43 protein-coding genes and 1 pseudogene (1 of these 44 running past the window's edge) are annotated in these 57,671 nt (G+C 66.4%); 28 read left to right on the top strand and 16 right to left on the bottom strand.

Annotated elements, in window-relative coordinates; genetic code table 11:
* The 3 genes from AC5WS8_RS32560 to AC5WS8_RS32550 all read right to left on the bottom strand — a co-directional run.
* Positions 1–10,618: the beginning of a helicase-like domain-containing protein gene (locus tag AC5WS8_RS32560; protein WP_496107105.1), read on the bottom strand. 20,672 nt of this gene lie to the left of the window's left edge; the window shows 10,618 of its 31,290 coding nt (coding positions 1–10,618); the start codon lies at positions 10,616–10,618; its stop codon lies beyond the left edge, outside the window.
* A gap of 23 nt (positions 10,619–10,641) precedes the next feature.
* Positions 10,642–11,139 carry a hypothetical protein gene (locus AC5WS8_RS32555; RefSeq protein WP_496107104.1) on the bottom strand — a complete coding sequence of 166 codons (498 nt, stop codon included), beginning with the start codon at positions 11,137–11,139 and terminating at the stop codon, positions 10,642–10,644.
* Positions 11,140–11,295: 156 nt separating this feature from the next.
* Positions 11,296–12,573 carry an MFS transporter gene (locus AC5WS8_RS32550; protein ID WP_496107103.1) on the bottom strand — a complete coding sequence of 426 codons (1,278 nt, stop codon included), beginning with the start codon at positions 12,571–12,573 and terminating at the stop codon, positions 11,296–11,298.
* Between the two features lie 915 nt (positions 12,574–13,488).
* On the opposite strand from AC5WS8_RS32550, the gene AC5WS8_RS32545 reads away from it, so the two are divergent.
* On the top strand, positions 13,489–14,250 hold the full coding sequence (locus AC5WS8_RS32545; RefSeq protein ID WP_366902735.1) for a helix-turn-helix domain-containing protein: 762 nt from the start codon (positions 13,489–13,491) through the stop codon (positions 14,248–14,250).
* 58 nt (positions 14,251–14,308) lie between these two features.
* Here AC5WS8_RS32545 and AC5WS8_RS32540 read toward each other — a convergent pair whose 3' ends face one another.
* Positions 14,309–15,226, bottom strand: a complete 918-nt coding sequence (locus AC5WS8_RS32540; protein ID WP_496107126.1) for an MmyB family transcriptional regulator — start codon at positions 15,224–15,226, stop codon at positions 14,309–14,311.
* Between the two features lie 721 nt (positions 15,227–15,947).
* On the opposite strand from AC5WS8_RS32540, the gene AC5WS8_RS32535 reads away from it, so the two are divergent.
* The 8 genes from AC5WS8_RS32535 to AC5WS8_RS32500 all read left to right on the top strand — a co-directional run bounded on the left by AC5WS8_RS32535 (position 15,948) and on the right by AC5WS8_RS32500 (position 24,401).
* On the top strand, positions 15,948–16,670 hold the full coding sequence (locus tag AC5WS8_RS32535) for a hypothetical protein (protein WP_496107102.1): 723 nt from the start codon (positions 15,948–15,950) through the stop codon (positions 16,668–16,670).
* Positions 16,671–16,849: 179 nt separating this feature from the next.
* The gene (locus AC5WS8_RS32530; protein ID WP_403822854.1) at positions 16,850–17,389 is read left to right on the top strand and encodes a hypothetical protein; all 540 of its coding nucleotides are present in this window, start codon (positions 16,850–16,852) and stop codon (positions 17,387–17,389) included.
* On the top strand, positions 17,390–18,718 hold the full coding sequence (locus tag AC5WS8_RS32525; protein ID WP_496107101.1) for an MAB_1171c family putative transporter: 1,329 nt from the start codon (positions 17,390–17,392) through the stop codon (positions 18,716–18,718). It abuts the gene before it with no gap.
* Positions 18,715–19,893, top strand: a complete 1,179-nt coding sequence (locus AC5WS8_RS32520; RefSeq protein WP_496107100.1) for a cytochrome P450 family protein — start codon at positions 18,715–18,717, stop codon at positions 19,891–19,893. Before AC5WS8_RS32525 ends, AC5WS8_RS32520 begins: the two co-directional genes overlap by 4 nt.
* A gap of 191 nt (positions 19,894–20,084) precedes the next feature.
* The gene (locus AC5WS8_RS32515) at positions 20,085–20,672 is read left to right on the top strand and encodes a M78 family metallopeptidase domain-containing protein (protein WP_496107099.1); all 588 of its coding nucleotides are present in this window, start codon (positions 20,085–20,087) and stop codon (positions 20,670–20,672) included.
* Positions 20,665–22,020 (top strand): DUF6545 domain-containing protein, encoded by a 1,356-nt coding sequence (locus AC5WS8_RS32510; RefSeq protein ID WP_496107098.1) that lies wholly within the window; start codon positions 20,665–20,667, stop codon positions 22,018–22,020. The genes AC5WS8_RS32515 and AC5WS8_RS32510 overlap by 8 nt, the downstream gene beginning before the upstream one ends.
* Before the next feature lie 76 nt (positions 22,021–22,096).
* Positions 22,097–23,413, top strand: coding sequence for an FAD-dependent monooxygenase family protein (locus AC5WS8_RS32505; protein ID WP_496107097.1), 1,317 nt, complete (start codon positions 22,097–22,099; stop codon positions 23,411–23,413).
* A gap of 40 nt (positions 23,414–23,453) precedes the next feature.
* Positions 23,454–24,401: a squalene/phytoene synthase family protein gene (locus AC5WS8_RS32500; protein WP_496107096.1), complete on the top strand. Its 948-nt coding sequence runs from the start codon at positions 23,454–23,456 to the stop codon at positions 24,399–24,401.
* 62 nt (positions 24,402–24,463) lie between these two features.
* On the opposite strand, the gene AC5WS8_RS32495 is transcribed toward AC5WS8_RS32500, so the two are convergent.
* On the bottom strand, positions 24,464–25,186 hold the full coding sequence (locus AC5WS8_RS32495) for a helix-turn-helix domain-containing protein (RefSeq protein ID WP_496107095.1): 723 nt from the start codon (positions 25,184–25,186) through the stop codon (positions 24,464–24,466).
* A 515-nt stretch (positions 25,187–25,701) separates the two neighbouring features.
* Between AC5WS8_RS32495 and AC5WS8_RS32490 the strand changes: the two genes are divergently transcribed.
* The 6 genes from AC5WS8_RS32490 to AC5WS8_RS32465 all read left to right on the top strand — a co-directional run bounded on the left by AC5WS8_RS32490 (position 25,702) and on the right by AC5WS8_RS32465 (position 29,816).
* Positions 25,702–26,475, top strand: a complete 774-nt coding sequence (locus AC5WS8_RS32490) for an MmyB family transcriptional regulator (RefSeq protein WP_496107094.1) — start codon at positions 25,702–25,704, stop codon at positions 26,473–26,475.
* Between the two features lie 197 nt (positions 26,476–26,672).
* Positions 26,673–27,902 carry an MmyB family transcriptional regulator gene (locus tag AC5WS8_RS32485; protein WP_496107093.1) on the top strand — a complete coding sequence of 410 codons (1,230 nt, stop codon included), beginning with the start codon at positions 26,673–26,675 and terminating at the stop codon, positions 27,900–27,902.
* A gap of 482 nt (positions 27,903–28,384) precedes the next feature.
* Positions 28,385–28,801: a hypothetical protein gene (locus tag AC5WS8_RS32480; protein WP_496107092.1), complete on the top strand. Its 417-nt coding sequence runs from the start codon at positions 28,385–28,387 to the stop codon at positions 28,799–28,801.
* The gene (locus AC5WS8_RS32475) at positions 28,713–29,276 is read left to right on the top strand and encodes a winged helix-turn-helix domain-containing protein (protein WP_496107091.1); all 564 of its coding nucleotides are present in this window, start codon (positions 28,713–28,715) and stop codon (positions 29,274–29,276) included. Before AC5WS8_RS32480 ends, AC5WS8_RS32475 begins: the two co-directional genes overlap by 89 nt.
* 40 nt (positions 29,277–29,316) lie before the next feature.
* Entirely contained in the window at positions 29,317–29,454 is a 138-nt protein-coding gene (locus AC5WS8_RS32470) for a hypothetical protein (protein WP_496107090.1), read from the top strand.
* A 167-nt stretch (positions 29,455–29,621) separates the two neighbouring features.
* Positions 29,622–29,816, top strand: a complete 195-nt coding sequence (locus tag AC5WS8_RS32465) for a hypothetical protein (protein WP_496107089.1) — start codon at positions 29,622–29,624, stop codon at positions 29,814–29,816.
* On the opposite strand, the gene AC5WS8_RS32460 is transcribed toward AC5WS8_RS32465, so the two are convergent.
* Positions 29,802–30,653 (bottom strand): hypothetical protein, encoded by an 852-nt coding sequence (locus AC5WS8_RS32460; protein ID WP_496107088.1) that lies wholly within the window; start codon positions 30,651–30,653, stop codon positions 29,802–29,804. The two genes, AC5WS8_RS32465 and AC5WS8_RS32460, sit on opposite strands and share 15 nt — an antisense overlap.
* Before the next feature lie 99 nt (positions 30,654–30,752).
* Positions 30,753–31,592 carry a hypothetical protein gene (locus tag AC5WS8_RS32455; protein ID WP_496107087.1) on the bottom strand — a complete coding sequence of 280 codons (840 nt, stop codon included), beginning with the start codon at positions 31,590–31,592 and terminating at the stop codon, positions 30,753–30,755.
* Between the two features lie 152 nt (positions 31,593–31,744).
* On the opposite strand from AC5WS8_RS32455, the gene AC5WS8_RS32450 reads away from it, so the two are divergent.
* The gene (locus AC5WS8_RS32450; protein WP_366902759.1) at positions 31,745–32,719 is read left to right on the top strand and encodes an ATP-dependent DNA ligase; all 975 of its coding nucleotides are present in this window, start codon (positions 31,745–31,747) and stop codon (positions 32,717–32,719) included.
* Positions 32,720–32,776: 57 nt separating this feature from the next.
* Here AC5WS8_RS32450 and AC5WS8_RS32445 read toward each other — a convergent pair whose 3' ends face one another.
* From AC5WS8_RS32445 to AC5WS8_RS32435, 3 genes are all read right to left on the bottom strand, one after another.
* Complete coding sequence (locus tag AC5WS8_RS32445; RefSeq protein WP_496107086.1) at positions 32,777–33,697, bottom strand: hypothetical protein; 921 nt, start codon at positions 33,695–33,697, stop codon at positions 32,777–32,779.
* Between the two features lie 115 nt (positions 33,698–33,812).
* Positions 33,813–35,276: a hypothetical protein gene (locus tag AC5WS8_RS32440; RefSeq protein ID WP_496107085.1), complete on the bottom strand. Its 1,464-nt coding sequence runs from the start codon at positions 35,274–35,276 to the stop codon at positions 33,813–33,815.
* Positions 35,277–35,394: 118 nt separating this feature from the next.
* Positions 35,395–36,414, bottom strand: a complete 1,020-nt coding sequence (locus AC5WS8_RS32435; RefSeq protein WP_496107084.1) for a DNA polymerase Y family protein — start codon at positions 36,412–36,414, stop codon at positions 35,395–35,397.
* A gap of 75 nt (positions 36,415–36,489) precedes the next feature.
* Between AC5WS8_RS32435 and AC5WS8_RS32430 the strand changes: the two genes are divergently transcribed.
* Entirely contained in the window at positions 36,490–36,945 is a 456-nt protein-coding gene (locus tag AC5WS8_RS32430) for a DUF6233 domain-containing protein (protein ID WP_496107083.1), read from the top strand.
* A 469-nt stretch (positions 36,946–37,414) separates the two neighbouring features.
* On the opposite strand, the gene AC5WS8_RS32425 is transcribed toward AC5WS8_RS32430, so the two are convergent.
* Entirely contained in the window at positions 37,415–37,618 is a 204-nt protein-coding gene (locus tag AC5WS8_RS32425) for a cold-shock protein (RefSeq protein ID WP_037751662.1), read from the bottom strand.
* A 662-nt stretch (positions 37,619–38,280) separates the two neighbouring features.
* Here AC5WS8_RS32425 and AC5WS8_RS32420 point away from each other — a divergent pair.
* Entirely contained in the window at positions 38,281–39,537 is a 1,257-nt protein-coding gene (locus AC5WS8_RS32420; protein ID WP_496107082.1) for a hypothetical protein, read from the top strand.
* Between the two features lie 66 nt (positions 39,538–39,603).
* The gene (locus tag AC5WS8_RS32415; protein WP_496107081.1) at positions 39,604–40,062 is read left to right on the top strand and encodes a hypothetical protein; all 459 of its coding nucleotides are present in this window, start codon (positions 39,604–39,606) and stop codon (positions 40,060–40,062) included.
* Between the two features lie 192 nt (positions 40,063–40,254).
* Here AC5WS8_RS32415 and AC5WS8_RS32410 read toward each other — a convergent pair whose 3' ends face one another.
* On the bottom strand, positions 40,255–41,151 hold the full coding sequence (locus AC5WS8_RS32410; protein WP_496107080.1) for a hypothetical protein: 897 nt from the start codon (positions 41,149–41,151) through the stop codon (positions 40,255–40,257).
* Positions 41,152–41,972: 821 nt separating this feature from the next.
* Here AC5WS8_RS32410 and AC5WS8_RS32405 point away from each other — a divergent pair.
* Together AC5WS8_RS32405 and AC5WS8_RS32400 are read left to right on the top strand one after the other, a co-directional pair.
* Entirely contained in the window at positions 41,973–42,752 is a 780-nt protein-coding gene (locus AC5WS8_RS32405) for a helix-turn-helix domain-containing protein (RefSeq protein ID WP_496107125.1), read from the top strand.
* Between the two features lie 1,133 nt (positions 42,753–43,885).
* Positions 43,886–44,428, top strand: a complete 543-nt coding sequence (locus tag AC5WS8_RS32400; RefSeq protein ID WP_496107079.1) for a hypothetical protein — start codon at positions 43,886–43,888, stop codon at positions 44,426–44,428.
* 197 nt (positions 44,429–44,625) lie between these two features.
* Here the strand turns inward: AC5WS8_RS32400 and AC5WS8_RS32395 are convergent, their stop codons facing one another.
* On the bottom strand, positions 44,626–44,859 hold the full coding sequence (locus AC5WS8_RS32395) for a hypothetical protein (protein ID WP_366902768.1): 234 nt from the start codon (positions 44,857–44,859) through the stop codon (positions 44,626–44,628).
* 415 nt (positions 44,860–45,274) lie between these two features.
* Positions 45,275–45,991: a hypothetical protein gene (locus AC5WS8_RS32390; RefSeq protein WP_366902769.1), complete on the bottom strand. Its 717-nt coding sequence runs from the start codon at positions 45,989–45,991 to the stop codon at positions 45,275–45,277.
* Between the two features lie 1,472 nt (positions 45,992–47,463).
* Here AC5WS8_RS32390 and AC5WS8_RS32385 point away from each other — a divergent pair.
* A complete protein-coding gene (locus AC5WS8_RS32385) occupies positions 47,464–48,951 on the top strand; it encodes a ParB/RepB/Spo0J family partition protein (protein ID WP_496107078.1) in 1,488 nt (495 codons plus the stop codon).
* A gap of 98 nt (positions 48,952–49,049) precedes the next feature.
* Complete coding sequence (locus AC5WS8_RS32380; RefSeq protein ID WP_366902771.1) at positions 49,050–49,982, top strand: ParA family protein; 933 nt, start codon at positions 49,050–49,052, stop codon at positions 49,980–49,982.
* A gap of 657 nt (positions 49,983–50,639) precedes the next feature.
* Here the strand turns inward: AC5WS8_RS32380 and AC5WS8_RS32375 are convergent.
* Complete coding sequence (locus tag AC5WS8_RS32375) at positions 50,640–51,977, bottom strand: DUF2637 domain-containing protein (RefSeq protein WP_496107077.1); 1,338 nt, start codon at positions 51,975–51,977, stop codon at positions 50,640–50,642.
* 469 nt (positions 51,978–52,446) lie between these two features.
* On the opposite strand from AC5WS8_RS32375, the gene AC5WS8_RS32370 reads away from it, so the two are divergent.
* The 5 genes and pseudogenes from AC5WS8_RS32370 to AC5WS8_RS32350 all read left to right on the top strand — a co-directional run bounded on the left by AC5WS8_RS32370 (position 52,447) and on the right by AC5WS8_RS32350 (position 56,558).
* Complete coding sequence (locus AC5WS8_RS32370) at positions 52,447–52,920, top strand: MerR family DNA-binding transcriptional regulator (RefSeq protein ID WP_496107076.1); 474 nt, start codon at positions 52,447–52,449, stop codon at positions 52,918–52,920.
* A gap of 246 nt (positions 52,921–53,166) precedes the next feature.
* Positions 53,167–53,838, top strand: a pseudogene (locus AC5WS8_RS32365) (bifunctional DNA primase/polymerase); the annotation flags it as partial.
* Between the two features lie 159 nt (positions 53,839–53,997).
* On the top strand, positions 53,998–54,246 hold the full coding sequence (locus AC5WS8_RS32360) for a hypothetical protein (RefSeq protein ID WP_496107127.1): 249 nt from the start codon (positions 53,998–54,000) through the stop codon (positions 54,244–54,246).
* A 149-nt stretch (positions 54,247–54,395) separates the two neighbouring features.
* Positions 54,396–55,778 (top strand): DNA primase family protein, encoded by a 1,383-nt coding sequence (locus AC5WS8_RS32355; RefSeq protein ID WP_496107075.1) that lies wholly within the window; start codon positions 54,396–54,398, stop codon positions 55,776–55,778.
* Between the two features lie 297 nt (positions 55,779–56,075).
* A complete protein-coding gene (locus AC5WS8_RS32350) occupies positions 56,076–56,558 on the top strand; it encodes a DUF6009 family protein (RefSeq protein ID WP_496107074.1) in 483 nt (160 codons plus the stop codon).
* Positions 56,559–56,793: 235 nt separating this feature from the next.
* Here AC5WS8_RS32350 and lexA read toward each other — a convergent pair whose 3' ends face one another.
* Positions 56,794–57,501 carry a transcriptional repressor LexA gene (gene lexA / locus AC5WS8_RS32345; protein ID WP_496107124.1) on the bottom strand — a complete coding sequence of 236 codons (708 nt, stop codon included), beginning with the start codon at positions 57,499–57,501 and terminating at the stop codon, positions 56,794–56,796.
* Positions 57,502–57,671: the final 170 nt, after the last annotated feature.

Raw genomic sequence — 57,671 nt, 5'->3', positions numbered from 1 at the left:
AGCCCTTGGCCTGCTGATTCCACTGGTTGGCCAGGGCATCGAGATGAGCGCGAGCGTCAGCGAGGGCCTGGTGGCTGCTGTACGCGAGGTGATCTGGGGGTGAGGGAGGCAGAGGCTGATCGAGCAGGGTGAGGAGTTCCTGCTCTCCGAGTGCGATGAACTCCCGGCGGTAGCGGGGATGAGCGAGCCACTCGGTGCGGAGGTCCGGATGCATGTAGGGGTGGCCGAGGCGGGCTTGGCGGCCGAGCCAGGTGGCGAACGGGGCTGTTCCGCCCTGCACGACGTGACTGCGCACTTCTGCTTCGGCAGCAGCGAGTCGGACCAGGGACTGCATGTTGGCGGCCCGTGCGACGCTTTCTGCATTGCCGTGCCGCAACCACTTCCCGGGGTCGATCTCGGTGTCCTGGCTCGGCTCGGCATAGTCGGGACGGAAGACGTTCGGTTCGCGGTCGCCGTGCATTGCTCGTGCGAAGTGCACTTCCAGTGTGCCGTTTTCGGCCCACCTGGATCGGTTATCGAGCCCGTTCAGTCGTCCCTCGAAGCCTGACAGCAGGGCCTCATGCGCGAAGCGGAAGACCGAGGATGGGGCGAGGGTGCGGCCGGCCCCGCGTACTCCTTCGGCATGAAAGGCGCGTATGGCCTTCCGCTGTGCTCCGGCGGACGACGCGACGGTCGGGGTCGGGGGCTCGGTGGGGGCGTCCTGGGCCATGCCTGGGAAAGCAAGGGCTGGGTCCAGTGGTGCGGGGAGCTGCTCGACGAGATGCCGCTCAGGGAGGAAGAGTTCAGCGGGCCCTTCTGGGGTGTCGAGGTGGATGAGGGTGCCGCGCTGTTCGGCGCTGCCCTGGGCGCGCACGTGGTAGGCCGCCCTGCGCAGGATTCCCGTCGCTGTAAGCAGGTCTTCGCCGTCCGGGTTGACGCCGGTGGCTGCCACGACACTGCCGGCCTCTGCCTGCCAGGGGTAGAGGCGGACTCCGCCGAGCGGCCCCGTGGCAAGGGGTGAGGGAGGAATGTCCTTATCCGGGTCAAGGCGATGCTCGGCGATGGCTGAGTGATGGTGCGACGAACGGAGGCTTTGCAGCAGCTTCTCGCGCAGGATCCGGGCTCTTGCCGAGGCTTCGGCGAACGTGGCGCTGTTCGGGTGGTCCTCGCCGCGATCGTAGGCGGTGGCGAGCAGTTGCAGATCGCTGGCGATTCGGAGGAAATCCTCACGCACACTGCCGCTTTGGCATTGCCCGTCCTGGAGCAACTTCATTGCAGTGCGGGCCCGTTTGTAGATGGCTGCAGCTCGTGGTTCCCCTGCGGGACGGCCTGTGTCGACGCCGCCGGGGGGCTTGGGCCATGCCTCGTTGTAGTAGAAGGTCCGGGCCAGGTCCCGAGCGTGCGGGGGCACGTCGGGACGGACGCGATAGTTGGCAGGCAGGGGATGGCTTAGGAACACCTCGGCGGGGATCTCACCGCTGCGCTCGTCATCGGCCTTCCAGTTGTACAAGCGCACACTGATCGGGTGCACCAGCGTTGGCGTTTGATCGTCGCCGAGCGGCCATTCGCGGATGTTGTAGGCGCCTTCGCTCAGGCTGTGTGCGGTACCGCGGACGGTGATCAATTGGCCGTGCAGGTCCCCGTTTCCCGGGCCCATCGCATCGACCATTTCACGAGTGGCCCTTAGCCGGAGGGATACTTCTAGGCTGCGTCCTTGGTCCGAGTTGTAGACGGCTCGCCGGGTGGGTTCCAGCGCGTAACCGTCGGCCAGATCTTGTTGGCGAACGGCCATGTCGTGGGCGGTGCGTTCGGCACGCTTCTCGCTGGCAAGGCGGTGGAGTCCTTCGGTGTCGCATCGGGGATCCGCCGCAAGGGCTGTCTCGACGGCATCGTCCAGGGCGCGGTCATCGTGCGAGCGCCAGAAGCGGGACATGGGTCCTGCCAGAGGAGCGTCCCATGGGAAGGGATTCCCGGACCGGTCAGTGATTTGTTGGACGGCTTCGGCGGCGACGCTGGTGGCCTGAAGGCTTGAGAACCCGTCCGGGTGTTGACCTGGGATGGGGGTGCATGTGCCTGGGAAGTACAAGTGCCACTGCGTGCTTCGGGGGGCACGTGCGAGCAGCAGGCGCCCTTGTATGACCAGGTCGTCGGCGGCAACGAGTTCCTCGATGCTGCGCCGGCGTCGCTCGGTCATCTCCCCGTGGTCTTCGGGAGCTGCGAGTTCCGTGGTGTTGGACGTCAGGTGGGTGATCACGGCTTCGGTGTCGGGGAAGCGTGGCACCTGAGCGCCGGAGTGCACGGCGGCCTTGTAATGCGGCAGTTCCGAGAAGTAGGCGAGGGCTTCTGCCCCGTGGAGACGGTTGAGGACTATGGGGTACGGGTCCGACTTCGTGTGAAGGATGAGGGAGCCGTCGCTGTCTTCGATGACCAGGTCCCCAGCCGCGACCAGGCCTCGCAGCCGACGCGTGATCTGGTCTCCAGTGAGGATGTCGCCATGACTGAGCTGGTAGGCGGCCCATGGATCGAACCACAGGGATCGGGCTCGATCACCGGCCCTGGCGAATCGTCCTGTTTGCTTCTCCAGGTCTTGCTGCTGTACCGGGGAAAGTTCCCTAGCCTGGCGGCGCATTGGATCCCAGGCGTCGGGCTGGCGGCTGAGTACTTGGAGGTATCGGCTCAGATACTGGAACCCGGCCACCGCTTGATCGACGGTAGCCGTGTACTCGTCTGCCCACTGGCTTGCGGCCGTGAACTCCTGCAGGATCTGCGCTGCGTGCCGTGCGCTCTCACACTGCAGCAGCAGATCCTGCGGCCTTGCTGCGGCGCGCTTGGCTCGCAGCAACGCTTTGTCGGCGCTGTGTAGGCAGGTCCATTCCAGCGGGTGAGCATTGCGGAAGGCAGACTTCCATGCCCCTTCTTCTTTGGGCGTTGAGCTCTTGCGCCAGTCATCGCAGACGTTTGTACGGTCGATGACGCTGATCAGCACGTCCAGGGCACGTCCGCGTGTGTGCCGCACTCCCCAGTGCTCACGCATCCCAGGGCGGCGAAGGGTCCCAGTGTCAGCTGCGAGCGCCGCGTCCCAAATCCGTTGGAGCAGGTCAGTGAGGACGGAGCCGACGGTGCCAGAGTCCAGTGTGTGCAGGACGTGCTCCCGGATCGCCTGTCCACCCTCGTTGGCCGGGAGGTCCGCCCCGGCGACCAGCCAGTCGAAGATTCCTGTGCTGATCAGTGCCTGATGTGGAGCGCTTAGGTCTGAAGCAGCCATACCTTCTTGGACTGCCGCATGGAGAAACCTGTCGCCCTCTGCTTTGGCTACGGCTTTCTCATAGAGCTCAGCAACTGCGGCCTCGCGGGGATCTTGAACTGGACTTGCGGTCGCCTGTTGCACCGACAGGTGCGAGGTAATCTCGCCCAGCCTTGGCTCTTTGCCGGCACGGATCATGGCCTCATAGGCATGGACTCTGAAGGCTTGGCGGAAGGTCGCCTCCGTGCGGGGGCTGGCTGCAACGGCCGTACGAAGACCTTCGGATGCCTGCTCAAGTTGGTTGGAGAGCCAGTTGTTGATCGTTTCCTTGTCCCCGAAGCCGACAGAGTTGCCTTCCTGAAGCGCGAGGTTGAGCAGGTCTCTGACTTCGTCGGTGTGCGGCTCGATCTCGGCTGGGAACCGTTCGGCGAGGGGGCTGGCCACGATGGTGCGGGCACCAGTTATGCGGATGCCGCCGTCCGGCTCGTTGCGCACAACGACCCGCTTGGGACTGTTCTGGGCGGCGTGCTTCGCCATGGCGAGCAGATTGTTGAGGTCTGAGCCGAGCATGTCGGCCACTCCGCCGTTCGCCTTCGTGTGCTCGTACCAACGGTCCGCATCAAAGGGATAGGGCGACAGATTCTCGGCCATCTCGTGTTGGCGAGCCCAGATGTTTTGCTCGATGCTGGCCGGGCGCGGACCGGTGGAGGCCGCGAGCATCCAGCCGTAGTTAATGAGGATCCGTTCGGCCCGGCCGCGGTCGCGGCCATCGGTGGCATCGGCCAGTTGTTTGATCCGGAAGAATGCGCGGCGCAGTAGGTCGCTGGTGCCGCTCTGCTCGATGTCGTTGGTGGCGAGATGGTCGAGGGCCTGGTGCAGGGATCGGTATTCGGCGGTGTGCCTCAGCGTGCTGGTGGGTTCGATGTCCCATTGGCTGACGAGCTGGTGCAGGATGCGGCCTGCTTCGCGGGGCCGCATGCTTGCGCGAGCACGGTGGAAGGCCTGCTGGGTGATCAGCTCGACGGCCGCGGACATCGTGGTGGTGGACTCGTCTGTCCGCAGGTCGGCGAGGACGTCGAAGGCATCAGGGTGGACGGCGAGCCAGGTCGCTGCCTCGCGCTGGAAGTCCGTGTGGCTGGCGAGGTGGGCGGCCCGCCGCAGGTTGGCGTCGTCGGCCATCCGTTGCGCAACCTGGTGGGTGGACTGGCGAGCGACTTGGAGTTGCTCAATCTGACTCGGTGTGAGCTCGGTATTGAGCCGGGTCCAGGTGTGCGATGTAGGCGTCAGAGCGCGGACGCGGGGGTTGTCGGCATCGTGGCGCCGGGTGCGGCCGCCGGCCTCTTTGAGGGCAAGGAGGGCGTAGTGCAGTTCGGCGCCGGTCAGCGCCTGGGTGTCGGTGACTCCGGTCAGGACATAGCCGTGGTGAATCTTGTCGGTGTCACCGTCCCACGGGTTGCCGCGCATCGGCTCGGGCAGGCCGGCCAGGCGGCTGGGTCGGCTTCTATTCCAGGGCTCATGCAGGGTCGCGTCGCTCATCAGGCGGCCGAGGCGTTCCAGGTGCGTCTGTGCCTCGTCGAGGATGTGCCCGGCGAGTTCTGCGGTTTCCGGGGCCGAGTTTTCGACAGCGGCGCGGGCAAGGCGGGCGAGTTCCTGAAAGTGGGTCGCGCGGGCCGTGACCTGCTCGAGAGTCGGGCCGCTGTCACGGAGGTCGTATCGCTCGGTGACGAGCGTGGTGAGCGTGGTGGTCCAGGCATGCAGGGCCTGGTCCTCCGCGCTGCCGGTGCGCGTGGCTGCGAGCTTCCACTGGGCGTAGCGGATCAGGACCGCGTCTTCACCGAGGTAGGTATCAGCGAGGCTGTCGTACGGCAGTACGCGTGCGGGCACGTCCGGCTGCGGCGTGAGGGTGGTGCGGGTACCGCTGGATCCGGTGATGGTCCATCCGCCGTCGGCACCGCGCTCTGCGATGAGCAGGGCATCGCGCATCGCCGCAGCCTGGTGCGCCCACTGAGAGGAGTACTGGGCGAAGTTTTGGACGTCCCTGCTGACGGCGGCGCTGGCCTCCTGGTAGCCCCGATCCAGCTGGTCCGCGATCTCCCGGCCGGTGCTCTGGCCAATGTGCTGGCCGGCGCGCGTGAGCTTGTAGACGAGATTGGCGCCGAGTTCGGCCAAAGCGGGCGGCCGGGGCAGTTCGGGGACGATGATGTCCTCATCGCTGGGGATCCCGAGGTCGTCCTCGTCGGCGCCTTGGGCTGGCTCGCCGGGCCTTGGCCGCCCTCCCCCACCTGGGCGGGAACTTTCTCGGCCGCTGGAAGTCTCCTGCTCGTCATCGTCGGCTAGCAGGGAGTCGACCAGGTCCTGCATCTCCTGGTCGGTCGCTTCCTTGGTGTCTCGGGGGTCGTCGTCGCGGTCGGGGGTGTTCGCAGCGGCCTCAGCGGCGATTAGGTCGGCCAGGTGCGCCTGCTCGGCGCGGGCGGAGGTGAGCGCCTCCGCCTGGTCAAACGGGAGATCTATTAGTCGGTGGGCTCGCTCGACGCTCGTCTGACGTCCGGCCAGCTCGTCACGTGCGGCCTCCAGTGCGCCATCTAGCTTGCCCAGCATCTTGGTTAGCCGTGCGACCCAGTTTCCGGTCGGTGCAGCGTTTTCCTTCGTGCCGATGGTCACAAGGACCTCTTCGCCGGGGACGCCCTCCATGGTGAACACCGCGGTGCCGGCCTCGGGAAACAGGCTGACGTTAAGCGGCACCCCGTCGAGGGTGGCGACGTTGCGACGCTCCAGGCCGCCCACGTCGAGCAGGAGATCACGCAGCTGTGCCTCAGTAGCAGGTGCCTCGCTGTCCCTGAGACGCAGACCGCGCCGGGTGCTGTCCTCCCGACGGTTGAGCAGGTCACTCAGGTGGTCAACGCTGCGCTTGCCAGCATCGATGACATCGTCCGCGTTGGCGATGATGCTGCGGTTGTGCTCGCGGGTGCGACGCCACCGGGACTCGGCCGCTTCTAGGCGGCGAACCTTTTTGTCGATCTTGTGCTTCTCGAGGAGCATCTCCTTGCCAGACCCGATGGCCTTCAGCTCGGCGATGTCGAAGGTGCTCTTGTTGAGATCGAGCTCCATCTCGTCGACCTGGGTCAGGTCGATGTGGCCCGTCTTGTACTGGGCGATCATGCGGGCCTTACGCTCGCAGTGCTGCAGGCGCAGAGCCATCGCCGACATGTGCTTGATGTATTGGTGGATCTGGATGACTCGGTGCTGGTTGCCGGGGCGCCAGATCCGCCACTGTTCTTGCTCGATCTCGTCTGGACGCCATCCGAAGGTGACCTGGTGCGCGGCGATGGCCCGGTCGGGTGCGTCAACCGCGACGCCGGCGGTTCCGCTGGAGCCGATCAGGACGCGGATCTCGCCGGTACGGAACTTCCTGAGGAGTTCTTCCTTCTTTGCCGCGCTGTCGCCAGCGTCCTGCATGTAGGCGATCTTCTCGGCCGGAATGCCTCCGGCGATGAGGCGATCGCGCATGTAATCGTAGGCGCTCCACTTGCCCTTGCGTCGGTTCTCGGCGTTGCTGACGCCGAGGCTGCAGAAGATGAACTGGCCGGCCCCGGGGTTGGGGTGGAGGGGTGAGTCCGGGTCACTGCTGTCGGTACGGTAGCGGCGGTCCTTGTAGGTGTGGTCGATGCGCAAGACGTTGTCGACGACGGCGTCCAGGACCGTGGGACCGTCGGCTTCCTCCCCGACCAGCTTGGGGTGGATGGCGTGCATCACCGCGTCGCTGATGATGCTCGGCATGATGTCGCCCTCGTCGGGCTCGCCTGCCTCGAAGCGCTCGATGCGACCAAGCCAGTTAGTGCTCATCCATTCGGATTCGCCCTCAGTGCGCGGGAGGACGTGGATCTGTGGCTTTCCACCTGCGATGGCGGGCCGGCCTTTGATCGTCACGTCGTGCTGGGTCCGCACGTCGGCCATGACGTGGTGCAGTCGGACGTATGTATTGAGGTTCGTCTCACGGAAGGCGCCCGGGCGTTCCTTGAACCGGATCTCGCCGTTGGGCGCGATCTCGGGCTCGAGGACCGTCTCAATGAACATGCCGTTGAAGCTGTCAAGGTCGTTGATGGCCACCTGCGGCAGCAGGTCGGGCCTGATGAGGTCGAACAGTCGGTAGAACTGCGACATCTTGTTCCGGGCGGGTGTTCCGGAGGCCCCGACGATCACGGCGTCCGGGAAGGCGCGCCGGATGATCCATGCCTTCATGTCGAGGTCGTAGGCGCGTGCGGCGGGCGCGAGAGCAAGATCCGGCAGGCGGGTGGGGTAGGCGATGCCGAGGAAGTTCTGCACTTCGTCAACAAAGAGCGCGTCTATGCCGATGCGTTCGAAGGGCAGGCCCACGTCCCGGTGGATGAGGGCGTTCTTGCGGAGCTGCTCCACGAGCTTGGTGAGCATGGTGCGCAGCCGCTTGACCGTGCGGGCGCTGGGGCGATCGTCGGTGATGTCGCCCATGCCAGCCAGGGCGAGGTCGTCCCCGAGGATCTCGGCGACGAGGGGGTCGCGCAGGTCGTTGAGGAGTTCCTGTTCGAGGATGTCGCGCTCGGGGCTGCGGCCACGACTTTGCAGTTCGACAAAGGCCCTCAGGCGCGCGGAGACCGCTTCCAGATAGAGCTGCTGGGACTCTGCGGAAAGCGGAATCCGCTCGAAGACGGTGTACGGGACGATGACCGCGTCGAAGCTGCCGTTGGCGATCTTTCCAATGAACGCCTGGCGGCGGGCCCGGGTCTCGGCGGCGCCACCTTGGCTGTTGAAGTCTTCCTGGGAGCAGACGAGGATCTTGGCGTCCTTGTACGCCCAGCGGGCTGCCCGTTCCCACTGTCCCAGGGCGTTGTTGGGTACGACGATCATGGGTTTGCGCGACAGACCGAGCTGCTTGCGCTTCATGACGGTCATGAGGATCGACAGCGTTTTTCCGAAGCCGCCGTCATGCTCCATCAGGAAGGATTCGACCAGGCCCCGGGCGACGGCGTCCTTCTGGTAGTCCCGGGGTGTGACGTCAGGGTTGAGACCGGGGAAGGTCAGGTGAGCACCGCTTGGCCGATAGGTGACGTGCGACCGGTAGTACCAGTTGTAAAGGCGAACCAGTTCCTCGGCGCGTGAGGGCTCTTCCCACATGTAGTCGGCGAAAAGCCTGTTGATCTCATCGGCGCGGGCCTGAACGTCCTCGGTCGCAGATGCGCTGGGGGTTTTGCCGTCGCCGGTCTTGGTGGGGGTTTCCTCTTCGTCCTTCGCGGGTGGTACGAGGAGACTCGCGCGACGCAGCATCCGTTCGACGATGGTGACGGCGTCCCACCTCGGCGTGCCGTAGGTCTCGCGGTTGGTGCTGAGCTTGCGGGCATCGGGGGATGCCTCGATGCGCCAGTCCCCGCCGATGGCCCGGCTGACGTAGATCTCCCGGTGGCCGATGAGGGTGCGCAGGAAGCCTTCGACCCATTCGGACCGCAGCATGGGGTCGCCGAGTTCGACGTCGATGTCGCCGGCTTCGGCATCGGAGGGGATGACTGCCTTGAGGGCCTCGATGTTCGCCCGGAAACGGTCGTCGCCTGCGTCCCGGTTGGCGCTCTCGGCGACATGGAGCTTGCCGCGGACGTGACCGGACAGGTAGCGGTCAGCCGGGATGACGTCGCCCGTCTTGGGGTCGTCGAAGACCAGTGTTCCGAGCTGGGTCCGGGCCTGGTCCGCGGGGATGTCAAGGAGTTCAGCGATGTAGGCGAGGTTGGCGGTGCCGCGCTGGTTCAGGCTGATGGCCAGTGCCTCGGCCGGTGTGCTCGCGCGGGTGGGTGTGTCGCTCGGCCGGTCCTCGTGCTCGAAGATGCTGCTCTTGCTGGCTGTGCCCGTCTTGCGGTCGTAGACCTCCAGTGCCATGACGGCCGGTCCGAGCGGGTCGAGCCGGAAGTGCCAGCGGGCGCTGCGAGGCCTCATAGCCCGGTTAAGCGGACCGTGGGAGGTGGCGTAGCGGTCGTAGACATCGTTGAGCTGCGCCCTGGCTGCTTCCACTACCTCCGGCGCAGCTTCGTCGGTGGCCTGGAGGTCGACGAGCGTGCGGTACTGGTCGCGCAGGGCGAGGAGGTCGTTGAGCTCTGCGCGCTCGGCCGGGTCGTGCTCGAAGGGCACCAGTTGTCCGCTGCGCAACGTCAGGACAGCGTCGTCCTCCTGGATGATGGAGCCTTCGTGGGCGCTGAGGTCGGTGCCAAACCGTTCGATGGCCTGCTGGATCCGCTCGGCTTCGGCATCGACGGTTGCCCGCTGGGCTGGGTCGGCGGGCTGGTAGGTCAGCTGGGATGCCTGAGCCTGTTCGATGATGCGCTGGGCAGCCTCAGTGACCTGGCGGGCCGTGTGGGCAAGGTCGATGGGGACGACGCTGAGTTCAGGGCCGTGCTGGCCCGAGACCATAGCGTGGGTGCCCAGGACTTGCTCGGGATGCCGGGCGAAGTAACCGCTGATCCTGGCACTTCCGCCCTCTAGGGGCACGATCTGTGTCGGGATGGGGTCCAAGCCGGCCGGTTCCTGGCCGGGTTCACGGACGCGGAGGAAGACGATGTCGCCAACGGCCCGGGTGCCTGCGCTGCCGGCGAAGGCCCCGGCGGGAAGCCGGATCGCGCCCAGGAAGTCGGCGTGCTGGGTCATCTCGCGGCGAGCTTCGTCCTTGAGGCTGTCGAGAGTCCACCGCGAGGTGATGACGGCGATGATGCCGCCGGGACGAACGTGGGCGAGCAGCCAGTTCAGGGCGTGGTTATGGATCGACAGGCCGAGGGGATTGTGGGCCGGGTCGGTCAGTGTGTAGTCGCCGAAGGGCAGGTTACCGAGCGCGCCGTCTGCGTAGTCGCGGGGCAGCCGGACGTCCACGAAGGATGAAGGGTGGACAGTGGCTTCCGGGTTCAGTCGCTGGGCGATGCGTGCGCTGGTGGGTTCGAGTTCGATGCCGACCATGCCGGGGGCCAGGAAGGTGCCGGTGCCACAGCCGAGTTCGAGGAGGCGGGCACCAGCTGGTACGCCGAGGGCCGTGGCCGCGTCGCGTATCGCGTCGGCGATCGCGGGATCGGTGAAGTGCGCGTTAGGGGTGGAGGCGGCCGCGGCGTCGTACTCGGCGGCGCTGAGGAGCTTGCGTAGTTCAGTACGCGTTGCTTGGTGCTCGGGCTTGGCGTCGTTGAAGACTTCCGAGACTCCGGTCGCGCCCCAGGAGGTGTATCCCTCCAGGATCTGCTGCTGTTCCTCAGTCAGGGGCTGATCGTCGGGGAGCTGAGAGAGGAGACGCAGTGCGTCCAGGTTGCGGGCGATGCGCAGATGCGCCGGGACCGGCTGCTGGAGGGTGCGGTGTGGGGTGCCATGGGGCTGGTTGTCGGGGGTGGAGTTGGTGGGCAACCCTGCGCTCCTTCCAGGGGTCGTCAGAGGGCGCGGCCGAGGGCGCGGAGTTCGTCCAGGGAGGACCCGAGCGCGGCAAGGAGTTCGGGCATGAGCTGGAGGGCCTGGAGCAGTTCGGCGTCGCTGGTCTCGCTGATGGTGCGGTCGCCGTCGAGCAGGGTGCGGATGGTTTCCTGCTGCTGCGCGAGGCGGGTGTCGAAGTCGCTCAGGCGTGCCTGGTGTGCGGCCGGTTCGGTGCGGGGCTGGGCGGTGTCCGTTTCGGGGGGCAGCTGGACCAGGGCCTGCATCACGGTGTGCTCGGCTTCCCGGCGCAGGAGTTGGAGCAGGCCGGCTCGCTTGGCATGGTCGGTGATGTCCGGGGTGAGGTGGATCTCGGTGAGCGCGTCCCAGGCGGCGATGACGCGCTCCTGCACGTCTTCGCCGATCTGCTGGTAGACGGTGTCGGGGTCGGTGAGGTTGGCGTGGGTGCGCGGGAGCCAGCGGCGCCAGTAAGCCTGGGCTTCGAGTGCGTAGTCGGTCACGGCTGTGGCTCCTCTGTGCTGCGTGGTGATGCGAGGGTGTCAGGGTTCACCTTCTGATTCCTGGGTGCTTCCCGTGGGGCGGGAGGGGCGCGGTTTTTTCTTCTGAGTGGGTCGCCAGACGGGAAGGGTGCCTGGCTGCGCGGATGTCGGGGCGGGTCATACGGGTTCGGCAGTGCGGGCCTGGTTCGTGTCCCGTGCGGGTGTGGGCGTGGCGGCCGCGAGCTTCGGCGTCGTCGCAGGGTGGCTGGCCTGGGCGGGGTGCTGGTGCCAGTAGCGGGCTAGGTGTCGGGCGCCGCACACGATGGCCAGGCCCATGGTGATGCCGCAGACGGCGAGTACGGCGGGTAGGACGTGGAGTGGGACGACGGCCACGATCAGGCCTGCCAGCGGGTAGGGAAGCAGGCCGATGACCCACAGCACGCTGACGGTGGCCCCGAGGGCGTGTCCTGGGATGACGAGCGTTCTCATGGTGCGCAAGACGACGTTGGCCGCGCACTCCCCCGCCACGATGGCGGTGGCAGCTACCGCGAAGGCGGCGAAGGTCCCAACGGTGCCGACTGTGACGGAGGCTGCGGCGAGGAGAATGCCACTGGGTATCAGGAGCGGTGTCATCCCCCAGCGGTCGATTCCTCGGCGGGTGATGGAGGTGGCCAGGAGGGTTACCACTGCTGCCGCGGTCCACATGGTTCCAAGGTCGGTGTCGGCCTTGTGGTACTGGTGAAGGGCGATTCCGGGTGCGGAGGCGAGCAGCAGGGCGACCAGGATCTGGACGGCGCCCATGACGACGGCGATCCAGGCGATGACGGGGGTGCGTAGCATGCGCCATCCCACGGCCATCGACTTCAGCGGGCTCTGCGGTGGGTGTTCATCGGTGGGCTGGGGACGTCCGACCGTGAGCAGGGGCGCTGCGCACATGGTGGCCAAGGAGAGGAGTGCGACTGCGACGAGAGCGGCCACCGGGTGCTGGGCGACGAGTGCGGCGGCGCAGAGGGGGCCTATGAGCAGGGCCGCCTGGTCGATCTGCATCTGGCGTGCCTGGATGCGGTGGACGTCGTGGCCGGACTGCACCTGGGTGCCGATGACCTCGCAGGAGAGGAAGGAGAACTCAGCAAGAACTCCCCCGACTGCTCCGAAGACGATCACGGTCCACCACTGCTGCGGGTGCAGCAGGAGGAGCCCTATGACCGCCACGGTGAGTAGGGCCCGAAGCAGTGAGGCGGTGAGGAGGATAGTGCGGCCTCCGATGCGGTCGACCAGAGCGCCGGCCACGGGGAGGATCGCGATGCGGGGTAGCCACTCGGCGATGAAGGCGATGCCGGAGTGGCTCACGCTGCCGGTAATGGCGAGGACAATCAGGGGCAGCGCGTATTGGGCGATGGCGGTGCCGAGCGCGTCCGTGGCGCGGAGCAGATTCGTGCGGTGGAGTTCACGCATGGTGTGACGCGTACGGCCCGGACGGGCGCACGCTCGTCCCTCCTGTGGACGGGGATGGCTACTGACGCCGGGATGGATGGTGTGGGAGGTGGCGTCAGCCGGTTCGACGCGTGCGGGCTTCTCGGGGCGCGTGATGTGCCGGGTCGGCTGCTGTGCTGGGCGAAGGCGGCCCGCCAGTGGCAGTCGGCTCCTTGGTTACGGCGACCCTCGTGGGCGTGGGTATGTCTCCGAATGCGGATGTGTAGAACCATCGGCCGGCGCTCATGTGGGTTTGCCTCCTGGGGTCATCGGCCCGCGGCGGGGCTGGGCGGACTCACCGTCTTCAGCGCGTGAGCCGCGGGCAACCGTGTGCGGGGCAATTCGTGCTGGCTTCCCGCCTGGCGAGCAGCGAGTTTCTCGGTGTCTCGCTGGGCGGGAGGGCGCGTCGGCGAGTATCGGCGGCGAGCCCGTCGCCTGAGGCGCGGTCCAGGATGTGACGTGATTGGGTGTGCTGGCGGACGGTGAGGGGCAATGATGCTCCCAGGGTGGGAAGAGCGTGGGGCTAATCCCGCCCACCGGGCCCAGCGCATGTGCGTTGGGGCGTGCGGCGCCTCTTCGCTTCCCTTCTGGCGGGAAGCTGGGGCGAGGTTGACCGCCAGGCGGTAACCTCCGCGGCGAATCTTCGAGCAGCGTCAAGTGCCGCTTGTTGCGCTGCGTATCCGCTCAGACTGTGCCTCCGTCATCTGACGTGCGGGAACGTTCAACGGACGGGATGGGCACGGTAGTTCTGCGGGCTGCTCGGCTACTGAACGTGTCCGGAAGTTGGACCTCCGGTGCCCATTTCTTCTAGATCCTCGGTCGAGATGCGACAACGATGGAGGGCATACAGCGAGCCGCTCGCATATGTCGGTGGCCGTTTTCTCGGGGAGGCTGACAGTGAAGGAAGCGGTCGATCGCGCGACAGGTGCCTCGGCGCACGCGAAGGTGTTCCGGGTCCTGACAGCTCTGGAGGAACTCGGGCCCGGGGCTCATGAGTTGCGCCGGATCACGTCCAAATCAGGCCTTCCCCGCTCTACTGTGCAGCGCATCCTCGCCTGCGGGGTTGAGGAGGGGCAGATCGAACTGCGCGGCCAGGGCCTGTACAGCATCACCCCGCACAGTGGCGCGCTTCGGGGCCTGCGGCTGCCGCAGGTTGCTTCGCAGGGTGCCGATCCTGACCTGACCCAGCTGCAGCGACAGACCGCTCAGGTCGTCCTGATGTTCGTGACTGTCCCACTGGCACGCCGCCTGTGGGTGGATACTGTGTACGGTCGGCGGTACGACTTCGTGGAGGCACTCACCTCCGAGGACAGCGCGGCGCTCGAGCTCTCCCCTCTGTCGGCCGACGCCGCCGGGCTCGTGATCAGCGCGCACAGCGAGGACGAGACCGTCAGCAGCCGCTTCCGGGAGATCCAGGAGCTGGGTACGTGCTTCACCCGGTCCCCGCTGCCGGGCTGGTCGATGATCGCCGCTCCGGTGTACGGGCGGGCTGGCCACGTCGAAGGGGCGCTGGCCCTGCTCGGCCAGCACCCCAGGATGTTTTCGGAGAAGACCCGCTTCTCCTATGAGGTCCTGCGTACAGCCGCTCGGGTCAGCCGGCGCTCGGAGAACGCGCTGCGGCCCGTTCGCTCGTCCTCACAGCTTGCTCCGGTCGCCTGAGCGGAGAACGGCCGGCGACTGTGATTCCGACCGGTCCGAGGCCCAAACGGACTGTCGGTCACCAGCCGTGGTGGGAGTGTTGGCGAGCCGCCGTGGATTCCTGGGACTCGGGATCGGGAGCACCTTCCCGTTCGATGACTGACATGGTCACAGCCCTGAAGCCATGGTCACGCGCATGGGAGGGGATGGCGGTGGTCAGCAGGGCGGACGCGTAGCCCTCCGCCCCCACGAGGATCTCCCGGACGACGCCGTCCTCGTCGTCTGGATACTCAGTCGGCTGCGCCAGCAGGTCAGGGACCTTGCGCAGATATGCCTCCTCGAGGTCTGGGTGGCGTGCGATCTCCTCGCGAATGCGTCGCAGCTGCGGATCGGTCTGAGTGTTCTGGAAGACCAAGGCGAACTGCGAGAGAGCCGGCAGCATCCATGAGTCTTGCCACTTACCCAGCATGTGCGGAGCATCCGGGTGGAACAGTGTCCATCGCAGGGTGTTCACCGTCGGGTGGTTGAGCGGGTGTGGTGAGACGGCCTCGAACAGCCGAAAGTACGCGTCGTTGGCGGCCACCACGTTCCACGCGCCATCGGTGAGGCAGGCCGGGTCGCTCTGCCGGTGGATATGAACGTTGGTCCAACGCTCAGTCAGTTCCAGAAGGCGGGCATTGCCCGAGAGGGCACCGGGCAGGGGTACCAGGTGACCGGTCAGTCGATAGAGCTGCCGACGGCCGACCTCGTCCAGGTGCAGAGCTCGAGCCAGGTCGTCCAAGCGTGTCCGCGGGATCGCCTGCCGCGCGCTCTCCCAGACCCTGTACTGGCGGTCGCTCATGCCCAGTTCCAGGGCAGTTTCCTCCTGCCCCATCCCTCGAGCGTCCCGCGCATTTACCAAGAACGCGGTGAGACCTGGAGCCAGCGGCAGATCACGGCGTTCCTCCCGTCGCTCGCCGGAGCTGCGAGGCGTGCACCGGTCGGCCGCGGGGCGCATCATCGGGACGCGCAACGCCGATGCGGTGCGCGGTGATTGGCTCTTAAAGAGGACCGAACTCCTAGCCATGCTTCCCCCTGTACTGGTGCCGCATTGCGGCGGCATCGCGGCCTGGGCGCACCATGTACGTCAAGCGCCGCTGTCGGCGTTCGCTCCATCCACGCGGGCAGTGCGAGGCCGAGATGCATCAGGACGCTCAGGGCGACCGTGCGGCTGTCGGAGATAGGTCCGTCTCCTGCGGCCGGCAATGGCTGGCTGGCCATGGAGGTTCGTTCTCCTGAGCGCGATGCCGTGGTGATCCTGGAACCGGCGCGCCTGGGCACTGGCCGGGCAGCCGCTCGGCAGCCGAAGCGCGGAAGGCCGCGCGGGCGGGCGTCCGCCCGGTTGACTGTCGCGGCACCCACACTCCAGCACTTCCCCGTGAAGGCGGAGACGGTCTGCCGAGGAGCCCGTTGGCTCAGTCGACTGCTCCAGCCGCTTCGGGAGCTCCCTGCCACCTGTATCGCGTCCTTCAGTCCTCTACTGCGTTGGAGATGGCGCCAGGCGAAGGCGCATCCCATCTAGTCCGTTGGATGAGCGACTTTGACCTTATGCGGACCCATCCCGATCTTGTCAAGTACATTGGATGATTGGGCGGCATTGATGATCCACTATCTAACCAAGTAGATTCGGGTGGGACACAACGGCTGCTGTCCCTGGCTAGGAGTAGTGATCCGACGAGATGGGTGAAGCGCCCACCAGCCGCGGGACGGTCGCCGACCGCCTGACGTGGCTAATCAAGAACCGGTACCCGAACGGCACCGGCCCCTCGACGTATGAGGAGATCGCGAACCGCAGCAGGGAGTTGCCCGCCCTCGGCAAGGAGGGAGGCGAGAAGGGCATCAGCCCCCAGACGGTGCTGAACATCGCTTCAGGCAAGGTAAAGAACCCGGGAGTCCAGACGCTGACGACTCTGGCCCGTGTCTTCCGCGTGAAGGTGAGCTACATCCTCGGCGAGACGGACGAGCCGACCGCGGAGGATGGGAGTGGTGGCGTGTCCCTCGAGCGCCTCGCCCAGCAGCTGGACTACCTCTTCAAGGTAGTGGTCCCCGACGGCCGAGACCCCTACACGGAGGCGGAAGTCGCGCGCGCCATCTCCGAACGGGGCTGCACCATCGCAGAGTCCGTCATCCGCGACCTGCGGACCGGCCAGGGCACGGCCGATCCCTCTCATGACCTGCTTGCCTGCCTCGCAGACTTTTTCATGGTCCCAGTCGCCTACTTCAAAGACCCGGCGACCAGCAAGAAGGTGTCCGAGGATCTGGAGCTGCTCAGTGCGCTCAAGAGCGTCGGAGCCCGCAAGGTCGCCATGCGCGCCATGGCTGACCTCGACGAAGAGGATTGTCAGGTTCTCGTGCCCATGATCAAGCACCTAGGTGAGGCCGGCCGACGGCAGCGGATGTGACAGATCCCGGAGGCTGGGCGGCCGCTGTGCCGCTCGGCGGTTTGCTGCCAACTCGGCTGATATAGGCTGCTAGTTCGCGCCTTCCGATGCACCAGGGCCACAGCCGGACGACGACGGGGACGCCAATGGAATACGTGCGCTGGCATTGGCCGGCGATGCACCCGGGGGAGGGAGCGGGGATGGACGACAGGACACTTCTGCGTCACTGCGCGGGGGTGGTCGAACAGGTCGAGATCCCCGCGCCGTACGACACGAATGCCCTTTGCGACGCCCTGGAACAGATCAGGCAACGGGAAATCTCGCTGGTGCCCATGGCCATGCCGACTCGGCCTGGCAGCCCCTGCGGGCTCTGGGTTGCCACAGACGATGTTGACTACATCCTGTACCAGAAGCACACCAGCAGAGCCCATCAAGCTCACATCGTCCGCCACGAGGGCGGCCACATGCTCCTCGGACACAATTCCGTCCCCGCTCAGGAGCACGAGGTCACCCAGCTCCTGATGCCCAACTTGGACCCGGCATTGGTCCAAACTGTACTCGGGCGCACGGTGTACACCTCGGTGGAAGAGCGCGGAGCGGAGATCGTGGCGTCGCTTCTGCCCATGCACGCGCGCAGGGCCGCGGCGCAGGCCACCCGCCGCCGCCCGCTTTCCGAGGGCGAGCAGAGGCTGGTGAACCATCTTGAACGATCACTTGAGCGCAACGCGGGGGGATTTTAGGTGCTCCACAATGTCGTCTATGGCATCTTGTCAGTCGTCACCTGGGGTGCCTTCTTCTACAAGGCCAAAGACCTCGTCAAGGACTGGCGGAATCCGGAGCTGCGGCTCCTGAGTTTGGCCATCGCATCCTTTGCCGCTCCCTTCGTTCTGGCCGCGCCCTGGCTCTATGTGCGGCTCGACGCTCTCTTCGGCTACCACAACCTGGTGACCCTGCCGGTCTACCTGTCCGTGGCGACCTGCCTCTCGTCCTTCCTGGCCCTGCTGGTGAGTTGGTCCTCCGCCCAGTCGAAGGTTCGGCTTCGGCACAGGCTCATCGTCGGGTATGCGGTCATTTCAGTCATCGCCATGGTCATCCTCTTCCTGATGGGCGATGTGAGCGATGCTGAGCACCCGGTCGACTTCGACGCCTACTACGCCCACACCCCATACATTTCAGAGTTCCTCCTCGTGTACGCGCTGCTGTTCGCGGTCAGCATGTCGGCGCTGATGCGCCTGTGCTGGCGGTACTCCAAGGCGGTGGACAAGCCCTGGCTCCGCCGGGGTCTTCGTGTGGTCGCGGTGGGAGCGGGCTTCGGCCTTGGCTATGCAGTACCGAAGATGGTCTCCCTGCGTTGGGAGACTCATCTCACGGACATCGTCAACAGCTACGTGGCGCCCATGTCGGCCAGCATCTCAGCAGGCTTGTTCGCCGTTGGGTTCACCATGCCGGCCTGGGGCGTAGGGCTTGACCGCGCACGCCAGTTCATCGCCGATGCCAGGGCTTACCGCACCCTCCACCCATTGTGGAACGCGGTTGCGCAAGCGTTTCCACAGATTGTACTGATCGAGCCGCCAGCCGCCCGCGAGGAACACTGGGGCGCCCGGAACTTGCACCGACTGTTCGGTCGTCTGGTCATCGAGGTCCGGGACGGACGCATGGCCCTGCGCTCACACCGCGATCCCGAAGTTCAGCACACCGGGCGAGACTTGAAGTTCCTGGTCAGCCGCCAGGTCACTGAGATCCGCGATGGGCAGCTCCTCCTCCTTCCCTATTACCAGCCGCAGATCGCTTCCGAGGCTCGAACCCGTGCGAAGGCGGCCGGGCTAAGCGTCACCGATGAAGAGGCCGTTGTTGAGGCCGCTCAGATCGCGGCCGCATTGCAGGCGCTTGTCTCCGGGCGCACGCTACCTGAGGCAGCAGTCGAAGCTCCTCACGATCCTGCTGACGGGGACATCGAGGAGGAGCAGGCGTGGCTCACTCGGGTCGCGCGGGCCTACCACTCCTCCCCCATCGTCAAGGACTATCAACCCGTCGCAGACGGACAGCCGACGGACTCTGTCACGGCATGAAGCTGTCCAACTTGTTCAGCGAAGCCCTTATGGCGGATCCCCATGAGGGCTTCAGACATCTGCGCGCCGCCGGAGCCGTCCATGAGAGTGTCACCCCGGACGGCGAGGCAGTATGGGTCATCACGCGCTACGCGGAAGCGCGGGAGGCGCTTGCCGACTCACGGCTGTCGCTGAATAAGGCCAACGCGCGTACACGAGGCGAGTACCAGTCATCCATGCCTCCTGAACTCGATGCTCATCTTCTCAACATGGACGCCCCTGATCACACGCGCCTTCGCCGCCTGGTCTCAAGGGCTTTCACGCCACGCCGAGTGGAAGCGCTTCGGCCCCACATCCAGAGGCACGTGGACGAGCTCCTCGATGCAGCCCAAGGGTCTGAGGTCGACCTGATAGCCGCACTGGCCGAACCGCTGCCGATGGGTGTGATTTGCGACCTACTTGGCATCCCCGCGGGTGACAGGAGCGACTTTCGCGCCTGGACCAGCTCGCTCATGTCCCCGCGTCCTGGTGCCGCGTCCGAGTCGCGGGCCGCCATGAAGAACATGTACCAGTTCCTCGCGAGCATCCTGGAGGACAAGAGGCGCCACCCGACAGATGACCTCCTGTCCGACCTGCTTGAGTCCCACGAGGAGCACGACCGGCTCACCGCAGCCGAACTGATCTCGCTCAGCTTCCTCCTGCTCTTCGCCGGCTATGACAACGCCGTACATCTGATCGGGAACGGCGTCCTCGGCCTGCTGCTGTATCCCGGCCTTTTGAAGAGTCTGGGTGACGGGCACCTTCCATCTCGCCTCGTCATCGAAGAGACGCTGCGCTGGAACCCGCCCTCCGCGCTTGGGGTGCGGCGTTTCGCTCTGCAGGACGTCACGATCGGCGGTACCGAAATCCCTACTGGAGGACGCGTCTGGATTGCGCTGATCTCCGCCAACCGTGACGAAGCACAATTCGAAGCTCCAGACGATTTCAACCCACATCGCAACCCTGGTCATCTCAGCTTCGGGCATGGTGCTCACTACTGCCTAGGGGCGTCCCTGGCGCGTCTTGAAGCGGAGATCGCCCTCACCACTCTCGTGCGCAGCCGACCCGACCTGACCCTGGCCGTGGAGCCGGACGAGCTCAGGTGGTGGCCGTCATTCCACAAGCGAGGACTGCAGGAACTACCTGCCCGCTGGTAGCTGCCCCTTCTACATTCGGCGCGTGCGCACCGCCCGACAGGTTCGCGGGCAGCTCCCTCGCAGAACGAGGCGGTCAGAGGTGCGGCACTGCGCGCACAGGCGACACACAGCGCCCCGTAACCCCTTGCAGCGCCCCGGCGTTCGCGAATTAGGCTGATAACCTCTCTCCGCCAGAACGAGGGGAAACGAGGATGCAGCCGACCGAACGGCCGGGCCATCGGCAGCGGTGGCCGCGCTGGATCCACACAGCCGGTGAACAGCTCGCCATACGTCACGAGTCCCAGGCTGCCGCAAGGCGGATCCGCACAGAGCTCGGCCGCTCGAGGGTCTGCACCATCGACGGCTTGGTGGAGCACGTGGCCGAGCGCCGCGGGAAGCCCATCGCCGTGGTGTGCATCGACATGCCGGACACCATCAGCGCCTTCTCCCTCGCCACCAGGGATCGGGACTACATCGCAGTCGATAAGCACGACGCTGAGCTCAGCCAGGTGAACTCGACAGTCCACGAACTAGGGCATTTCCTCTACGACGGCAGGAACGAGGGCGTGGTTCCGGCAGGTGGCGCCAGCCCCTTGTCGAGGGAGTTGGCAGTTCGCCTCACGCCGGCGCTCAACGTGGATGAGGTCACCGCCTTCTTCATGCGCTCTCACTACGAGTCCCCGGTGGAACGCGCGGTCGAGACGTTCGCCACTGTGGCGCTGGACCGCATGATCGCCCTCCGGACGCCCGACAAACATGGTTTCCGCCTGACCTTTACCCACCGGAGCACTGGTGTCTGAGAGCACCGCGACCGCGGTCTACCTGGCCATCGCGGCCCTTCTCCTGACGGCCGGGGCCTGGAAAGCATTCGTCCTTCAACGTCATCTTGCCCCCGAATTCGCCGCGCAGACCGTGGCCCACGTGTTGGGCGGCGTGGTCTACGTGGTGGCCTCTCCTTGGGGGTACAGGAGAGTGGGTTCGGCCCTCGGCCAGCCATGGTTCCCCACCCTCCTGGTCTACCTGGGCATTTTGTTGTGCTTTGGGACATGGCACATGCTGACGATTGCTTGGACCCCGCTGCATCCGGACCGGCCGGAGCAGACGCGGCGCTCGATCGCGGTTTGGTCGTTCGCCTATGCCCTGTCCATCGCGGTCATGATCGTCACGTTTCTTCAAGCTGATCTCACCGGGCCTGCCGACCCGCTGAAGTTCAACACCGATCAGGTGAAAGGCGATCCGTACGTCATCGTCTTCCTTGGTGTCTTCCTGTTCATGCTGGCTTGCGGAACGCTGACCGCCAGTCGCCGATCACGTCGTGCGCGGCCGGACGACGAGACGCTCATGCACGCGCTTCGGTGGTACTCGGCCAGCCATCTCGTGGTGTTCGGATACGTGGTTTGCTCGGCGCCTGCGGTTGCCGCCGCCGCGATGGGGCACCACCAGCTCGACGCCGTGGGCGTGCTGGGCTCGGCTTTCGGTAGCGTTGGGACCATCATGCTCTGCTGGGGCATGAGCGGTGCAGCGTTGAGCCAGTGGCTCGCTGAGCGCCGTGACCTCGCGGCACTGGAGCCCTTGTGGGATCTCGTCGTCACCGGCGTCGACGAGAAACTGTCTCTCGAGCTGAGACGGACAGAGCCGGAGGAAGGCGATCTCGAATCGGCAGACGAATCCAGGCGGTCCAGGCCGAGCCGCCTGATCGGGGTGCGCTGGACACTCACCCGAATGTTGATCGAGATTCTCGACGGGATCCGGCTGCTGGAGCGGCGGGGCTGGATCCGCGACCTGCCCGGGCAGGCGGTCGCAAGCCTCCACAAGGAGGCCCTGCAGACCGAAGCCCTGCGAAGCCAGCTGCGCCTGAGCAGGAAAGGCTTGTCCCAGCTTGAGCTCGAAGCAGCCGTCACGGCAGCAGTCCTGCGTGACGCGGTCCAGCGTCTCCAGGCCGCTGGACCTGATGGCACAGCACCAATTGTGGCTCCCGGACCTCAACGGTTCGCCCCGGGCAAGAAGACGCCTGCCCCCTTGGAGAGGCGGCGCCAGGTGCTCATTGCCCGAGCTCTCTACTCCCCTCTGGTGGATTCCTCGTTGCAGATAGTCGGCACTGTCCGCAGGGAAGAAGGAGCGCCCAAGACCTCCCCAACGGCGCGGTAGTCTCACGTCCGGCCGCTATTTTGCGGTGCAGATGTTCGAACGAGGTTGAGCCGTCACTGGCTCGGAGGGGGGCCCCGTGCAGCGGGCAGTGGTGCTGGGAGGGAGCTTCGCAGGCCTGATGGCGGCCCGCGTGCTGAGCGACGTCGCTGAAGACGTCGTTGTTGTGGAACCAGACCGGCTCGACGTCGAGCCCACCGGTCCGGGCGCACCGCACCGCCAGCAGTTGCACGCGCTTCTCGCAATGGGACATCTTCAGCTGGAGCGCTTTTTCCCGGGTGTCGTCAAGGAGATGACCGAAGGGGGTGCACTGGTCGGCAGTGGCAGTGCAGTGGAGTTCTACGTAGACGGCCGCTGCCGGCCTTCCCTCGACGTCGAGATGCTCGGCGCGAGCCGCCCGTTCATAGAGAGCGCGATACGGCGGCGTACTCAAGGCCTGGCCAACGTGCGCTTTATCGCGGGCCGCGGGCAAGGACTTGTCATGCAGGGTGATCGGGTGCGCGGCGTCCACTACATCCCGGCCGGGCAGGAGGCCGCGACGGCGCTTACCGCCGACCTTGTGGTCGACGCCATGGGCCGCTCCAGCCGTCTGAGCGCGTGGCTTGAGGAGGAGGGGTGGCCGGCGCCGCCGTTGGACCGGATGCGAGTCGATCTCGGCTACGCCACAGCCGTCTTCCGCCGCGGCGACGAACTTGACGGGACCGTGATCGCCCACTCAGCTCCCGGTCCGGACAGCGGCTACCAGCCCACACTCTGCGAGCCCGGTGCACTCGCGGCGGTCGAGGACAACCGGTGGACGGTCGTGCTGGCTGGCTACGCCGGCCACCGGCCCACTCGCGACCCGCATGAGTTCCTCCGCCGGATGCGACGGGGCGTCGATCCCCTGCGCAAGGTCGCCGACAGCTGCTCCCTGCTGTCCGACGTCGAAACCTTCCACTTCGTCGAGAGCCGACGCCGTCGGTTCAGCGCCACAAGTCGGTTCCCGGGCGGCCTGGTCGCGGTCGGCGATTCCGTGGCCTCTGTCAACCCGATCTACGGGCAAGGATTGACGCTCGCCACCCTGCAGGCTTCCGCCCTTGCCTCGTACCTCCACTCAGGAACCTCAGCGCACGCCCACGTTCCGGCCCGGGACTACTTCCGCCGCGCGGACGTGTTCGTGAACGCCGCCTGGAAGCTGTCCACGACCGCCGACCTGGCCCAGCCGCACGTGACCGGCCCCTACCCCCGCGGTTACCCCCTGCTCCGCTGGGCGGGCGACGCCATCACACGCGCATCCGTTCGGAGCCCCGAGATCAACGCTGCTTACATGGACGTCGTCCACATGTGCCAGCATCCCCGAGTCCTCACCAGCGCTCACATCCTGCTGAAGACGGCCCGTATCAACCTGAGCCGCTGACCGCCGCGCCGGCGCCACGACCGTCACTCGAAGGAGAGCCATGCCCCGCTGGTCCACCGCTCTGACGGAGGCTGGCATCACTGATGCGACGCTGCGGCGCGACTACGACGCCCAACGGAAGTTGGTGCGCCGGTTCGCGCCCCAGCAGTACTTCGCCGCCCGGCTTCTGCTCCCTGCGTGGCTTCACCCATCCGTTGTCGCGGTGGTCGCCTTCATGCATGAAACCGACGAGAGGATCGACGCGGGGGACCCGGGCGTTCGCAGGGAGGCGTTGAGTTCGTGGGAGCGCGAGGTGAGGGCGGCGCTCGACAGCAGCCCTGGTCCCGGGACCGCTGGCCAGTCCCTCCTCCGCGCCCTCGCCGACACGACACGCCGACACCCGCATGTGACCGCTCGCGTCCACGCATTCCTGCATGGGGCGCCCGTAGAGGCTGACTGGACCGGCTTTGACACGGAGGCCGACTACCAGGCCTACATCGACAACTACTCACTGCCTGCCCTGATGCTCACCGCATCGCTGATCGCCCCGGCGCCAGAGGCCGACGCGGAGGGTCCGTTCCACCAGGGATGCCGCGCGCTGATCGAGGCGTGGCAACGGGCAGACTTCCTAGCCGACCTATCCGAGGATGCCGAGCGGGGCCGCATCGGCATCGCCGACGAGGAACTCGTCCGGCACGGGCTGACCCTCGAGGGCCTACGCGCCAAGGCGGAGACCGCCATGCCCTCGCTGGGGCGCCTGGTCAGCGCACAGGCCGATCTCGCACAAGCCGCGCTCAGCACGAGCCAGGGACTGCCTAGCCTGGTTGCGGCGTCCTACCGACCGTTCCTCCGCGCCCTCATCTCCGTTCAGGACCTGCAACTCCAGGCCGTACGGCGGAAGGAGGGATCTCTCCTGCACGGCGGGGTACGACCGCCGATCGCGGCCACCCTTCGAGTCCTGGCGCGGCAGTACCTGGCAGCGAAGACCCAGCAGCGTCGATTGCGGTGACCAGCGCTCTCCGGTCCGGCACGGCACCGCGTATCCCGCGAACTCCTACAACGACGACGTCGTCACTCGTCCCGCTTGGTCAGGCCGACGACGCTCCTGAAGATGCCCATCACACTTCTGCGATGCGTGGGCGACAACGACCGTACCTTGTCGGTGAGTTCGCGTAGTTCAGGGTCATCATCCGCCGCAGCCGTCTCCGACGGCGTCTGCGAGGCACGGGCCATTTCGACCACCTGCTGGATCGCCGCCCGCAGCTCCTGGTCCAACTGGTCGCTGCCGTCCGCCAGGCTCCCGCGCAGCGCCACGTGCTCCACTCCCCCGCCCTTGAACTCCGCAAGGAAGCGAGCCTGTACCAAGACCGGCTCCAACGCGTCGAGGAGAGCCTTCTTCGGGCCGATGGTGAAGAAGCCCGGGGCCTTGAAGAACTCGGCCAGGTCTTTGCTGATTTCGAAGCCGGGGTTGCGTGTGCCGTTCAGAAGGTTCGTGATCGTCGACTTGGCCACACCCACAGCGTTGGCGACTTCCAGGAAGGTGTGCTTACGACCGTCCTCCTTGAGCCTGGTCTCCCTGAGGAATCGCAGCTGATCCTTGAAGGGCGGGTCTACCTCCTCAGGGCTGACGGGCTGTCCCGCAAAGAGCGCGCGGACGGTGGCCTCGGCGATGCCCGTCTTGTAGGTCAGCTGGCCGAAGTCGATCACTTCGATGGTGTGCCCCAGCTCTTCCAGCTCCGCCTTGACCTCCGACAGGGCCGCCGCCACGTCCTCCACCTGCGTGGTGTTGTCCATAAGCGGGCGGTCTCCTGCTTCGTCGTCAGTACCTTACGTGCACGGTGCACAGAAGGCTATCGCCCGATGATCGGCGCGGTACCCCACATCAAGTAGAGGTCACTTTTGTAGCCTACCCGACATCATGGCAGGCAACACGGGTGCCAATTGACACCCGTCCGCGTATGCAGCAGGATCGCCGTTCGACGACAGATCCGTTACTACAGGACGGTCTTCGACTGTCACCCACAGTTACCTTGTGTCTGCGGCGGGAGGACCGGCCAGCCCATGACCCGAAACGCCGACACCGGCGCCCGGCGAGCGAAGAGCCGCAACGCCGTCACCGGGCGGCATCAGCCCATGGGGGAAGAATGACCACTATTAGGGCTTTCACAAGCTGCCCGTCACCGAGTGCCGGATCAGTCCTTCGCGTTCCGGCCATGCGCTCCGGTGCGCAGGAGGCTTCCCTTGGTGGCAGGGACCCTCGGCCAGCAGACCAGGAACTGCCGGTGGCCCGGAGCCTTACCGCGTTCCTGGTGAACTCCCGCGAAGCGATCGATGCCAAGCAAGAAAGCCTCGCGGAAGACCTCGGCATGAGTGACCGGCAGTACCGGGACTGGGAACGCCAGCGCAAGCCCATCCCTCGCTCGCGACTGGATGATCTGGCCCAGGCACTGCGCTTGGACGACGCCGGCCGCCGCCAGCTCTACCGCCTCACGGGGCACCTTGCACCCTTGTCCGGTTCGTTCTCCGGCGACGAGAGACTCTTGGAACTTACGGAGCGCTGGGTGGATGTCCATATCCACCGCCAGAGCGCCCCAGCGTGCCTCACTGATGGCGCCTGGAACGTGGTCGCGGCGAACGACGCCTATCACCAGCTCTTCGATGCCGTCTCCCCGCATCCTCTCAACCACCCCGCCGTCAACACTCTTCGATGGACGCTGTTCCATCCGGACGCGCCCCACATGCTCGGCGCCTGGCGTGAGGCGTGGATGCTGCCGAACCTGTGCCAGTTCGCACTCGCCCTCCAGAACAACCAGTCGGATCCTCAACTCCGTGGGATCCGCGAGGAGATCGCAAGTCGGCCGCAACTGGAAAACGCCTACCTGCACACAGTGCCGGGCCTCCTGGCTCAGCCGAGTGAGTATCCCGACGACGAGGACGGCGTCGTCCGCGACATTCTTGCGGGCCCCGGGGGATTCACTCCCGTGCTGCTGACCACCGCCATCCCCTCGCACGCCCGGGACCACGGGTTCCGCGCAGTGACCCTGTCTCTGGAGGCTTCGGAGCAGACCGAACGCAGCCGTTAGGGCACCTCCATCCAGTCCAACGCGTCGGTCCACTGCGCCAACGAGAGCAGCCAGGCCGAGTGCCGCTCAGAGCATCATCTCCGGGAGAGGCGCTCCGCGATGCGTTATCCCTGCCCGAGTTGTGACAGCCGCCACAGGCCCCCGTCGGCATGAACCCTTCCGCACAGCCCGGATTATCGCGATGCGGGTGACTGAGCATGGCATGGACGCTTATGGTGGTGGCCCGTCAGGCCCTGGTGGGCGGCAGCACCCGAAAGGGACAACAGGGCATGCACAGTGGGACAATTGGTCAGACCCTGCGTAGCTACCGCACCCGGTCCGGCCAGTCCACCCGGGACGTGGCATACGCGGCGGGACTGACAACGCGCCAGTATGAAGCTCTTGAGACGGGTTCCGGCTGGCCCGGCGCGAGGGCTTTCACCGCGGCCATTGATGCCTTGCGCATCCCGGCCGAGGCTCGCAGCAGCTTGGACTTCTGCGGAAGGCCGCTCGACACGGCTCTGAAAGCCACACTGAGGGGTTTCACCATGCCAGCCATCATGGTGGACCACAGGTGGCGTGTCGTAGGAGCCAACACCAGCGCCGTCCAACTACTTCCCGAGCTGGGCCAGCCGGGCTGGAGCCTGCTGCGCTGGATACTGTGCTCCTCAGAGGCCCGCCGCCGGCTGGTCAACGCTGCCGATGTCACCAAGACCTTCGCGAAGGTGCTCTGCCAGGCCTACTCAGTGGCTCCGTTCGACGCCGATCTGCGGGCCCTGCTCAGGGATGTCCAAGGCAGCTCGCGCCCCCTGTACGAGGGGCTCGGAGGCAACTCGCGTACATCGCATCGGCCCGGCCTCCAGGACGTGGACGGCTTGGAGCTTGTCTGGCGCACCAAGGACGGTCCGTACCAGATGATCTCCCTGTTCACTTCCGTTCCGGCCCGGCGCCCGGACCTGCTTCAGATCGTTTTGCATATCGAGCCGCTGATCCTACCCGAGCAAGAGCAGGAGCCCGATCAGTGGTCGGACGCATTGCTCGCCGGCATCGCCTACTGCCGGTTATGCGGGCCAGCCATGACGTACGAGGAGGGCCGGGTATACCGGTGCTCGGCGGGCTGTTCCTTTCAGGCAGATGCGACGGTCTTGGAGGATCAGCTCGCGCAGGAGCTATTGCCCCGCATCTACACCGAGACGGCGCTGACCGGACTGGCCCAGCTGCAGGAGGTCCTGATCGCCGGTGGCGGTGAACCGGCCCTACCCGCACCGGTGTCCGTTCGGCACGCGCTGTACCAGTGGCGGTACGAGATGCCCCTTTCAGCGCGCCGGGGGCTCGTGGCCAGCTGGGTAGCCGGTGTCGCGGTCAGCCCGGCGGACGCCGGCCCGGCAGACCCAGGCCGGGCGGAGACCGGGTTCGATCTGGACATCTGCTGGCTTCCGGGGCTGTGAGCTGCAGCCTCATCGGCCCGGCATTGATGCGCGGCAGAGCGTTCTCCGCCCGACGCACTGCCGTCGTCTCGCGGGCCGACGCAGGCGGTGTGGCAAAGCCCGCCCGGCCAACCCCCGAAGAGATCACGCAAGCCGAGACTAGGACGGCCTCCGCCCCAGCCTGCCGGATCTGACCTGCCCATTGCGCGCCTTCCCCGCCGGGTGGGCAACAACATTTGGCGTACCACTGGGCGGTCGCAACGCTCTCGACCAGGCGGGCTGGGCGCCTGGCGGTAGGCCAGCACCGGCCAGTGGGGCAAGCGCAGCGGCCAGAGGTCGCCCCCTGAAAGAGTCCGCCCTATGCCCTCGGAGGGGCGCTGCCGCTGGCCGCGTGTGGCGGGACGAAGTCCCTGCACCGAAAAGGGCGATGCCGCCGCCTGCCCATGGACAGCGCTGCAGCCAAATTCATTGCGATCATCGCAAAGTTTTGCGATGATCGCAGAATGAACCGGATTGAAGAACTGGCTGCCCTCCGCCACCCCATGCCTGAACCAGGCACCGTCATTCCCGAGGACTGCTACGTCGACGCCTGCGAGCAGGTGGCAGAGCAGCGCAAGAACGACGCCCTCGGCCTGGAGGCCGCAGGTCAGGAGCTCGAGACGGACCCGCTGCTGCTGGCGCTCGACGACCTGAAGGCACAGAAGGAGGCCGTAGACGCCCGGATCCGGCAACTGCTGGCCTGGGGAAGGGAGTTCCACGGCAACCGCCCCTACGGCCTGGAGGAACTCGCCCGCCGCGCCGGGTACAGCGCGTCCGGCGTGCGCACCGCCTATGGACAGTCGGAGATCAGGCAGGTCGCCACGCAGATCGGACGGGAGCCGAACAGGCCCCGCCGCGAAACAGCCAGGGGCAGCCGGTGAACACGGCGGGCGACGCCGCGCCGCCCCCGCCGAAGTCTCTTGCCCTCTTGCCTCCTACCAGCGGACCGCCGCAGACCTCAGGCGGCAGATCCTGTCCAGGCATCTGCGGCCGGGCGAACGACTGCCCTCCGTGCGCAGCCTCCAGGAGCAGTACGCGATCGCCGGCGGCACCGCTCGGGCGGCGCTGCGCGTACTGCGCTCCGAAGGGCTGATCGACATCGTGCATGGCAGGGGCAGCTTCGTCGCGGATCCCCTTCCCCAAGAGGCCAAGCCGATTGGCGACGAAACGGCCGACGTCTGTCGTACCGAGGCTCTGGAGGACACATTGCGCGACGTCCTCAGCCACATCCGGCCGCAGGGGCATCCGAACTGGGAGCTCAACACCTGCCTGGTGACCAACGCCCAGCTGACCAAGTGGTGGGCAGCGCTGGGTGTCACCCCCCGATGGCAGACTCCCCACGAGCAAGCGCGCTGAACAGCACCGTGCCCCAGGAATGTTGAAGGAGGAATCGACCATGAGCAGTCCGGCCAAGCTGCGCGCACGCGCCGCCGATCTGGAAAGTCGGGTACCACCGCTTGTCGCCGGGCCACGTACCGACGACGAACGCATGTGGCTGGAGAAGGCCGCGGCCCTCGCGAGTTCTGCTGAGTAGACATCGGCAGCGACCACGCGCCTGCCCAACGCCATCGGCGCCTGGCGCAGGGACGTTCGCAGGGCTACGCCTTCACCGTGCTCAGCCGCCGTGCAGGGCACCTACGCCGGTCCGAGCTGCGGGCTCGGGCGCAGGCCTGGGCCCGAGTGGGGCTGTGGCCCCAGGAGATGGAGGCATGGATCGATGCCGTCGGCGTGGACGGTGCCGCCATCGCCCGGGACTGCCGCACGGCGGGCATCGCCGTGTCCGCGATGAACGTCACCCTGGACGGCATGCGCGTCAAGCAGCGCCTGCGGGGCGGCGAGCCGGCCTTTTCGGTCCTGGCCCGGGCGGCGGCCTGCGGGCGCTCACTGTCCGACTGACCCGCAGCGGGTCGCGTAGGGGACGCCGGGAAGGGCGCTGAGGGGGTGGGGCGTATCGCTGGGGCGCAGCGGCGCGTGGAGGGCGAACCAGCGGCGCAGTCTCAGGGGTGGGTGCCGGTGCCCAGCGCGGATGAAGTTCCAGACTCGGGCGGTCCGGGACGTGGTGCGCTCGTCGGCGATGTCGGCCGTCCACATGGCTGCCACACTGGTGCGGCCGCAGGCCCTCACCGCGGCGGCATCACAAGAGAGTTCAGCCCACCAGTGCAGAGCAGCGGTGCCCATCCACGCCGTCAGGGCGGTCGCGGTGGAAGCCCAGGTGGGCAGGAGACCTGCAGCGAGGGTGACTGCCACGAGCGCGCAGGTTTCGATGACCCGTCGTGTGCGCGTGTCGCGGCGGCGGAGGTGCGCGAGCTCATGCTCAAGTACCGGCGGAAGGTGCTGGCTGTGCTGAGGATGGAACCAGTGGGCGCCCAGCCACAGGTGCCCGCGCCGGCCGTGGCCGGTCGCGCGGGCATCCTTGAAGCTGTGTCGCGCGCTGGGAATGGCGAGAGAGATCCGCTCTAGTCCGTGCTGAGCGGCGAAGGCGTGCACGTAGTGCTCGGTCTGGCGCATGCGCGCGGCCATCGCGAGGTAGAGCGCCGTGGGTTGGTCGGGCGCCTTCGTGGGGCGGACGAAGGAGTCCCAGGTCAGTGCCTGTGCAAAGTAGCCGGACGAGGTGGCGCGGTCGCTGGTGTGGTGGCCGTGCCAAGTCCAGAGCGCTCCGATGATGAGCGCGGTGTAGGCGGCAATGGGGTGGGGACCGTTGACCGCTGTGGTCAGGGCCTGGCATGTGAGCATGGCCGCTACGACGAGTGATGCACTCCGCCGCGCCAGTGCCTCCCCCATCCGCATTGGGCCAGATTAGTGGAGCCAAGGTCCTGACACCTGGCAGCGGGCTCAGTCCAAGCGGGAGAAGTCGAGGTCCACCAGGATGTCCTTCAGATCGACGTCCTCGTCGCGGCAGAAGCCCCGGAATTGGGCCCACATCTCATGTACTCCGTCCAGTGCCCCGGAGGTCAAGGACAGCTGGCCGCGCTCTTCGTCGAACTCTTCGTCGTGCAGGTAGAGCATCTCCGCCTTCTCCAACTCGCGTACGACGCTGACCAACGTCGTGCGATCCGTCGAGAAGCGCCGCAGCACGAGCTCGAAGTCTGGGGTCTCTTCGTTGACCACGAGTACCAGCACCTGGCGGGCCATTCGCGTAAGCCCTCCCACACGCCCGGCGAATCGGTTGACCAGTTCCAGCACCTCCTGTTCCTCGGACGGCTCCAGGGCAACGCCTTCCCAGGTGAAGTACCGACGCATTGTGGCGGCGGGTCGGACCCGAGTGGCGCTCACGGTGTCTCGGAACTCGGCCTCGATGTTGTCGATCGTGTAGCGGTACTTGGCTTCGTGCCTTCTTTTGACGGCACGCAGGTAGTCAACGGTGTAGTCGTGCCGGGTGGCGCTGCTGTCGATCAGGTCGTGGTGCACCCCGCACAGCAGCATCAGGTTGTCGAAGTCGCGTAGATGTTCGACGTCCTTGCCGTCCCACTCCTCGTGACGGGCGCTCCCGGGCTCGGCTCCGATGATGTGGGCGATCTTGCCCACCCAGGCCCCTTCCTCTGTGACGAGTCGCGTCGTGCAGAGTGGATCGCCCCAGGCGCACTCGTTGCCAGAGAGCACCCACAGCTGCCGCGCGACGCCCGACAAGGGCTCCTTCCGGTTTTTGCCGGAGCCTTCCACCTGCTGGGCCACAGTCAGCCTCCCCTCTGGAACCTTGGTGACAGCGCGCAGCGTAGTGCAGCTTGCGTGGCGGCGGTGGTCGGTGAGCGGTCAGCCACTAGCCGGCTGGTCGCGTCGGGCGGGCCCAGTGCTCGGTGGGACGCCGACGTGGAAGGCATCGGCACATGACTTGGACGCTTCCGGAACCCATGCTCGCCGCCCCCGTGGCCGAACCGGTACTGCCGCCGGGCTCGGCCGCAGAGCCGAAGTGGGACGGGTGGCGGGCCCTGCTGTCGGTGGACGCCGGGCGGATCGTGCTCCGCTCACGCAAGGGCACCGACCTGATCCCGGCCTTCCCTGATATCCGGTCCGCCAGCACACAGCTGCCGGACGCGACCGCCCTGGACGGGGAGCTGGTCGTATGGGAGTCCGGGCGCCTGGCGTTCGAGCGGCTGCAGGGCCGGTTGCACCGGCGCGGTGCGGGTGCGGCCCGGCTGGCTGAGCAGTGGCCGGCTCACTTCGTCGTGTTCGATCTGTTGCGGCTCAGGGGCACGGACACAACCCGGTGGCCGTACCGGCGGCGTAGAGCCGCGCTGGTGGACCTGTTCGCTGAGCGGCCGCTGACCGCGCCATGGACGCTCTGCCCGTCGACCACCAACCCCGACATCGTCCGCGAGTGGCTGACCTGGACTTCTACCGGCCTCGAAGGCGTCGTCTTCAAGGGCTTGGACAGCCCCTACGAGTCATCGGTGCGCGGCTGGCGGAAATACAAGGCGCGCCAGACCGAGGACGCGATTGTCGGGGCGGTCACCGGCTCCCCCGTCGCGCCGCGCACCCTCTTGTTGGGGCGCTACGACGCCAGCGGGGGGCTTCAGTACACCGGGCGGAGCACCACGCTCCCGCAGGCCGCGGGCCGGAGTGTGGGCGCCATGCTGGCTCCGGCCGAGGACGAGCATCCGTGGACTGGCTGGACGTTCTCCGCTGGATGGGGTTCCCGCGAGGCCCTGCACGTCACCCTCGTACGGCCCGAGCTGGTCGTGGAGGTCGGCGTCGATGTCGCCCGGGACAGCGCCGGACGCTGGCGGCACCCCGCACGATGGCACCGGCCCCGCCCCGACCTCACCCCCGCCGACGTCCCGCGCTTCACCGACACACGGTAGGGCGTAAGGGAAGCGGGGATACGGGAGTCCCTGCGGTAAGCAGCGCGCCGATCATGTTCAAGTGGCTGGACCGGCGAGCCACAGCATCGGGGAATGGCCTGTGCAGTGGGTCTTTGCGGGCGGCCACTGGTCCGTGGGATCGCCGCCGCCGAGCACCGCAGCGTCGAACGGTGTTGTGCGGTCGGAAGCCAGCCAGTCTGCCGCCGCCACCCAGAACGCATTCTTCTCAGCGACAAGTCGGGCGGCCTCATCGACGGGACTGCCCGCGGAGATGTCCGGGATGGTCTGCGTGCCGAGGAACCTGTCGACGCCCGCCTGGAGCGACAGCGCTGTTCGGCGGGCGGCTTCCGTGACAGTGTCACCCTCCAGATGCAGCGGCTGTACGGGAATGCGGTCGAGCGCGGCGGTCGGGGAGACGTCCGGGGCAATGCGCAGTTCAGCTCGTCGCTCTCGTTCGTCCCACTCCAGATGGAGGAAGGCACCCAGGGCTCCGCTCGGTGCCTCCGAGACGATGTAGAGGCCGTACAGGGGCCAGCGTTGGGGCAGATCAGCGGGCATCCGCTCGCTCGCCTTTCCCAGCTCGACGACCATGCTGTCGTGAATGTTGACCATGTGGCGTCCGGCGGCCCGCCATGCGCCGATCGCGGCCAGTAGGGCTGCGTCGCCGGCTACCAGGACAGCGCGTCCGGGGCCGGTCGCGCCGGGGGTGGTGGTGACGCGATGAGGGTAGTGGTCGGCGAGAACCTGCTGGACGTGGGCGACTGGCAACCAGCACCAGGACGGGATCGTGTCGGCAGCGCTTTCGCGATCATGGTCCAGACGATCAAAGACGCCGGGGAACTGTCGCTCGGCCTGCCGCTGCAGCTTTTCCAGGCGTGCCGCAGCGGCCCGGTACATTCTGGGCACCCACCGGAACTGCTCGGGCAGTTCGGCCTCTCGGCGCTTGGCGAAGTTCTTGGCGTAGGTGTCGCGGTCCATCACTGCCCTCGGAATCGTAGCGGCGTGAAGCCAGAGAGTGGCTGCACCCTGCCACTGTGCCGTAGGCCACCGACGCTGACCGTGGCTTCGGGACAGATCGCTTCCTTTGGGAAGGTCAAGTTGCGTACTCAGCGCGCAGATCGGCGATCAGCTGGGCTCGCTCCGGGGTGAGCGGCATACGCCGAGCGATGAAGCCGGCGTTGTTGTTCGCGGACCAGTTGTCGCCGTCCGCCCCGTTGCGACGGAGGAACCAGGCAGTGCCGGCGATCTCGTCGACGTGGAGTTCATCATCGGGCCAGTGCTTGTGCAGGGAGCGCAGGGCGCCGAAATCGACCTGGACCGTACCGGTGAGGTCGACCGTCTCGGGGATCTCGCCATCGTCAGATTGTTCGAACAGTCGCCGTCGCCGCTCGGCCAGGGAGGCACGGCGGTGCGCGGTGGCCTCCTGGGCCAGGATGTCGGCGGCTTCGTCGGCGGTGGCTGGCCGCACGAGGATGCGGAAATACCAGCCGTCCTCGCCGATCAGGTCGCCTGGCTGGTTGCCGTCCTCGTCGCGGCAGTACTCCGGGCGGCGTTCGCGGACCGTGGTGACGATCGCGGAGACCTCGCCGTCTCGCAGTCGCTGGAAGCCGGGTGCGTCGTCGGGGAAGGGATGGCCGTGGTCGTGGAGGGTGCTGCGCAGCACGGTGCCCGCGGGGGCCCAGCTTTCGGGGCGTCGTCGGTAGGGGCCTGGTTCACCGCGGGTGATCTCCCACAGCTCCTCCGTCGGCAGGCACTTGCCTTCGAGGTGGCGTACCTCCCAGCCCCCGTCTTGCCGGACCAGGAGGCCGGTGCCTGCCGCGACGAGGTGGCCGCACAGCATGCAGTCCTGCTCGCGCATGTTGGCCCGCGGCGGGGGCGCCGTGCGCTGGGCGGGCGGCGGGCAGTCCTGGGGATGGCGAGCCTTGAGCAGGGCCCTGGCCCCGTACGGTCCGGGCAGCGCCGGGGCGGCCTCGTAGAGGATGCCTTCGCCTTTCTCCAGCCAGCCGCCGCAGCGGCCGCAGGCCTGCGCGTAGTCGTTCTTGAGGGGCGGCGGGGGTGGGCACTGGCCCGGTTGGTGGCGGGCTTCGGTGTAGCCACGGTGGTTGCGCGCGAGGACACCGTCGCGGGCAGCGACCGGCTGGCGGCACAGCCCGCATGTGTCCGCGCGTTCGTTGACGCGCGGCGGGGCGGCGGTGAGCTGCCGTACGGGTCCGGGCCGCGGCGGGTGCTTGTCCACCAGGCGGCGCATCGTGCCTCGCACTGAGGCACCGAAGGCGTTGGCTGAGCCGAGCGTGGAATCGCGCTCCACCTTGGTGGTGCCGTCGGTCTTTACCCGCCACAGGCGCACCCGCTTCTTGTCTCCGCCCGGTAGCGGGTCGCACAGTACGATTACGGCGCCCGCCGGAAGGCCGTAGGAGGCGCCGGCCTCGAGCCAGTCCCCCAAGCAGCCGCGTGCACCATGTTGGGACTCGTCCAGTCCGCGCAGCAGCTTCCGCCACGGCTTGACCGCTCCCTCGTCAGCTGCGGGGATCGCGACGGCGAACTCCCTGTCTGGCATCCTTGCCACTCCCTCTTCAGGATCCGTCGCCGACAGGATGCCGGGCCGCACTGACAATTCCGCTGCTCGCGGCGGGACTTGTCAGTCGTCGCGGCCGGACGGTGGTCAGGGAGCACTGTCATGAGGCGTGACGGAAGACGGTGGCAGGGCCGATGACGCCGGAGCCGTACTTGTCGCGGACTCGGTCGACAGCGGCCTCGGTTATCAGGCGGGCCTCCCGCGAGGGGTCGAGGGAGATCTGCTGAGGAACGGTATCGGCGTCGAGGAGGTCCTCGCCTCTGAGTGCAAGGCCGGTCAGGCGTCCGCGTTGCAGTCCGGCGGCGTCCATCAGCTGGTAGGCGGCGGTGCGTAGGTCGTCATCGTGCGCGGAGGGCTCGGCCAGGCGACGGCTCTTCTCCCAGCGGGCGGTTCCGGCGAAGGTCAGGCTCAGAGTCAGCGCCTGCGGGGCTTGGCCGCGGCGGCGCAGCAGCCGTCCCAGACTGACGACGAGTTCGAGCAGTGCCGCGCGGGTTTGAGCGCCGTCCAGGGTGTGCCGGTCAAAGGTGTAGCGGACGGTCGCCGAGGCGGGCAGGTTGCGGGGGACCACGGGGCGGGGGTCGATGCCGCGGGCCCGTTCGGAGGCCAGGCGGCCGGCTCGGCCTCCCAGGAGGCGCTGGATGGTGGCCGTAGGTACGGCGGCGAGCAAGCGCACGGTGTGGATGCCGTAGTCGTGGAGTGCGTCTGCCTGGCGAGGCCCGATGCCGTGCAGGGCGTCGACGGGCAACTCGGCCAGCCAGTCGGCAGCCTCGTCGGGATCGATGACCAGCACTCCGCCGGGCGTGGGGACCTGGGCGGAGGCGGTTGTGGCTGTGCTGATCACCGGTCCGATTCCGATGCGCAGGTCGACGCCGTGCCGGGTCAGAGCGCGCACGCGCAGCATCTGGCCGAGTCGGCGCACATCCGCGCCAGCTCCGTGGTAGCGCAGGGCACCCTTCAGTTCGGCGAGGGCCGCGGTAGGCGGGAGTGCCTGCACGACCGGCGACAGATCGGCCATCTGCTCAAGGACGCGGCGATACAGCTCATCCGGCAGACGGTCCGGGCAGCGTACGTGCATCACGGTGGAGACCCGCCCTCCGGATGCTTTGTTCACGGTCGTCATGTCTCCGCCTCCTCTTCCACCAGGTTATCGAACTGAGGATCGAATAACCTTCCGGGGAAACCTACACTCGAACACGTGAACGATTCACCATCCCGTCTCGATCTCTTGCGCTTCGCCCGCCGTGTCGTGGTCCAGCAGACGGCGGCATCCCTCGCCCAGCTCGATCAGTGGATCGCGGAGGAGGAACGCCGGGAGACCGAACACCGCCAGGGTGAGCGGCGGCGCCCTGCGGATCCCGAGTGGCTGATCCAGTACGGCCTGAACAGGGCGAATGTGGACGCCCTCCACGTTGGCGACTGCTGGGCCGCCAAGAAGAGCGGTCGGTGCAAGCCGGTCACCCTCCAGCAGGCCATCGACGCGCTCGGCCGCCAGGTGGCGCCCTGCGTGCACTGCCGGCCGGAGGCAAAGCTGGGCCCTCACAGAGAGCGGCTGGGGCCGCGGCCGACGCCGACAGGTCTGAAGGGTGGCGCCCGCAAACCCAGCCGCGCGAGCCCCACCGGACCGGGCATGACACCCGGCACATCGGCTTAACCAGCTATGGCCCTTCGCCGCAGCCGTTGATGGCGGTCCCGCGCGACGTGCGATCGGAGCGCGGGACCGCCGAACCCGGTTGTCCTGTCAGAGCCGGGAAGTGAACCGTACGAAATGGCATCATTCTTCGCACGTACATCTGCGTGTGAGCGCGGCTTGTCCTCATTTCGTGGGCCGCCGTGGGATCGGCGGATCGTCCGGCACAGGTGCAGCAGCGCGAGGCCGGCGAGGTACTCCCAAGAGCGCGTTGGCGGCGCGAGCGCAGCGTGCCGCGGATCGCCCAGCCCGCGAAAAGGGCAACGGTGGGACGTGCCAGGGCCACTGGGCGTCTCCCGGCAGGCCGGCCTGCCGGTTGTGGCGGCGGCCCGTCCGTGGGCGCGGCTGCGGGCGTTCAAACGCCAGCTGGCCCGTGTGCGCGCCGTCTCGTCCGGGCCCGGGAACGCTTTCCCCGGCCCGGACGACCCCAGACTCAGGCGGGGGTGATGTTCTCCGCCTGCGGACCCTTCTGGCCCTGGGTGATGTCGAAGGTGACCGCCTGGCCTTCCTGCAGCTCGCGGAAGCCTGAGGCGTTGATGTTGGAGTAGTGCGCGAAGACGTCCGGTCCGCCGCCGTCCTGGGCGATGAAGCCGAAGCCCTTTTCGGCGTTGAACCACTTGACGGTTCCGCTGGCCATACTGGTGCCTCTCAGTCGCTGTCAGGAACCGCACCGCGCGGTCCCAGAGGTGATCGCCCTGGTCCGGCACTGCACAGCAAAGCGCCCGCGCTCGCGCGCGGGCAGTACGAACCACGACATCTGGCAGCGACGCTACACGGCGAGGACGACTCCCGCAGCTGCCTTGTCCGGTGTCATGGGGCAGGCGGACGGCTGGTCGTATCTCGCTCCTCCTGTCCTTCGGGAGACGACTCTGCCCTCGCGAGTGACCACGGCTGACGCGATGTGGCCGGCGTCCTGCGCTGGGGCTGACGGATACCGGATGATGTTGACCGGCAGATCCGGTCTTCGGTAGTAGCGGAAAGGGGCGGTTCATGGCGCAGGCCTATGTCGCGAGCGAGCGGGTGACGGGGCGAGTGTGGACCGTACGCCTGGATGCTGCGGGGCGCGGCGTGCCTGCGGTGAAGGTCACCTGCAGCCGGAGCGCCTGCCCATCACGGCGCTTGGACTCCGCCGCTCAGGGGCGGTCCTTCGCCACTGCTCATCTCAAGGCTCACCTGCGGGCAGCTGGGGGGCCGCGGCGTGATGCTTCGTGTGCCTGCCGCGCGGAAGGGTGTCAGGCACATTCCGAGAAGGCCGGGCAGGGACCCGCAGGCGGGGCCTTGCGGTGCGGAGGAGCCGTGGTGCTGGCTGTGGTCAGCGATCCGACCGGGCGCTGGTGGCGGGCGTGGGAATGCTGTTCACGCTGCGCGGCCGCGATGCCCGCCGCCCGCGTCGTGGCCACCGCCCCCGCCGCAGCGGCGCCCTCTGTCTCCGGCGCGGGCAAGGCTCCCGGGCGTGCTGCTGGGGACCGGGTGGGAGAGCCGGTCTTCTCCGCCACTGCGCCCGCTGCCCCGGAGAGGGAGGTAGGCGGCGGCCAGCGGCTGCCCGCGCCTCGATCGGCGACGGCCGCGCCGAGGTCACGCCGGGCCAAGCGGTGGGGGAAGATCGCGCAACGCGTCGTGCCGCACGATCTACAGCCGGTGGTACTGCGCGACGAGCTCATCGAGCTCGGGGATGCTTTTCGTGCCTACCAGGAGTCCAGCGAGCCGGATCTGGAGCTCTTGGCCAGCCTGCACGCCCGCAAAGCACGCGCCTTCGCCACCTGGGCGGAGGTGACGGACGACGGGAGCCTGCGTGCGGAGGCCCGGCGGGCCGAGCAGGCGGCGGCCAACGTCCGTCTTCAGTGGGAGCAGCGCACGGGCCAGGGCACCGAGGGGGTGGTCGCACGTGTGCTGACCGGGCCGAATCAGTGGGAGCACGCGCGTGGCGTCCTCGCCTACGTCCGTGATCACGCGCCAGTTCCGGGCCCGGAGGGGCGTCTGCTGATGCTGCTGCTGACGCTGCGCACCGCGTGCAGGGGCAGCGGCAACGTCACCGCCCTGGACGTGAACGGCTTGCCCCTGGGCGATGCCGAACAGCTCCTCCAGGCGATGGTCGACGCGGGCTGGCTGCGGCTGCCCGGTACAGTGGCCGATCTGCTGGCCTCCACCTCAGAGAATCCCACCCACATCATCGTGCCCTCGCTCCTCCCCCGTGACAGCGACCGCGGGCCGTTCATCTTCGGGAAGTCGATGCGGGCCAAACTGTCGGGGTGGGCGCAGAAGGCCGTGGGCGAGCGCAAGCTGCGTAAGAAGAAGACGCCGGCCGCGGTGCGGCTGCTCGCTCTTGCCTGTGCCGCGCACAGCAGCGCCGATGGGCGGCTGGGGCCGTTCGGCCGGGGCCTTGAAGTCGAGATGCTGGCTTCGCTGTGTGCCGTCGATTCCAGCGAACTCAGTAACTTGGTGGAGCAGTTGACGGCTGCCGAGTGGCTCACGGAGGTATCGGTGACCGGCACGCACGTCACGGGCCGGCTGTGCGAGCGGGTCCTCGAGCTCAGTTGCCCGGTACCGGCCGGATGAGTCGCCCGCTCCTCGTCGGCTGTGTCCTCCGGGAAGGTGTCTTCGTCGCCGCCATGCCGCCCGGACATGAACCCGGCCGCCTCCGGCGCCACGTGCTCGACGGCGCCGCCGTCGGAGGTCTTGTCCGCAACGATGACCAGCCCGGTCTCGGCGATGGTGGTCACCAGCCGTGACTGGTCCTCGCCGAGACGAGCGCAGGCCAGAGCGGTGCCGTATCCGCTGCCGCAGGTCACCAGCAGGCGAGAGGTGCCGGGCCTCCACGCGGTCCGGTACATCATCAGTCAGGGCGGGCAGCGTGGAGGACGAGGCGCGACGGCCCACTGGCACCCGGCGGAAGAGAACAGCTACCAGTACGGCCTCATCGATGCTCATCTCACCACCGCGGTGGATGACCTGCTGTCGATCACCCGGGCCGAGGCCGAATCTCATATGGGGATGGGCAAGCGCTACAGGCCGATCGCCGTGAAGCGTTCAGGGATGCCGACATCACGGTCGTCTCGCTGTGGGCTGACGTCGCCGGCCTGATCCAGGCCTTGCCCCGAACCGGGCGAGGGGGAACGGGATGGTCGATGCAACGGCTCCGGTGAACTCGAACTCGGCGCCGGTCGGGCGCCAGCTGTCGTCGTCATATACCGAAAGCAGGGCGCAGGCGTCGCGTTCGAGTGCGCCACTCGGACGGACCGGGCACAGCGCGCTGCGTGCCTGACATGGCGAGCGTCAGTCTGTTGCCCAGGCCCGATGCGGCTCGAACCAACCTCGATCCGGGTACCAGGCCAGGCATCGGTCGGATGCCTGTGCGCCTATCAGCCAGAGGTGCGTGAACTCCTCGGGGAGCTTCGGCGGGAGCGGCGGCAACGTGTCGGCATCGAAATGGAGGGCGTGGAAGGCTGCCCAGGGGCTGGTCATCGTCACTCCCACGACGGCGTGGCTCTCGTCGCCGCCGGCACCGGCAAGTTTCTCTTTGTTGCCCCGCATGTGGGCGGAGTCGGCGTTGAGGTGGTCGTCGAGCCAGTCGTGGAACGGCTCCCACGTCACGTCGGCCGGACCTCCGATCTCCCACAGGATGAACTGGACGCTTCCCACCTCGCCATCGTCGGCCGGGCGGGACGCAAGGCCGCGTATGCCCATGTCTCGCGCCTCGTCTGCCAACGGACCAGGGTGCACCGAGAGGTTGTCGGGGCGTGGGACGTACTCGTAGAGCTGGCCGGCCGCCTCGAAATGCGCCAGAAGGTCAGGCAGCCACTCGGTGTACCTCCTGCCCTCGTGTTTCAGGCGGAAGCTTCCGGTGACGTTGGCGGTCCAGTTCCGGGCGAGGATCGGCGCGGCCAGGTTCGGCCGTCGGCTGAGGATCCCGGCGACTTCGGCATGATGACGGTCCAGGGCCATCCAAACCTCGGCGTGCCCAGTCCGGCCGTCGTCGTAGTCGATCCTGATATCGGGCGTCTTCTGCTTCCTGTTGTCGTCTTGGAGGTACACGCGAGCGCCGGTGAAGCGCGCCAAGACTCGGCCTACCACCTGCTCGAAGTCCGGCGAGACGTGGTCTGTGAACGCCCTCTGCCGTTGCTGCGGGGTCCGCAGGTCGATCGGATAACCCCTCTGCCAGTCGTCGGTCATCCGGACAGTGTGTCTGCCACCGCGATGATCGCGCTGCGAATTGTCTGGCAGGATCTCGGCGTCACTAGGTACATCAGCCTGCAGACCTGGCTGAGTGTCATGGGCCTGCTGCCGGTCACTCGGCCACACCTCCACCGTCCGCTCGCGTGCTTACGGCGCGGACTGGTGGCCCATGGTGAGCCGGACCGGCAGTGGACTGGAGGTGAGGCGCGCAGTCCGGGCACTGACCTTGCGCCTCACCACCTGACGGCTGCTGACCAACTCCTGGTCGGGCCTGGAGTCGTCTGGCTCTCTAGAGCCTTTCTCAGTCGTGCTGATCTTTCTACCGTCCGCTTCCGGAACTTCCGGATGCTGGTGTAGGGGGAATTTCACTCATTCCGGCACATATCATGCTTGGTGCCCCAGCACGAGAGATGCAATGGACACCGAGTACCACATCATCAGTGGGCTAGACCTCTGGGCCCAGGTGGCTCTTGCGCGTCAGGACGACGCATCGCGGGTGCTTGATCTGCTTCTGACCTGCGAGGTCCCTCCCGCGAAGGGTTCGTGAGGGCCCGTCGGCTCGTGACGATGTGTCGACATTCATGCGGGAAAATTTCAAGTTGGTACACATCAACGCTCGACGACTATTTCCGCAGGTCAGACCCAGACTCGCCGCAACTTTGTCTCTGAGACAACAGGCCGACGACCTTCACCGGAAGTTGAACTTCCTGGTCAGGTCCCAATGACGTCAGGTACTGATCAGTTCTCAGGCTGTTACGAGGTATGACGGGCACAACCTCCGCACCGCCACAGGATCTAGTGTCAGGGGGTTGTATTCGATGTCCGTCGGCCAGCTGGCTTCCTCTCAACACAGCGCCGTCGAGCGGACTTACGGGGTCCTGCGTGCCCTGATCCGGCTCGGGCACGGCCCACATCAGCCACGGGACATCGTGGAGGTGTGTGGTCTGCCGCGCCGGCTGGTGTACCGACGCCTGCAGCAGCTCATTGAGGCTGGCCTCGTCCGCCGCTCCCCCGGTCTGTACGGCCATTACGAACTGGTGCCGCTCGCTCTACACATCCACCGTGGGCAGAGCCTGATCGCGCCAGTCTCAGGCACTGCCGAGGTGCAGAGCGTTCTGGAGTCTCTCCACACGGAGACCGGGGAAGTGGTCATGTTTCACGCGTTCTTGTCGCTGGGCGCGACCCGGGTCTGCACAGACCTGGTGGGCGAGTCACTGGCGCTTCGCCGCGCTGTCTTGCGCGATCCTGCCGGAGCTGCCGCGCTGCGAGAGGCGCCACTCCAGTCGGATGCGCCCGGCCGCGTCATCCTGGCTCATATGGCTGGGCCGGATGCCGACCAGCCCGAGTTCGAGATGATCCGGCAGGGCGGTGTTGCGCGGTCTGCCGCGCCGCTACCGGGCTGGAACTGGGTCTCTGCTGCGGTCCCTCCCCAGTCCGGGACGACCCCTGAGGCCGTGAGCCCCATCATCGGTGCGGTAAGCCTCTTGGTGCCCGCGAAGAGCCCTCGGAACGTGTCCTACGGGCGGCTTCTGCGAGAAGCCATCCACTCTCTCGGTCCCGTCTCGCCTCAGCGCCACCTGGAGCTGGTGTGCGCATGAGTCCGCCACTGATATCTGGTTTCCGCGATCTGGGCGGTCTCGCCGCACCGCATCACGATGCGGCCGATGAGGCTGAGCTCTTCGGGACCTGCCCGGTGACGCCCCTGGGGGCAAGCAACAAGCTGCCCCCGTCTGGTGCGGGGTTCACGGGATTCTTCCACGTGGCTGTTGGGAGGTGGCTGCACATGTAACCGCTGTGTGGCGGCGGGCGTTTGCGAGACGCTCCATCGCCAGCCTGCACCCTCACCTCGGTGTTGCGAGCACCTCGTGTGAGATCGCAGGCCCCGTGCCATCGCCCGGTTTGCCGACCGGGCGAGTCCTGACGTCCGGGTGCGAACCGGACCAACAGGCGAACCTCACCTCAAATGCAGTACGCGCCCGGCGGGGCTTTGTGCTGCCCTGATCCCGACTCGAATCAGGTGAACATCACTATGCAGCAGAGCGCTGCCCCTTGTCACCCTTTCCCTGCCCAACTTCATGAAATCCAGCAGGCAACTGGGACGCCAGGTGTCACAGTTCCCAACACCAGCTTTGATCACGGCATCGCTGAGCCTTCCCAATGGCTCGCGCAGAGTCCGTGTCGGGATGCCCGCTCCCCCTACTCATGGATGCAGGCCGTTCTGTGGGCCCGCAACGCGCGTCTCCACCCCCGCTTCAACGACATCACCGTGCAACTTGCCGCGGTGCTCGCTGAGCTGACTCCTTGCCGACCCGGTGTCGAGTACCTGATGCGTCGGCTAAACCGCTCACGTCGCTGCGTCCAGTACCACCTCAGCTGCCTTCGAGAGACAGGTCTGTTGGTCTATGTGGTCAAGGGGACCCGTCGACGAGGAATGTCTCCATTGGCGTCCGAGTTCCGCTGGTCCATCCCTCCTGTGTTCGATCGCGCAGTAGGTGTCATGACGATGGGCCTCGGGTTCGGGCGGCGTGTGACCGGCTGTTCGGAGCCTGGTCGAAAGCTCCTGGGCAAGCTGGGCACGAAGGCTAGGCGCTGGCTCCGGCGCCGCCGCAAGCCGTGCACCCCAATGGGAGGTACTACTGGTAGATCTTCTTCTGCGGGACTTACTAGTACCCCTCTGAAGGGAACCAGCCCCGCAGCACCACAAAACTCCTCGGTCTCCTCGGGCTCTCCCGTGCGCCGGCGCTTCCGGCTGGCAAGTCAACTCATCGAGCGCGTCCCTTGGCTGCACCGTGCCTCCCTTCCCCGCATCGCCTGGGTTGTCGGCGCGGTTGCAGATGCCGGCTGGACGGTCGACGAGGTCATGGCATGGCTCAATCTTCAGGCCCCGCCAGAGCGCGTGACGCGCCCCTCCGGCTTCCTCGCCCGTCGGCTGCAGAGCGCCACCATCATTTGGCCGACGGAGGCTGGTCGCCGAAGTGCCGTCGAGGCCGATCGCGACTCTGCAAGGTCCAGGCGCAGCCGTCGCGCCGACTACGGCTTCCTGAGCGACAGACAGCACCTGCCGAGCACCCTCGTGTCACTCGTTGCCGATGGCATTCGCCGCGGCCGCGCCAAGCTCGTCCTGCAGCAGACCGATCGCGGGCTGGACGTACTCGATCCTGAGGCCCCGCCGTCCCCGGACCTGAACCTTCCGGTACCCGAAGGTGACTGGGATGCCACCGCTCTTGCGTTCGAGGCGGCCCTGGCAACCACGGGTGGAGCCGGGGTTGTATGACTGGCACAGCAGCCTCGCCACTTAGCCTCGGGAAAGACGGAGCCTCGCAGTCCAGCACAGGCTTGGCAGAAGCAGCTGCCCCTGAACCGAGCAGCGCGTCCCCCAGCGGTCCTGACCTGGCCCGAATAGCGTTGCGCCAATGGGTTGTCGCCTCCCGGTCTGCTCCACCAGCCGCCACGCGCAGGCGACCTCCGCGTTCATCGCAAGCCGATAGCGGACGTGACCCAGTAGGCCTGGGCGCGGCCGTTGGTGCTCTGGCAACCAGCCACGGCTGGCTGGACGGCCTCGCTGGCGAGCGGGTCCGCGATCTCTGGGCAGAGCTCTTCCCCGCGCTCCAGGAGCATGCCGTTGCTGTCGGCTTCGACGCAGAAGAGCGCCATCTCGTACTGCGGCCCCTGACCCGGGCCGCCGCGGCACATATTCGGCTTCACGAGCGACAGTTGCTTGCGGTTCTGGCCGATGCCTCGGTTGATCAGGTGCGAGGACTGAAGGTGCTTTTGCCGGACATGCGGGCGGTACCCGGTGTGGAGACGCCCCTATCAGCGGAGGTTCCTGAGGCACTGCACTCCCCTGCGGCCGCGCCCGTGCAGCGGCCTGGTTCCGAGGAGTACCGCCGTACCCGGGAGGCACTGCGTGCCCTACGTCTGCCTCAGGTGCCCCAGGACAATGCGGAGGCTGATCCATTCGCTGCGACACGCAATACGCTCCGTGCGCCCGAGCCGGCGGAGCCCCCTCAGCCGAGCGCAGAGGTGCTGCGGCGGCGGCAGGCGGAACGGACACATCGACTCGCTTTGGCCCGTGCCCGGGCAGAGCGCCAAGAGAAGAACGGATCCACGTGATTCAGCTTTACGGGGCGCTACGTCGTCGGTATCCACCGACTACGCTTCGCACCGCCTTCAGCGCCACCGTCGCTTCGGGCGAATGCGCAGGCGCTCGGCCGTTCTCCTCGGCGACCCGGTCGATCTCCTCCACGGCGAACCGGAGATGAGTGATGATGCTGGCCTCGCAGGTTGGGCTCACAGGTTCTTCGAGTAGGTGCGCCAGGTCATCGAGCCACTCAACGGCCTCGTCGTCAGTGGTCAGTGCGGCCCGATGCAAGAGAAGCTCAGCGGAGGCTCGGCGGACCCGTTCGTAGTTCCGCTGGACCCAGTTGCTGCGGCTGTCCTCTTCGTCCGCCTCGCCTCTCGCGTGTGCCCTCAGGACATGTGGTGCTCGCAGGGCTGAGGGCCCAAGCTCCACGGCGACCTGCAGCCGTTGCTTGCGTTGGACCGTGCCGTTCTTCGTCGTGATGCCGAGTGGATCGCCCAACTGCCTCCACGTGGCACCGGCTTCGTTTCCGTCCTGAAGCGCAGCCAGTTCCTCACGATCGAGTAGGAGGCGAAGCTGTTGGATGAGGACCAGGCGGTCAATGGCCTCCGCACGCCTGGCAAGGCGCGGGAGGGCCCTCTTATGGTTGCGGGCGAAGATCACGACGGCTAGTTCGGCTCCTGGGGCCTCGGGGTCTGGGAACTCGTCCCGTCGGGGATTGTCAGCTGTCGCGTGCCGCTTCTCGAATCGTGCCATGATGCGCCTGGTGTCCGCGGGCGTGGGCCGAAGCGGCTTGGGGGGCCTCTTTTGCTCCATAAGGGTCCTTGAGAATGGGCAACACTCTGTTGCCGGGGCCTCTGGTTGGCCCGTCAATCTTCTCCCACTCCTCACTTCCCCACACGCTAAAGCGGCAGGTCAGTGGCGTCTTTCTTGGCCAGGCTCGTGTGGAGCTGGGGCATTCCTACGTCCCCCGCCTCCTGTTCTTCCACGAAGGCAGGCGCCCTCCTCGCCAGTGAAAGCAACCATGCTCGCGCCAGGCAAGAGAGGGCGAGCGTCGCAACTTGTCCACATGAAAGCAATCTCCATGAAAGGGTTCCTTGGCTGCCCTCACACGGTTGGCATGTGCTGTGACCGGAGTTTCGCTGACGAAACTCACCTTCGCCTGTACGGCGGGAGCCTTGTGCGCTGTCCAGTGTCAACCCCAGGCGGTAGGCGGTCTCTCGATGGTCTTCCTACCCGGCGCCGCGGATGCAGGCCAGCGAGCCGGGGCGGCAAGGGCGCGATCCAGTCCATGTCCACGGCCTGGTCCAGCCAGCGGCGAGCGATGTGGGCCAGGGGAGCGAGAACGAATGACAGCGATGGCCCTGGGCAGCTGAAGATCGACAATAGCCCCTGCAGCCAGACGTCCCGCGCAGCCTAGGTATCGAGTAGGCACATCACACATCCGGGGCCGCTGCCCCTGGTAGCCGACCAGCCGGCGGAGCATTGATTCAGGTCGGCGACCGGTAAGGGCAGTTTCGTCAACGAAACCTTGATGCGCCTCGGACGGTGTTGGCTGCCCCTCCCCCGGGTTCCCTGTGACCGCACACGTTGAGGCCCCGTGGTCGTACGTGCCCAGCCCGTTTCTGGTTTCGTCGGCGAAACCAACCGGTCGAGTCAGGAACCCCGCGCCCCAATCGTTCTGTCCCGTTGTCCCGTCTCAGCCAACCGAGCCGACTACGGATTCGTCTCATCGAACCCAGACGCCGCAGGCCGGAGGGCACGAGGCCCTGGCCCGCTCAAGGAGGGAGCGTCTCAACGAAGTTAGTCGCCCCTGGTCAGCAGCTCGGGATCGACTGGGTTCGTTGAGAACGGACACCCGTCTCAGAATCCTCGCATCAGAGTGGCTGACCGAAGGTAACAACCTTGTTGAGGCAGACGCTGTCTGAGCGAAGCAGAGATGCCAGGGTCTGCGCCGCAACCCGCCCTGGTTTCGTCAACGAAACCCGCAGTGCCAGGACACCGTCTGGCCTGGGCTATAAGCCCGTTATGTGAAGCTCTTGATGTTAAGCCGGGGCAGTTTGCCGCGGACGTCGTGATCAACACGCTATGGTGCTGCCGATCCGCATCACGTCGAGTTTGGAGTCTGGATGCCGCGCGACAGGAACAAGAGCAGGACCCCCGCAGCGCCCCCGCCCCCACCGCCGACAGCAGCTTCCGCGGGAGCACCGGGCGCGGGCAATCCCTCCATGGCTCCTCGCGGCCAGTTCAACCGACGGCAGGAAGGCCAGCGCTTCCTCACCCCTCTCCAGTCGATTGCCCCCAGCCCTCGCAACCTACGTGAGGAGTGGGAGTACCAGACTGAGGAATTTGAAGAGTTCTCGAACAACGTCGAGAACACCGAGCTGATTCAGGACCCTGCGGTCTGCTCAGTCGACGCCTTCGTCGCCAGGTACCCGGAGCACGCGAACGATTTCGGTCCGGCAGTGGAGTGGGTTCTGTTGGCTGGTGAGCGGCGCTACAGGGCGCTGCTTGGCAAGAAGGCCCTCACGGAGAGCGTGCCTGTCGTGCTGCGGGACAGACTCCTAGAGAAGGGTGATTTTGTCCTTCTCAGCGAGAACAACTTCCGGAAGGGTTGGGACCCGATTCAGGAGGCCATGCTTCTGGATCGGATCCGGCGGGAGGAAGGCCTTACCTACGACGAGATCTTGGAGAAGCTCGGCGGAGAGCAGAGTGCCATCAAGCGGCGTTCTGACATCTCCAAGCGCATGAAACTCCTTGAGCTGCAGGACGGCCCCCTGCGGCGCGCGATCCGGCAAGGCAAGATCGGCTTGGAGCCTGCATACACGTTGGTCAGCCGCTTGAAGCAGCCTGAGCTGATCGAGCAAGGCTGGGCGCTGATGCAAGAGGACGAGGTCACGGCGAAGGTCGCCTGCGACTCCCTGCTGGGTAAGGCCCGGACTCCCGCCCAGGGCGCGAGTGATACCGACTCCAGCACGGGGACCCCCGATCTGGCCCATGAGTTGCATGCAGGGGGCCCCGCTGCATCTGCCTCTGGTGACGGTGGTGTGATTCCGGAGAAGCCGGCCGACCATCAGGATGAGCCCGCATCGGGCGGTGCTGCACAACAGGAGGCAGGGAACCCCGAGATCCCGCCGACACCGCACGACTCCCTCGAACCCGCTGTTTCCGCACAGAGTTCCGCTGAGGAGACTGTCGGCGCCAGCGACGTCAAGGTGCCCGCTCAGCAGAGCTCTGACTCCGATTCCTCGCCCGCCCAGACGCCCTCCGCACCGGCGCAATCCGAGAGGTCCACGGAGGAAGCCGATTCGAGCGATGGGCCCGACGTCAACGCTCGGCTGGTGGCGTGCAAGAAGGTGTTGTCTTCTGCCACATGGACGATGCCGGATGCCGCCATGCGAAGGGTTGCTGTGCACGCGCTCGTAGAGGCGCCGCGGCAGGCATTTGACCTTGCTGTGCAAATCGCGGAGCGGGTCGGGCTGACGGACGGCAACCGATTCAGGTATGTTGCAGCTCTCGAAGCGGCAGACGACGGCGGCGTCTTTACCATGGCGTACGCGGTCGCGCTCGCAACCGACGAGCTGCACTTGCGCAGCGTCGGGGATCGTCTTGACGCCCGTGCCGCCGACTACCTGAAGCACCTTCACGACGGTGCTGGTTACGACATCACGGGATACCAGTCAGCCCTTGAGGCAATTTCGTCAACGAAACTTTGAGCTCTGGAGCCTCCGTGACTCAACCGTCCCGCCCATCGATCACCCTGCCCCTGCAGCTCCCACTCACTCGGCGTCTGTACCCGGAAGGTCCGCTCGTTGTGACCTATGCCAACGAGGGAGGTGGAACGAGGAAGACCACCGGCATCGTGAACACTGCGGTCAGCCTGGGCAACATGGGTCTCAAGGTGGGTATCGCTGACTGCGACCAGACGATGGCAGCCTCTACATACCTCGGATACGGCGTCACCAACAGGAAGTACTACCCCCAGCGCACTGAGCTGATCTATTCGCGCCTGGCCCAGATGCCCAATATCTATGGCGTCCTCACGGGTGAATGCGACCTCAAGGAAGCCATGGTTCCTGCGCACACCCGAGTCGTTCCCGTCACACGGGGCGAGGAGGGCGAGTTCTTGGATGACGAGCGCTGGGATACCGATAAGTGCTTCGAGGCCATCCCCAATGTCAGCTTGATCCTGGGATCTCGTGACATGGCGATCGCCTCTGAAGACATCCGCAATGCTGGCCGTCCTGGCTCGCGCTCGAAGGCGGGGCTCCACTGGCTGCGGAAGTCCATCGAAGCATTGCCCACGGGCACTCTCGATGTTCTCCTGATCGACAGTCGGGGAACCTTCGACACCCTCGAACTCACTGAGCTCGGCGCATCCGACTACGTCGTCGGCTGTGTCAAGCCGGACACCAAGGACGACGACACCCTGCACGGGCTGAAGGCGCTGATCAGTACGGCGCAGGAGCAGTTCGAGTTCTCAGGCGGGGCTGCCGACCTGCGCTACATCCTCTTCAACGGATACGTGAAGAACCGCGGCAAGTTCTACATGGAGATGTATGAGGAGCTCAAGGCCTTCTATGGCGACATGCTCCTGCCGTACGTCTCTGAGAACGTGCAAGTAGCGGAGAGCGTCAAGGAGCAGGAGCCCGTCCACTACTACATGCAGGGACAGGATCCGCTGATCATGGAGCAGTTCGACGCGATCGGCAGGGTCATCGCACGCGACCTGCGTCTTGCTGCATAGGGGTTTCGTCGACGAAACCCCTCGGGGCGCACTGGGCCTGCACCGATCCCACGTCGGGCAGGCCCTGTCCCGTCTCATCGAACCGTGTCGGCCGCGCTCTGTCTCAACGAATCCAGTCGCCACAGGTCCAGGCGCAAGGGCCCCTGGCCGGCGCAGGGAGCGGCTGTCTCAACGAAGTTAGTCGCCCCTGGTCAACAGGTCGGGGTCGACTGGGTTCGTTGAGACAGGACAGGCCCAGCGGGCTTTCCGGACATCCCTGGGACACCTGATGTCTGAACGTTCATTCACGGCGGACCTTAACTGTCCTGTGAGCTGGCCGACGTAGACAGTGCCCCATTACGCGCCCTGCCTGAAGCTCATTCACAAACGCACTATGTGCCCGCGCTTGCTCTGGCCGCGGCGGGAGATGGCGAGGCAGCTCTTAGCAGCCAAAGCAAGCCTCCTCAGAGTTCTAGGAAGCGAGGCTTGCAGTCCCTCGCAGCGAGGCAAGCCTCGGGCCCTGTCTCAGACCCCGGCTTGCTTCTGGCTCGGCCCGAGCCTCGGGCTCGGGCCCAGATCGCCCCAGTGCGGCGGGAACAAGCCCGTCCCCTCCCATTACGGCAGGCGCTTGCGCCGCTGCAGTACTCGATTCACAAAAGCACGAAGTGCCCGCACTGGCTAGCAGGGGAGGTCAGCACCGGTGCCCAGCGTCTCACGCTCGTAGCGCGCGACCCACTCCTTGCGGTAGCGCCTCAGGCTCTCGGCGCTCATGGGGCGCCCTTTCTGCCCCGTGATGCCGTGCTCTTCGAAAAGGACCTTCGACAACTGGGGCATGCTGGGGTACTTGCCGGACTGGTCTGCGAGTCCGGCGAAGACGGCGTAGATCGCCTCGGCCCGACTAGCGCCCGTTCCGCCGATGATGCCGCTGCTTCGAGGCGCCTCCGGCTCAGGCATTGCCCTCGGCTCCTGTTCCGGCTCAGGCCTCGGTTCCGGCTCAGGCATTGCCCTCGGCTCCGACTCCGGCTCGAGCTCCGGCTTGGGCTCTGGCGTCGGCGTGAAGGAAAAGGCACCAGCCACGGGCGTGGTGGGCGGGGGATCCCCTGCCACCCTGGTAGCAGCGGACGACGTCTCGCCTAGCTTGGAAACCTGGACCTGGGGACCAAGGGCCGTGACGTGATCAGAGGGCGGTGATGGCTTCAGCGACGGAGTGTCTATCCGACGTCGAGGGCGGCCGGTGTTGTGCCGCATACGGACGGATTGCTCAGGCCCTGCCATCGCAGGCAATCGATCGATCACCGGGGGTCGGGCAGGGCGTTCCAGCGAGGTCGGGGGAGCAGTCTTGGGTTTCACTGATTCGCCTCGTTGTGAAAGTGGCACACCGAGGGCTGCTAGACGAAGGGGAAGTAGTTCCTCGATAGGCGCCTTGAAGCGCCACCAGAAGCCGTGCCGCCGCTTGACTTTGGCGATGTAGACGAGTCGGTCCTGCTCCTCCTTCAGAGCCGCCTGGTAAGAGCGGCGGTTCCACAGCTGCATGCCGCGCCAGAGCTTGAACGTGGGCACAGGGGAGAGAAGCCAGCGGGCCAGGCGGACGCCTTCGATGTGTCTTGCGTCGGTGATGTCGGCCAGTCTGCCGACGGCGTGGCGGGCTGCTTCCACCGACACCGTGAAAATCAGTGGGAGGACTGCATGCATGGCGGCCCCCAGGGGGTCCGGCCATAGGACTGCGGCGTTGAAGGCGATGGTTGCTCCGGTAAGCAGCCATGCGCTGTAGCGCAGCAGGGGGAATGGGCAGCGAAGCCAGGTTAGGAGGACGTCCAGGGCAAGGACGACGAGGATTCCGCAGTCGATGCCGATGGGGAACACACTCGAGAACGTGCCGAAGCCCTTGTCCTCTGCGAGTTGGTGAACTGCACTGTAGGAGCCGACGAATGCGATGCCGGCGACAAGCAGGGCACCCACGACCACGACTGCGATGAGCCAGCGTTGGAGGGGAGTGGGTGATATCTGCTTGTGCACAGGTAGGTGTCCCCTTGCGATGAGGTCGGCCCGGCCGAGACGCAGCTGAAGGGGTACTCCAATGCCGAGTTCTCGGGCCTCCGTGACGTACGGCAGCGGTGATCGTTGACCGAAGTCTAGGCTGGGCGTGAGCCGGACCGGGTAGTGCTGGCGGAGGGTCACCCACCGCGGGGGGACAGGTCCGTCGGGGCGGATGGTGTCGGCGCATGCGTGGCGTTTCGCGGGCCCCTTGAGGACATCTGTCTGACCTGCGGGTACGTTGTGAGACGGTCGCTAATCTGCTCATCTGCGGCGTGTCGAGTGGGGCGTGTTTGACCAAGGCGCTGGGACTGGAGTTAAGTGTGATCGCAGCTCCAGTGGTCGAGGCTCGTCCACTCGGAGCTGCGGCCCGCCGGTCTGCGGGCTGGCGAGGGGTTCCCCGAGGTCATTTGTGGGAGCCGGGTGGCTTTTCGAGTACCAGGGATAGTTGATGATCGATGTGGCAGCGCTGCGGCAGCCCCGGTCGCAGCACTGGGTTGCCGCGCAATCCGGCGTCAGTCGGCAGACTCTTCGGAATCTCTCTCGGATCGGCCTGTTGCCGCCGGCACGACAACTCACTGGCGCTGACGTGGTGGTGGCGCGATGCGCTCATGCTCTTGGCGCTACGCGCTCAACCAATCGCCGGGCTCAGGCTGGTGAGTGGACCGCGGCAGCACAGGAACGGGATCGAAAGTTGATCGAGACGGTGCGAGGCCTGCTGAACTCAGGCGCTTTCGATGCCCGGACCACGATCGTCGTACATTCCGACAAGTGCGAGGCCACCGCCGCTCTTGAGGCAGTCTCCGAGTGGATGCACACCGGTGAGGATGTCGAGCATCTGGTTCTGCTGCCGTTGGGGAAGTGGGCTTTGGCGGTTCCGGGTGCTGCGGACGAAGCAGCGAGCGAGGGGGTCCTCGTGGCATAAGAAAAGGCACCCCCATCTGCCGGAAACAGTGAGGGTGCCTACGCAGGCTGGGCCTCCGCATGGTGCCTTCGAGGTTACCAGCCAGATCACGGACTGACCGGTTCGCCAGGTCGATCTTCCGTCCTTCTCTCTTTCGTCGAACACTCAAGAGCTGGTGATCATGACGGCAACCCATCTCATCCAGTGGGAGTGCAGGCCGGCTGCGAGCCGCCTTCGGTTCCCGGGCACGGCAGGACCCTCACTTCGATGAGGGCTGCCCACTCCATCGACATCGCCCGCTGGTGCGCCCGCCAGGGTTGGCCTGTACATCCGCTGCAGCCCATGGGAAAGATCCCGATGCCAGGGTGCTCCCGCTGCCGTATCAGTCACCCCGACCACGTTCCTCACTCGGTGGAGGAGTGTGGCTGTCTCGGGCGGGGACTTTGGTGTCACGGCTTTCATGCGGCGACGCGAGAACCCTCGCTGATTGACCGGTGGTGGGGCGGAAATCCACATATGGGCGTTGGAATCTCCACTGGCCCTGCTGAGCTCCTAGTGGTTGACCTCGACTGCCACGCGGACACACCGCCTTCGGAGCTGTCAGCTCTGTTGCCTGCCTTCTCCGCACCGGAAGAAATGCTCAGGACTATCGGCAACGGGCTCGACGCCTTCCGCGTTCTGAGTCAGGTTCTCGACGGGGAGGACTTCACTGACGGGGAGCGCACGTTGGCTGTAGGCACGCCAAGCGGCGGGATGCATCTGTACTTTCGTACACCTCGGCAGACGACGTGGCGGTGCTCCACAGGAGGCAACCTCGGTGGGGTAGCGCTGGGATGGCAGCTGGACGTACGCGCTCACGGCGGCTACATCATCGCGCCGGGGACCCAGGTCACTGCCGGAACCTATAAGCCGGTGGGATCTTGCCGTCGGCCTGCTCGGCTGCCCGGCTGGCTAGCGGGCGCACTTGAGAAAACCGGGCATCTCCTCACAGCCAGGCCTCCGGCGCCAAGACGCTCTCAGGTTCCCAACCGGGCGCGGATGGCCACGACCTCGCCTGCGACAACTTCCGCATGGGCGGCGAAGGTTACAGCGACGGCCTTGGGCGACGTGGCAGACTGCGCATCACTCAGTGAGGGCAGTGGCTGGAACACCAAGGTGAACCGGGCCGCTTATACCCTCGGCGGGCTGGTGGCTGCGGGGTTCATTGCCAGCCAGACCGAGGCTGAGACCGCCCTCTTGCAGGCCGCTCTCCACGCCCGTCCAGAGCGCGAGCGGCAGGCACGCAGCATCATCCAATCCGGACTGGTCGCGGGACAGCGCCAGCCCCTCACTCCGAAAGACCGCTGATGAGCACCACGAGCAGTTCTGTGCCGACGAGTCGGGCTCCGGAGTCCTACAGCGCCACCGCTTCGGCCCAGGCGCTCATCGGGGCCGGAGAGCCCGCCGAGTCCGCGCCCCCCGAAGTTCTCCTCCCGTCCTCGCTGACGGATTGGGGCATGGCTCACTTGTTCCTCAAGGTGTTCGGTGACGAGTACCGCTACGTTCCCGAACACGGCTGGTACAAGTGGGCCGGTCACCGCTGGCAACTCGATGCAAAGTCAAAGGCCATCCAGAACTCGGTGTTCCAGTTGGCTGAGCGGATGCCCTATCCCGACCCCCGACAGAACTCCTCGATCCGATTCCCCGACAGAGAGCTCCACAAGCACAAGAAGAAGTCTCTGAGCATCTCCGGCGTGCGAGCACTCATTCAAACCGCAGAGAGTCTGCCCGACCTGCAGCTCGAGTCGGATGAACTCGACGCCGATCCCTACGCACTGTGCACGCCGGCAGGCATTGTCAACCTCCGCACGGGCGGCCTCCTCGAACCGAGCCGGGATCAGGCCCACACACGCTCCGCCACGGTGGGACCTCGGCGGATGCCAACTCCGATCTGGGACAAATTCCTCATCGATACGTTCGGCGACGATACAGAAGGCCGCGAGATGATCGCGTACCTGCAGCGGCTGTGCGGCTACAGCATCTCCGGCGATGTTGACGCGCAGATCATGCCGTTCCTGTTCGGTGAGGGGCAGAACGGCAAGTCCGTGCTGGTTGCGGTCCTACTTGCTCTGCTGGGCGACTACGCAGATACGGCTCCGCCGAACTTCTTGATGGCACCCCTCTATCCCGACCACCCTACGGAGATGGCGGACCTGCAGGGGCGCCGGCTGGTCTTCTGCAGCGAGATCGACCCAGGCGCCAAGTTCGACGAGGCGAAGCTGAAGCTCCTCACAGGTGGGGATCAGATCAAGGCCCGGAGAATGCGGCAGAACTTCTTCACCTTCAGCCCGACCCACAAGCTCTGGCTCATCGGAAATCACCGGCCGACGGTGGAAACCGGCGGTTTCTCCTTCTGGCGCAGGATGAGGATCATCCTGTTCGCACGGACCGTCCGGGATGAGGACGTGGTGGAGAACCTCGCGGCCAAGATGGTTTCCAAGGAGGGACCGGGCATTCTCCAGTGGCTCGTCGACGGGGCCGTGGCCTACTTCGACAGCGATGACCGCAAGCTGGCCGGACCGGACTCCGTGCGGCTGGCAACGCAGGACTACGAGGAGAGCGAGGACAGCGTCGGCCAGTTTGTCCGCGAGTGCTGTGTAGTGGGCCCTCACGCCACCTATCGGGCCGAGCAGGCTCAGCTCCGACGGGCATACGAGGCTTGGTGTGCCACCGCCGGCATGCGCCCCGTCCCTGTCCGGGAGTTCGGCAACGCCATCAGGCGTCAGGCCAAGATGAAGAGCGCGAAGGACATGGTCAAGAGCAACGGTCGGCGGCACTACGTGGGTATTGGTCTCATTGAGGAGTCCCAAGAGCAGTCCGAGACGGCAGGGGCACAGTGATGAGCCAGGGACAGAAGTCCTGCTTCGGGTCACAAGCTAAAAACTCCTGGTCAGAAGCGCTCGGGCCACCAGGTCAGGGACACACAGGGACACGCTTCCGCTATATGTCTCCGTTCTGGAGTGTCTTCCTGTTCTCCCGACAAGCTAGAGAATCTGTCCCTAAGAGTCCCTGTGAGTCCCTCAATGCCTGCTGATATGCCGTCCGACCTGGTGTTTTCTGAGCAGGGACAGAGTTTTGCGTCCAGGGGCACACCATGTGCCTCCACTCTGCCTGTTCCCAAGCCCCGTCATCACGCCGTGACCGAGGAAGGGGTCTCGTCGATGTCCGAAGCCTTGGCACAGAAGATCACCGACGAGGTGGAGATCGTTTGGGTTGAGGGGGAGGAGGCGCTGGAGCGCTACGACTACGTGCGTCAGGACCTGGTCAAGACGCCGACGAGGCGTGGGGTGCCGCGTATCACCTGGGACGCCCGGATCGTCGGTTACGCCAACCTCAAGACGGACGCCGAGCCCCCGGCTGTCCTTGGTTCTGGTCGCTGGGAACGGCGGGTGTTCTACGTAAAGCCTCAGGACCGCAGTGAGGGAGAGGCTGATGGTGAGCGGGTGAGGTACCAGGGGTCGACGCCGACGGAAGCTGTCGACCCACGCACGGTGAAGCCGAGGGTGGTGGGGACCCTGACGGACCGAGCCCGAGGCAGGTCTGTGTCGCCGGAACACGCGTCTGCGCCGGCCGAGAGGGCACCAGCCCAGTCAGCGGAGGAGAACGGCATGCTCTTCTGAGCTGGCTGCCCGCGCTCAAGGGTCTTCCGTGCCGGATGCCGGAAACTCTGTCCCTCTCTGTCCCTGAAGGCAGCAGAAGGCCAGAGGAATCAGGCCCCTGACCGGCGCTTTTTGAGAAGCCGGTGGGCAGGGACTCTGTCCCTGCCCACCGCAATGACGCTCCCTGAAGTGCCCTTACAGAGGTTGGCTCAGCTGCTGCCTCAAGGCTGCGCGATCACCGTTGGCAAGGCTGGTCTTACAAGGTCCGCACCACAGCGACGACCTTTCCCAGGATCGTTACCTGGTCCGCCCGGATAGGAGCGAAGGCGTCGTTTTCCGGCATCAGCCAGGCGCTCTCACCGTCCAGCTTGAGGCGCTTCACGGTGGCCTCGCTGTCGAGCATCGCGGCGACGATTTCGCCGTTCTCTGCAGTCGGCTGGGCCCGGATGACGACCTGGTCCCCACTGGTGATGTGTGCACCGATCATCGAGTCGCCGGTGACCGTGAGGGCGAAAAGGTCGCCGCGTCCGACGAGTTGGCGAGGAAGCGGCAGTCGGGCATCCACGTGCTGCTCTGCGGTGATCGGCGTGCCGGCGGCGATGCGGCCTATGAGAGGGACCTCAGTGATGGCCGCGGCGCGTTCGGCCTCTGCTGCCCGGGCGGCGAGTTGGACGTCGCTGGGGTCGGGCTCGGATGCGTGAACTGGGACGTAGCAGCGGGGCCGGTGCGGGTCGCGGCGCAGCAGGCCCTTCTTCTCCAGGGTCATGAGTTGGTGAGCCACTGATGAGGTGCTTGCGAGGCCGGTGGCCTGGCCGATCTCCCGCATCGATGGTGGGTAGCCGCGTTGCTGGACCGAATCGGTGATGCAGGCAATGACGTCCCGCTGGCGTTCCGTGAGACCGTCTGTTCCTGTGCGGATCCCTGGCGGCCGCCCGAAGTTCTTGTGGTTGGTGATGGCCCCCATGCGGCCCCCTCCGTTCAGGTCCTTGGGGCAACGGTAACGCGCATGGAGACCATCTCGCACTGGCATTCGATCAATGAGTTTTGGCTGTTCTCTGAGGTCAGGACGCCAGAGGCGGCGGCTCACCGACGGCATCGGGGATGGTAAGGACGAACCAGACGCCAAGATGGGGG

The organism is Streptomyces sp. PTL18 (assembly GCF_059510295.1).
The sequence above is the reverse complement of the archived record's forward strand: the minus strand, read 5'-3'. Positions and strand labels throughout refer to the sequence as shown.

Coding starts and splice junctions, on each gene's coding strand:
- AC5WS8_RS32550 (WP_496107103.1), bottom strand. CDS start 12,573: ATGCGTGAACTCCACCGCACGAATCTGCTCCGCGCCACGGACGCGCTC.
- AC5WS8_RS32540 (WP_496107126.1), bottom strand. CDS start 15,226: ATGCGCCCCGCGGCCGACCGGTGCACGCCTCGCAGCTCCGGCGAGCGA.
- AC5WS8_RS32535 (WP_496107102.1), top strand. CDS start 15,948: ATGGGTGAAGCGCCCACCAGCCGCGGGACGGTCGCCGACCGCCTGACG.
- AC5WS8_RS32530 (WP_403822854.1), top strand. CDS start 16,850: ATGGACGACAGGACACTTCTGCGTCACTGCGCGGGGGTGGTCGAACAG.
- AC5WS8_RS32520 (WP_496107100.1), top strand. CDS start 18,715: ATGAAGCTGTCCAACTTGTTCAGCGAAGCCCTTATGGCGGATCCCCAT.
- AC5WS8_RS32515 (WP_496107099.1), top strand. CDS start 20,085: ATGCAGCCGACCGAACGGCCGGGCCATCGGCAGCGGTGGCCGCGCTGG.
- AC5WS8_RS32500 (WP_496107096.1), top strand. CDS start 23,454: ATGCCCCGCTGGTCCACCGCTCTGACGGAGGCTGGCATCACTGATGCG.
- AC5WS8_RS32495 (WP_496107095.1), bottom strand. CDS start 25,186: ATGGACAACACCACGCAGGTGGAGGACGTGGCGGCGGCCCTGTCGGAG.
- AC5WS8_RS32485 (WP_496107093.1), top strand. CDS start 26,673: ATGGCATGGACGCTTATGGTGGTGGCCCGTCAGGCCCTGGTGGGCGGC.
- AC5WS8_RS32480 (WP_496107092.1), top strand. CDS start 28,385: ATGAACCGGATTGAAGAACTGGCTGCCCTCCGCCACCCCATGCCTGAA.
- AC5WS8_RS32475 (WP_496107091.1), top strand. CDS start 28,713: ATGGACAGTCGGAGATCAGGCAGGTCGCCACGCAGATCGGACGGGAGC.
- AC5WS8_RS32470 (WP_496107090.1), top strand. CDS start 29,317: ATGAGCAGTCCGGCCAAGCTGCGCGCACGCGCCGCCGATCTGGAAAGT.
- AC5WS8_RS32465 (WP_496107089.1), top strand. CDS start 29,622: ATGGAGGCATGGATCGATGCCGTCGGCGTGGACGGTGCCGCCATCGCC.
- AC5WS8_RS32460 (WP_496107088.1), bottom strand. CDS start 30,653: ATGCTCACATGCCAGGCCCTGACCACAGCGGTCAACGGTCCCCACCCC.
- AC5WS8_RS32450 (WP_366902759.1), top strand. CDS start 31,745: ATGACTTGGACGCTTCCGGAACCCATGCTCGCCGCCCCCGTGGCCGAA.
- AC5WS8_RS32445 (WP_496107086.1), bottom strand. CDS start 33,697: ATGGACCGCGACACCTACGCCAAGAACTTCGCCAAGCGCCGAGAGGCC.
- AC5WS8_RS32440 (WP_496107085.1), bottom strand. CDS start 35,276: ATGCCAGACAGGGAGTTCGCCGTCGCGATCCCCGCAGCTGACGAGGGA.
- AC5WS8_RS32435 (WP_496107084.1), bottom strand. CDS start 36,414: ATGACGACCGTGAACAAAGCATCCGGAGGGCGGGTCTCCACCGTGATG.
- AC5WS8_RS32425 (WP_037751662.1), bottom strand. CDS start 37,618: ATGGCCAGCGGAACCGTCAAGTGGTTCAACGCCGAAAAGGGCTTCGGC.
- AC5WS8_RS32415 (WP_496107081.1), top strand. CDS start 39,604: ATGAACCCGGCCGCCTCCGGCGCCACGTGCTCGACGGCGCCGCCGTCG.
- AC5WS8_RS32410 (WP_496107080.1), bottom strand. CDS start 41,151: ATGACCGACGACTGGCAGAGGGGTTATCCGATCGACCTGCGGACCCCG.
- AC5WS8_RS32405 (WP_496107125.1), top strand. CDS start 41,973: ATGTCCGTCGGCCAGCTGGCTTCCTCTCAACACAGCGCCGTCGAGCGG.
- AC5WS8_RS32390 (WP_366902769.1), bottom strand. CDS start 45,991: ATGGCACGATTCGAGAAGCGGCACGCGACAGCTGACAATCCCCGACGG.
- AC5WS8_RS32385 (WP_496107078.1), top strand. CDS start 47,464: ATGGCTCCTCGCGGCCAGTTCAACCGACGGCAGGAAGGCCAGCGCTTC.
- AC5WS8_RS32370 (WP_496107076.1), top strand. CDS start 52,447: ATGATCGATGTGGCAGCGCTGCGGCAGCCCCGGTCGCAGCACTGGGTT.
- AC5WS8_RS32355 (WP_496107075.1), top strand. CDS start 54,396: ATGGCTCACTTGTTCCTCAAGGTGTTCGGTGACGAGTACCGCTACGTT.
- lexA (WP_496107124.1), bottom strand. CDS start 57,501: ATGGGGGCCATCACCAACCACAAGAACTTCGGGCGGCCGCCAGGGATC.